The sequence below is a fragment of the Ensifer adhaerens genome (assembly GCF_028993555.1).
In the GTDB taxonomy this organism is placed as follows: domain Bacteria; phylum Pseudomonadota; class Alphaproteobacteria; order Rhizobiales; family Rhizobiaceae; genus Ensifer; species Ensifer adhaerens_I.
Genome location: NZ_CP118610.1, coordinates 1 through 55,870 on the forward strand (window position 1 = coordinate 1; position 55,870 = coordinate 55,870).

General features: G+C 62.8%; 54 protein-coding genes and 1 pseudogene (1 of these 55 cut by a window edge). 37 read left to right on the forward strand and 18 right to left on the reverse strand.

All coding sequences use genetic code 11. The annotated features are described in order from the left end of the window. The first annotated feature begins 99 nt into the window (after positions 1–99). Complete coding sequence (gene dnaA, locus PWG15_RS00005) at positions 100–1,545, forward strand: chromosomal replication initiator protein DnaA (RefSeq protein ID WP_275022444.1); 1,446 nt, start codon at positions 100–102, stop codon at positions 1,543–1,545. A 56-nt stretch (positions 1,546–1,601) separates the two neighbouring features. Here dnaA and gcvA read toward each other — a convergent pair whose 3' ends face one another. Continuing rightward, positions 1,602–2,546, reverse strand: coding sequence for a transcriptional regulator GcvA (gene gcvA / locus PWG15_RS00010; RefSeq protein ID WP_275022447.1), 945 nt, complete (start codon positions 2,544–2,546; stop codon positions 1,602–1,604). A 136-nt stretch (positions 2,547–2,682) separates the two neighbouring features. Here gcvA and PWG15_RS00015 point away from each other — a divergent pair, with 136 nt between their 5' ends. From PWG15_RS00015 to PWG15_RS00040, 6 genes and pseudogenes are all read left to right on the forward strand, one after another. Further along, the gene (locus PWG15_RS00015) at positions 2,683–3,642 is read left to right on the forward strand and encodes a DMT family transporter (protein WP_275022449.1); all 960 of its coding nucleotides are present in this window, start codon (positions 2,683–2,685) and stop codon (positions 3,640–3,642) included. Between the two features lie 121 nt (positions 3,643–3,763). Then, the gene (locus tag PWG15_RS00020; protein WP_275022451.1) at positions 3,764–4,138 is read left to right on the forward strand and encodes a YciI family protein; all 375 of its coding nucleotides are present in this window, start codon (positions 3,764–3,766) and stop codon (positions 4,136–4,138) included. Next, a complete protein-coding gene (locus tag PWG15_RS00025; protein WP_275022452.1) occupies positions 4,135–5,406 on the forward strand; it encodes an RNA polymerase sigma factor in 1,272 nt (423 codons plus the stop codon). Before PWG15_RS00020 ends, PWG15_RS00025 begins: the two co-directional genes overlap by 4 nt. 76 nt (positions 5,407–5,482) lie before the next feature. Continuing rightward, a complete protein-coding gene (locus tag PWG15_RS00030; protein WP_275022453.1) occupies positions 5,483–5,896 on the forward strand; it encodes a DoxX family protein in 414 nt (137 codons plus the stop codon). Between the two features lie 23 nt (positions 5,897–5,919). Beyond that, entirely contained in the window at positions 5,920–6,285 is a 366-nt protein-coding gene (locus PWG15_RS00035) for a DUF1801 domain-containing protein (protein ID WP_275022454.1), read from the forward strand. 113 nt (positions 6,286–6,398) lie between these two features. Next, positions 6,399–7,011: pseudogene (locus PWG15_RS00040) on the forward strand (glutathione S-transferase family protein). A gap of 82 nt (positions 7,012–7,093) precedes the next feature. Here PWG15_RS00040 and hemW read toward each other — a convergent pair. From hemW to rph, 4 genes are all read right to left on the reverse strand, one after another. Then, on the reverse strand, positions 7,094–8,278 hold the full coding sequence (gene hemW / locus PWG15_RS00045; protein WP_275024474.1) for a radical SAM family heme chaperone HemW: 1,185 nt from the start codon (positions 8,276–8,278) through the stop codon (positions 7,094–7,096). Between the two features lie 81 nt (positions 8,279–8,359). Further along, on the reverse strand, positions 8,360–9,004 hold the full coding sequence (gene rdgB / locus PWG15_RS00050) for an RdgB/HAM1 family non-canonical purine NTP pyrophosphatase (RefSeq protein ID WP_275022455.1): 645 nt from the start codon (positions 9,002–9,004) through the stop codon (positions 8,360–8,362). A gap of 17 nt (positions 9,005–9,021) precedes the next feature. Next, positions 9,022–9,441 carry a VOC family protein gene (locus PWG15_RS00055; RefSeq protein WP_275022456.1) on the reverse strand — a complete coding sequence of 140 codons (420 nt, stop codon included), beginning with the start codon at positions 9,439–9,441 and terminating at the stop codon, positions 9,022–9,024. Positions 9,442–9,455: 14 nt separating this feature from the next. Next, positions 9,456–10,175: a ribonuclease PH gene (rph, locus tag PWG15_RS00060; RefSeq protein WP_065372208.1), complete on the reverse strand. Its 720-nt coding sequence runs from the start codon at positions 10,173–10,175 to the stop codon at positions 9,456–9,458. 161 nt (positions 10,176–10,336) lie between these two features. Here rph and hrcA point away from each other — a divergent pair, with 161 nt between their 5' ends. Together hrcA and grpE are read left to right on the forward strand one after the other, a co-directional pair. Continuing rightward, positions 10,337–11,416 carry a heat-inducible transcriptional repressor HrcA gene (gene hrcA, locus PWG15_RS00065; RefSeq protein ID WP_275022459.1) on the forward strand — a complete coding sequence of 360 codons (1,080 nt, stop codon included), beginning with the start codon at positions 10,337–10,339 and terminating at the stop codon, positions 11,414–11,416. Positions 11,417–11,579: 163 nt separating this feature from the next. Then, entirely contained in the window at positions 11,580–12,188 is a 609-nt protein-coding gene (gene grpE / locus PWG15_RS00070; protein ID WP_275022460.1) for a nucleotide exchange factor GrpE, read from the forward strand. A 90-nt stretch (positions 12,189–12,278) separates the two neighbouring features. On the opposite strand, the gene PWG15_RS00075 is transcribed toward grpE, so the two are convergent. Then, a complete protein-coding gene (locus tag PWG15_RS00075; RefSeq protein ID WP_275022461.1) occupies positions 12,279–13,514 on the reverse strand; it encodes a D-arabinono-1,4-lactone oxidase in 1,236 nt (411 codons plus the stop codon). 11 nt (positions 13,515–13,525) lie between these two features. Next, entirely contained in the window at positions 13,526–14,293 is a 768-nt protein-coding gene (locus tag PWG15_RS00080; protein ID WP_275022462.1) for an SDR family NAD(P)-dependent oxidoreductase, read from the reverse strand. Between the two features lie 152 nt (positions 14,294–14,445). On the opposite strand from PWG15_RS00080, the gene PWG15_RS00085 reads away from it, so the two are divergent. Continuing rightward, a complete protein-coding gene (locus PWG15_RS00085; protein ID WP_275022463.1) occupies positions 14,446–15,258 on the forward strand; it encodes a helix-turn-helix transcriptional regulator in 813 nt (270 codons plus the stop codon). A 43-nt stretch (positions 15,259–15,301) separates the two neighbouring features. On the opposite strand, the gene ptsN is transcribed toward PWG15_RS00085, so the two are convergent. The 6 genes from ptsN to lptC form a co-directional block, all read right to left on the reverse strand. After that, complete coding sequence (gene ptsN, locus PWG15_RS00090; RefSeq protein ID WP_275022465.1) at positions 15,302–15,766, reverse strand: PTS IIA-like nitrogen regulatory protein PtsN; 465 nt, start codon at positions 15,764–15,766, stop codon at positions 15,302–15,304. A gap of 172 nt (positions 15,767–15,938) precedes the next feature. Continuing rightward, positions 15,939–16,511, reverse strand: coding sequence for a ribosome hibernation-promoting factor, HPF/YfiA family (hpf, locus tag PWG15_RS00095; protein ID WP_104662637.1), 573 nt, complete (start codon positions 16,509–16,511; stop codon positions 15,939–15,941). A 225-nt stretch (positions 16,512–16,736) separates the two neighbouring features. Beyond that, the gene (gene rpoN / locus PWG15_RS00100) at positions 16,737–18,278 is read right to left on the reverse strand and encodes an RNA polymerase factor sigma-54 (protein WP_275022466.1); all 1,542 of its coding nucleotides are present in this window, start codon (positions 18,276–18,278) and stop codon (positions 16,737–16,739) included. Positions 18,279–18,422: 144 nt separating this feature from the next. After that, complete coding sequence (gene lptB / locus PWG15_RS00105) at positions 18,423–19,241, reverse strand: LPS export ABC transporter ATP-binding protein (RefSeq protein WP_275022468.1); 819 nt, start codon at positions 19,239–19,241, stop codon at positions 18,423–18,425. A 12-nt stretch (positions 19,242–19,253) separates the two neighbouring features. After that, positions 19,254–19,814, reverse strand: a complete 561-nt coding sequence (locus PWG15_RS00110) for an LptA/OstA family protein (protein WP_275022469.1) — start codon at positions 19,812–19,814, stop codon at positions 19,254–19,256. A 15-nt stretch (positions 19,815–19,829) separates the two neighbouring features. Further along, positions 19,830–20,498, reverse strand: coding sequence for an LPS export ABC transporter periplasmic protein LptC (gene lptC, locus PWG15_RS00115; RefSeq protein WP_275024475.1), 669 nt, complete (start codon positions 20,496–20,498; stop codon positions 19,830–19,832). A gap of 263 nt (positions 20,499–20,761) precedes the next feature. On the opposite strand from lptC, the gene sppA reads away from it, so the two are divergent. The 3 genes from sppA (at position 20,762) to PWG15_RS00130 (ending at position 22,595) form a co-directional block, all read left to right on the forward strand. Next, on the forward strand, positions 20,762–21,721 hold the full coding sequence (gene sppA / locus PWG15_RS00120; protein WP_275022470.1) for a signal peptide peptidase SppA: 960 nt from the start codon (positions 20,762–20,764) through the stop codon (positions 21,719–21,721). A 129-nt stretch (positions 21,722–21,850) separates the two neighbouring features. After that, on the forward strand, positions 21,851–22,153 hold the full coding sequence (locus PWG15_RS00125; RefSeq protein WP_057247998.1) for an integration host factor subunit beta: 303 nt from the start codon (positions 21,851–21,853) through the stop codon (positions 22,151–22,153). A 97-nt stretch (positions 22,154–22,250) separates the two neighbouring features. Next, the gene (locus PWG15_RS00130) at positions 22,251–22,595 is read left to right on the forward strand and encodes a DUF1049 domain-containing protein (protein ID WP_275022472.1); all 345 of its coding nucleotides are present in this window, start codon (positions 22,251–22,253) and stop codon (positions 22,593–22,595) included. 36 nt (positions 22,596–22,631) lie between these two features. Here the strand turns inward: PWG15_RS00130 and PWG15_RS00135 are convergent, their stop codons facing one another. Further along, positions 22,632–23,093, reverse strand: a complete 462-nt coding sequence (locus PWG15_RS00135) for an SRPBCC family protein (protein WP_275022474.1) — start codon at positions 23,091–23,093, stop codon at positions 22,632–22,634. 308 nt (positions 23,094–23,401) lie between these two features. Between PWG15_RS00135 and PWG15_RS00140 the strand changes: the two genes are divergently transcribed. The 5 genes from PWG15_RS00140 (at position 23,402) to PWG15_RS00160 (ending at position 29,245) form a co-directional block, all read left to right on the forward strand. Further along, the gene (locus PWG15_RS00140) at positions 23,402–24,556 is read left to right on the forward strand and encodes a class I SAM-dependent rRNA methyltransferase (protein ID WP_275022475.1); all 1,155 of its coding nucleotides are present in this window, start codon (positions 23,402–23,404) and stop codon (positions 24,554–24,556) included. After that, a complete protein-coding gene (locus PWG15_RS00145; protein WP_113536632.1) occupies positions 24,553–25,413 on the forward strand; it encodes a TrmH family RNA methyltransferase in 861 nt (286 codons plus the stop codon). Before PWG15_RS00140 ends, PWG15_RS00145 begins: the two co-directional genes overlap by 4 nt. Continuing rightward, the gene (gene lspA / locus PWG15_RS00150) at positions 25,410–25,901 is read left to right on the forward strand and encodes a signal peptidase II (RefSeq protein WP_275022478.1); all 492 of its coding nucleotides are present in this window, start codon (positions 25,410–25,412) and stop codon (positions 25,899–25,901) included. The genes PWG15_RS00145 and lspA overlap by 4 nt, the downstream gene beginning before the upstream one ends. Before the next feature lie 55 nt (positions 25,902–25,956). Continuing rightward, positions 25,957–28,233, forward strand: a complete 2,277-nt coding sequence (locus PWG15_RS00155; protein ID WP_275022479.1) for a hybrid sensor histidine kinase/response regulator — start codon at positions 25,957–25,959, stop codon at positions 28,231–28,233. A gap of 121 nt (positions 28,234–28,354) precedes the next feature. Then, positions 28,355–29,245 carry a l-ornithine N(alpha)-acyltransferase gene (locus PWG15_RS00160; RefSeq protein ID WP_275022480.1) on the forward strand — a complete coding sequence of 297 codons (891 nt, stop codon included), beginning with the start codon at positions 28,355–28,357 and terminating at the stop codon, positions 29,243–29,245. Between the two features lie 348 nt (positions 29,246–29,593). Here the strand turns inward: PWG15_RS00160 and PWG15_RS00165 are convergent, their stop codons facing one another. Further along, positions 29,594–31,879 (reverse strand): NADP-dependent malic enzyme, encoded by a 2,286-nt coding sequence (locus tag PWG15_RS00165; RefSeq protein ID WP_275022481.1) that lies wholly within the window; start codon positions 31,877–31,879, stop codon positions 29,594–29,596. 103 nt (positions 31,880–31,982) lie between these two features. Between PWG15_RS00165 and mutS the strand changes: the two genes are divergently transcribed. From mutS to trmB, 18 genes are all read left to right on the forward strand, one after another. Further along, positions 31,983–34,727, forward strand: coding sequence for a DNA mismatch repair protein MutS (gene mutS, locus PWG15_RS00170; protein WP_275022482.1), 2,745 nt, complete (start codon positions 31,983–31,985; stop codon positions 34,725–34,727). A gap of 202 nt (positions 34,728–34,929) precedes the next feature. Next, complete coding sequence (locus tag PWG15_RS00175; protein ID WP_275024476.1) at positions 34,930–37,773, forward strand: [protein-PII] uridylyltransferase; 2,844 nt, start codon at positions 34,930–34,932, stop codon at positions 37,771–37,773. Then, on the forward strand, positions 37,770–39,374 hold the full coding sequence (gene murJ / locus PWG15_RS00180) for a murein biosynthesis integral membrane protein MurJ (RefSeq protein WP_275022483.1): 1,605 nt from the start codon (positions 37,770–37,772) through the stop codon (positions 39,372–39,374). The genes PWG15_RS00175 and murJ overlap by 4 nt, the downstream gene beginning before the upstream one ends. Then, entirely contained in the window at positions 39,374–39,766 is a 393-nt protein-coding gene (locus tag PWG15_RS00185) for a VOC family protein (RefSeq protein WP_275022484.1), read from the forward strand. The genes murJ and PWG15_RS00185 overlap by 1 nt, the downstream gene beginning before the upstream one ends. Before the next feature lie 113 nt (positions 39,767–39,879). After that, entirely contained in the window at positions 39,880–40,944 is a 1,065-nt protein-coding gene (gene trpS / locus PWG15_RS00190) for a tryptophan--tRNA ligase (RefSeq protein ID WP_275022486.1), read from the forward strand. A 165-nt stretch (positions 40,945–41,109) separates the two neighbouring features. Beyond that, positions 41,110–41,601, forward strand: coding sequence for a universal stress protein (locus PWG15_RS00195; protein ID WP_275022487.1), 492 nt, complete (start codon positions 41,110–41,112; stop codon positions 41,599–41,601). 166 nt (positions 41,602–41,767) lie between these two features. Continuing rightward, the gene (locus PWG15_RS00200; protein ID WP_275022488.1) at positions 41,768–42,334 is read left to right on the forward strand and encodes a NifU family protein; all 567 of its coding nucleotides are present in this window, start codon (positions 41,768–41,770) and stop codon (positions 42,332–42,334) included. A gap of 102 nt (positions 42,335–42,436) precedes the next feature. Then, positions 42,437–43,096 carry a tRNA (adenosine(37)-N6)-threonylcarbamoyltransferase complex dimerization subunit type 1 TsaB gene (gene tsaB, locus PWG15_RS00205; protein WP_275022489.1) on the forward strand — a complete coding sequence of 220 codons (660 nt, stop codon included), beginning with the start codon at positions 42,437–42,439 and terminating at the stop codon, positions 43,094–43,096. 6 nt (positions 43,097–43,102) lie between these two features. Beyond that, on the forward strand, positions 43,103–43,600 hold the full coding sequence (locus tag PWG15_RS00210; RefSeq protein WP_275022490.1) for a GNAT family N-acetyltransferase: 498 nt from the start codon (positions 43,103–43,105) through the stop codon (positions 43,598–43,600). Positions 43,601–43,700: 100 nt separating this feature from the next. Beyond that, on the forward strand, positions 43,701–44,492 hold the full coding sequence (locus PWG15_RS00215; protein ID WP_275022491.1) for a lyso-ornithine lipid O-acyltransferase: 792 nt from the start codon (positions 43,701–43,703) through the stop codon (positions 44,490–44,492). A 71-nt stretch (positions 44,493–44,563) separates the two neighbouring features. Further along, positions 44,564–45,964 (forward strand): tRNA (N6-isopentenyl adenosine(37)-C2)-methylthiotransferase MiaB, encoded by a 1,401-nt coding sequence (gene miaB / locus PWG15_RS00220; RefSeq protein WP_275022493.1) that lies wholly within the window; start codon positions 44,564–44,566, stop codon positions 45,962–45,964. A gap of 27 nt (positions 45,965–45,991) precedes the next feature. Continuing rightward, positions 45,992–47,047 carry a PhoH family protein gene (locus tag PWG15_RS00225; RefSeq protein ID WP_275022494.1) on the forward strand — a complete coding sequence of 352 codons (1,056 nt, stop codon included), beginning with the start codon at positions 45,992–45,994 and terminating at the stop codon, positions 47,045–47,047. A gap of 18 nt (positions 47,048–47,065) precedes the next feature. Beyond that, the gene (gene ybeY, locus PWG15_RS00230; RefSeq protein WP_275022496.1) at positions 47,066–47,572 is read left to right on the forward strand and encodes an rRNA maturation RNase YbeY; all 507 of its coding nucleotides are present in this window, start codon (positions 47,066–47,068) and stop codon (positions 47,570–47,572) included. Between the two features lie 12 nt (positions 47,573–47,584). Then, a complete protein-coding gene (locus tag PWG15_RS00235) occupies positions 47,585–48,748 on the forward strand; it encodes a hemolysin family protein (protein WP_275022499.1) in 1,164 nt (387 codons plus the stop codon). Positions 48,749–49,018: 270 nt separating this feature from the next. Next, the gene (gene lnt, locus PWG15_RS00240) at positions 49,019–50,614 is read left to right on the forward strand and encodes an apolipoprotein N-acyltransferase (protein WP_275022500.1); all 1,596 of its coding nucleotides are present in this window, start codon (positions 49,019–49,021) and stop codon (positions 50,612–50,614) included. A gap of 145 nt (positions 50,615–50,759) precedes the next feature. Then, entirely contained in the window at positions 50,760–51,179 is a 420-nt protein-coding gene (locus PWG15_RS00245) for a helix-turn-helix domain-containing protein (RefSeq protein ID WP_275022501.1), read from the forward strand. Between the two features lie 200 nt (positions 51,180–51,379). Continuing rightward, on the forward strand, positions 51,380–52,648 hold the full coding sequence (gene metK / locus PWG15_RS00250; protein ID WP_275022502.1) for a methionine adenosyltransferase: 1,269 nt from the start codon (positions 51,380–51,382) through the stop codon (positions 52,646–52,648). Positions 52,649–52,815: 167 nt separating this feature from the next. Continuing rightward, positions 52,816–53,514 carry a tRNA (guanosine(46)-N7)-methyltransferase TrmB gene (trmB, locus tag PWG15_RS00255; protein ID WP_275022503.1) on the forward strand — a complete coding sequence of 233 codons (699 nt, stop codon included), beginning with the start codon at positions 52,816–52,818 and terminating at the stop codon, positions 53,512–53,514. Positions 53,515–53,680: 166 nt separating this feature from the next. Here the strand turns inward: trmB and PWG15_RS00260 are convergent, their stop codons facing one another. Both PWG15_RS00260 and PWG15_RS00265 read right to left on the reverse strand, forming a co-directional pair. Continuing rightward, positions 53,681–53,938, reverse strand: coding sequence for a BQ00720 family protein (locus PWG15_RS00260; protein WP_275022504.1), 258 nt, complete (start codon positions 53,936–53,938; stop codon positions 53,681–53,683). A gap of 47 nt (positions 53,939–53,985) precedes the next feature. Continuing rightward, the gene (locus tag PWG15_RS00265; protein ID WP_057248025.1) at positions 53,986–54,417 is read right to left on the reverse strand and encodes an Hsp20 family protein; all 432 of its coding nucleotides are present in this window, start codon (positions 54,415–54,417) and stop codon (positions 53,986–53,988) included. A 266-nt stretch (positions 54,418–54,683) separates the two neighbouring features. Here PWG15_RS00265 and PWG15_RS00270 point away from each other — a divergent pair, with 266 nt between their 5' ends. After that, a complete protein-coding gene (locus PWG15_RS00270; RefSeq protein WP_275022506.1) occupies positions 54,684–55,628 on the forward strand; it encodes a nucleoside hydrolase in 945 nt (314 codons plus the stop codon). A 74-nt stretch (positions 55,629–55,702) separates the two neighbouring features. Here PWG15_RS00270 and PWG15_RS00275 read toward each other — a convergent pair whose 3' ends face one another. Continuing rightward, a protein-coding gene (locus PWG15_RS00275; protein WP_275022508.1) for a methyl-accepting chemotaxis protein crosses the window boundary here: on the reverse strand, positions 55,703–55,870 show its final stretch. It continues 2,232 nt past the right edge of the window; the window shows 168 of its 2,400 coding nt (coding positions 2,233–2,400); its start codon lies beyond the right edge, outside the window; its stop codon occupies positions 55,703–55,705.

Consider the following 55,870-nt stretch of genomic DNA (forward strand, 5'->3'; position numbering starts at 1 on the left):
ATGCAGATGAATTTGGTGACGGCGGGCGCACTTCAGAAAGAAGGAGACGCATTCCAAGCCGGAAGCAATCTATCGCAGGCGGCGGGGGAAAAAGTCGACATGAGGCACGACGCACTGTTCGAGCGAGTAAGTGCGCGTCTCAAGGCTCAGGTCGGTCCGGATGTCTTTGCAAGCTGGTTTGGGCGTCTGAAGCTCCATTCCGTATCCAAGAGCGTCGTGCGCCTTTCGGTGCCGACCACGTTCCTGAAGTCCTGGATCAACAATCGTTATCTCGATCTCATCACGTCGATCTTCCAGCAGGAAGACGGCGAGATTCTGAAGGTCGAAATCCTGGTGCGCACGGCTACTCGTGGCGCCCGGCCGTCGACACAGGAAGACGTGCTGCCGCAGGCAACCGAAACGGCGCCAACTGCACCTGCGCGCCGTCCGGCAGCGGCCCAGCCGGTCGCAACCGTCGCCGCAGCGGCGGTCGCGAGTGTGCAGAAGCCGACCCAGGCGCCGCTTTTCGGCTCGCCGCTCGACCAGCGCTATAATTTCGAAAACTTCGTCGAGGGTTCCTCGAACCGCGTCGCGCTTGCCGCTGCCCGGACGATCGCGGAAGCCGGCGCCGGTGCCGTGCGGTTCAACCCGCTCTTCATCCATTCGAGCGTCGGCCTCGGCAAGACGCACCTCCTGCAGGCGATCGCCATCCAGGCGCTGCAGAGCGCACGTGCTCCGCGCGTAGTCTATCTGACCGCCGAATACTTCATGTGGCGTTTCGCGACAGCGATCCGCGACAACGATGCGCTGTCGCTGAAGGAGTCCCTGCGCAACATCGATCTCTTGATCATCGACGACATGCAGTTCCTGCAGGGCAAGTCGATCCAGCACGAGTTCTGCCATCTCCTGAACATGCTGCTCGATTCCGCCAAGCAGGTCGTCGTTGCCGCCGACCGCGCTCCGTGGGAGCTGGAATCGCTCGACAGCCGGGTTCGCTCGCGTCTCCAGGGCGGTGTCGCCATCGAGATGGACGGGCCCGACTACGACATGCGCCTCGAAATGCTGAAGCGCCGGCTGGACGTCGCGCGCCAGGACGATGGATCGCTCGACATTCCCGGCGATATCCTGAGCCATGTCGCCCGCAATGTGACGGCAAGCGGTCGTGAGCTCGAAGGTGCGTTCAACCAGCTTCTGTTCCGTCGTTCCTTCGAGCCGCAGCTCTCGATCGAGCGCGTCGATGAACTGCTCGGCCACCTCGTGAACGCCGGCGAGCCGCGCCGTGTGCGGATCGAGGACATCCAGCGCGTCGTTGCCAAGCATTACAACGTCTCGCGCCAGGAGCTCGTCTCCAACCGCCGCACCCGCGTTATCGTCAAGCCGCGCCAGATTGCCATGTATCTGTCGAAGACGCTGACGCCGCGCTCCTTCCCGGAGATCGGCCGTCGCTTTGGCGGACGTGACCACACGACGGTGCTGCATGCCGTGCGCAAGATCGAAGAGCTGATTTCGGGTGACACCAAGCTCAGCCACGAGATCGAGCTTCTGAAGCGTCTGATCAACGAATAGTCGCGGCTGGCCGTTACAAAGAAAGGCCCGGTTTTCCGGGCCTTTTTCGTTTTGAACTAGCGCACCGCCTTCAAAGTCGGTCGCTGAGGCGCCCTGATCGACGGGTCCTCGACGACCTGGGATGTGCGGGCCTCCGCGATGATCCAGCTGCGGAAGGCGACGACCGGCGGTCGGTCGAGAGCGGCCGGCGGATAGACCAGGTGATAGGCAAGGCCGGTCATCACCCCCTCCGGGAAGGGGGCCACCAGCAGGCCCTCGGCAAGTTCGCGCGCCACGAGTGACAGGCGCACCAGGGCAACGCCGTCGCCGGCCTTGGCCGCCTCGATGGCGCCGTTGCTGTTGACGAAGACCGGTCCTCGGCCGGGATCTACCCCTTCGGCTCCTGCCGCATCCAGCCACAGCCGCCAGTCCTGGCGGTGCACGTCGTGCAACAGCGCATGGCCGGCGAGGTCGCTCGGCGTGTCGAGCGGCAGCTTGGCCCGAAGTGCCGGATGGATGACCGGAACCGGGTCGTCGTCGATCAGCCGTTCGCTGACCAAGCCGTCATAACGACCGAGCCCATGCCGGACGGCGACGTCGACGCCGTCACTGTTGAAATCCGTCAGCCGGTTCGTGGTGCTGATGCGCACATCGATGCCGGGCACTTGCAGCTCGAAAGCGCCGATGCGCGGCACCAGCCATTGCGCGGCAAAGGTCGGCGTACAGCTCACCGTCAGCACCGGCGCGCGCTTGCGCGCCGTCAGCTCCTCTGTCGCCTCCCGCATCATGCGGAAAGCGCGTCTGAGCGTCGAAAAATAGATGCTGCCATCTTCGGTCAGAACCAGTTGCCTCGGCCGCCGCTCAAAGAGCGTCACGCCGAGCGTCTGCTCGAGCTCCCGGACCTGCAGGCTGACGGCGCCGGGCGTCACGTTGAGTTCGTTGGCGGCCTTGGTGACGCTCAGATGTCGCGCCGTCGCTTCGAAGGCGCGAAGGGAGGCGAGTGAGGGAAGGGATGTTGCCATGATTTAGCTGAACTCAATCATCCATCGAGAAATGATCGTTTGTTGGAAGCCTGTTTTCCTGAAAATAATGGCGAAAACTCACGGTGGTCAATACCGTCATGATTTAGTCTGACAAACAAAAAAGAGGGTTTCTGCGATGGTACAGCCTGTTCAAGCCAAGGTCATGGGAGCCCGGGAATGGGGCATGCTGATCCTTCTGTCCCTGCTATGGGGCGGCTCCTTCTTTTTCATCGGCATCGCCGTCAAGGCGCTGCCGCCCATCACCATCGTGGCGCTGCGGGTAAGCCTCGCCGCGATCGCGCTGCTCGTCATTATACGCCTGATGGGCTTGTCGATGCCGCGGGACCGTCGCGTCTGGCTGGCGTTCTTCGGCATGGGACTGCTCAACAACCTGATCCCCTTCTCGCTCATCGTCTGGGGGCAGACGCATATCGCCAGCGGCCTTGCCTCGATCCTCAACGCGACAACGCCGCTCTTCGGCGTGATCGTGGCGCATCTTCTGACCGATGACGAGAAGCTGACCGTCAACCGCTTCGCCGGCGTCGTCGTCGGTTTCCTCGGCGTCGCCATGATGATTGGCCCGGCAGCGCTTGGTGGCCTCGGCTCGAACCTGCTTGCCCAGATCGCCGTGCTCGGCGCAGCACTCTCCTATGCGCTCGCCGGCGTCTTTGCCCGCCGTTTCAAGCGCATGGGGGTCGCGCCGATCGTGACGGCGACCGGTCAGGTCTCCGCCTCCAGCATCATGCTGGTGCCGCTGTCGCTGCTCGTCGATCATCCGTGGACGCTGCCCGTGCCCGGGCTCGACGTCTGGGCGGCGATCGTCGGCATCGCCCTGATCTCGACGGCGCTCGCCTACGTCCTGTTCTTCCGCATTCTCGAAACGTCAGGTGTCACCAATCTGATGCTCGTCACCTTCCTGATCCCGGTCAGCGCCATCCTGCTCGGCGCGATGTTCCTCGGCGAAACGCTGGAGACCAAGCATTTCCTTGGCATGGCGCTGATTGCGGCTGGTCTGGCGGCAATCGATGGGCGGCTGCTGCGCCTCTTGCGCCGACCGGCGGTCGACCCCAACTTGGAATGCCGCGAAAACGGTTGAACGTTCCTTTTTACACGCATTGCGGGCCGGTGGGCGAAAGCACCACCGGCCCTGTTTTTTTCGTCACCGTTGTCGGCTATCTGTCGACGCCACCGTCTTTGTTTCAGGAGCAGGAGTTCCGATGCTTTACGCCGTGTTTTGCTACAACAACGAAAACGTCACCAGTGAATGGAGCAAGGAGCAGGATGAAAAGGTCATGCGCGACTTGGCGGCCGTGCAGGGCAAGTATGCCGAAGCCGGAAAACTTGGACCGGTGGCGCGCCTGATGCCGACGACAACGGCGACGACGCTCCGCCACAGCCACAGCGAGACGATCGTCACCGACGGTCCCTTTGCCGAGACCAAGGAGCAATTGCTCGGCTTCTACGTCGTCGATTGCGCGTCTGTCGACGAAGCGCTCGAATTTGCCCGTGACCTGAGTTCCGCCAATCCGGCTGCCGGCTCCTATGAAATCCGTCCCCTTGCCATCTACAAACCCAGTGAGCTTGCTTCATGACAGACACAGCCTGGATAGACCTCGCACTCGTTTCAGCCCGGCCGCAGGCAGTGGGCGCATTGCTGCGCTATTTCCGCAATCTCGATACGGCCGAGGAAGCGTTTCAGGAGGCCTGCATCCGGGCATTGAAGACCTGGCCGAAAAGCGGACCGCCGCGCGATCCGGCCGCCTGGCTGATCTTCGTCGGCCGCAACAGCGGCATCGACAAGGTAAGGCGCCAGTCACGCGAAACGGCACTGCCGCCCGAAGAAATTCTCTCCGACCTTGAGGATCAGGAGGGCAATCTCGCCGACCGGATCGACGGCTCCCACTATCGCGACGACATTCTTCGCCTGCTGTTCGTCTGCAGTAATCCGGCTCTGCCGGCAACCCAGCAGATCGCGCTGGCACTGCGCATCGTCTCGGGCCTCTCGGTCAAGCAGATCGCCCGCGCTTTCCTTGTCAGCGAGGCAGCGATGGAGCAGCGCATCACCCGCGCCAAGTCCCGTGTCGCGGCCGCCGGCCTTGCCTTCGAGACACCCGACGCCGCCGATCGTGCCGACCGGCTCGCGGCCGTAGCCACGATGATCTACCTCGTCTTCAACGAGGGCTATTCGGCGATGAACGGGCCGGACAGCGTCTCGGCCGATCTCTGCGGCGAGGCGATTAGGCTCGGGCGCCTGTTGCTGGAGCTTTTTCCCGCAGAACCGGAGATCATGGGGCTGACGGCGCTGATGATGATCCAGCATTCCCGCGCCCGGGCCCGCTTTGATGCGGACGGAGCCGTTATCCTGCTGGAAGACCAGGATCGTGGATTGTGGGACCGCCTGCTGATCGATGAGGCTCTGGCGATGATCGACAGGGCCATGGGCTACCGCCAGCCCGGTGCCTATCAGATCCAGGCGGCGATCGCCGCGCTGCATGCGCGCGCGGCGCGGCCCGAAGATACGGACTGGGCGCAGATCGACCTGCTCTATCAGGCACTCGAACGCCTGCAACCATCGCCGGTGATCACCCTGAACCGGGCGGTTGCCGTGTCGAAGCGGAAAGGCCCCGAGGCCGCGCTTGCGATGATCGAGCCGCTCGCCGACAAGCTGTCGGGCTACTTCTATTTCCACGGTCTGAGCGGGCATCTCCTGAAACAGCTCGGCAAGGTGCGCGAGGCGCGCGTTGCCTTCGATCATGCCATAGCGCTTGCGACCAACGCCGCCGAATGCGCCTATATCCGCATGCAGCTCGACAAACTCGACGAGCTCGACGAGGAGCCCGGTCTCACCGAAAAAAGATAAAATTTGGAGAGGCCTGTCGGGACCGGTCGGCTTGTTTCGTCCTTGAGCTGACAACGAGATCCAAGGAGAGATCCCAATGAACACCAGTCTTGCCATTCCTGCCCCGACGGCCAGGTCCGTCATCCTCGGCCGTGTCTTGAGCGGCGTGCTCGTGGCCTTCCTTGTCTTCGATGCCGCGATCAAGCTGGTGCCGCTTCCGGTCGTCACCGAAACCATGGTGGCGCTTGGATACTCCGCGGATCAGAACCTTGCGCGTCTGCTCGGCGTGCTCACGCTGCTCTGCACCGTGCTTTACGTGATCCCGCGGACCTCGATCCTCGGCGCCATCCTGCTGACCGGCTATCTCGGCGGCGCCATGGCGACACATCTTCGTGCCGGTAGCCCGCTTTTCACCCACCTGCTCTTCGGCTTCTATCTCGGCGTCATCGCCTGGGGCGGCCTTTGGCTCAGAGATCCGCGGGTGCGCAACCTCATCCCGTTCAAGAACTGACCTCCAGCGATCGGAAGACGGCCATGACCAAGACAGTGAACGACTACATTGCCGGTCTTTCCGGCACCCCCGCCGAAGTGGCGAAGCGTTTGCATGCCGCGCTTCTGGCGGCGGGCGGGCTGACAGACATCGTCAAGTGGGGCCATCCCGTCTACGAGGCCGGCGGCACGGTCTGTCTGCTCAAGGGCGCAAAGGATCATGTCACCTTCGGCTTCTGGCGCGGCGCCGAGATGCTCGATGTCGACCCTCGGCTGGAGAAGGGCGGCGGCAAGGGCGATATGGCCTATATCCGCGTGCGTAGCGTCGACGATGTCGACGACGCCCAGGTCGCCCGGCTCGTTGCAAGGGGCATCGAACTCAATCGCCTGAAAGGCGATCCGATGAAGTAGCGATTTATGAAACAAACTTGCAAGGCGGTTGCGAAAACAGAGCGCCTTTATCGCAGCGGATGCAATATCTCTTCGCGGAAGACGGAAATTACCCCAGATCCCGCGAGGCAGCCATGATCCTCTACTATCAGACCCATTCCCCTTTCGCCCGCAAGGCACTCGTCTTTGCCCATGAGGCTGGTCTTGCCGACCGGCTGAAGGTCATCCACCACGAGACCAGCCCGACTAGGCGCAACGACGATGTCTATGCTGAAAATCCGCTCGGCAAGGTGCCGGTGCTGCTTCGTGGCGGCGACGAGCCGATCTTCGACAGCGATGTCATCTGCGCCTATCTCGATACGCTGCATGATGGACGCAAGCTGATCCCCGAAAGCGGCGAGCCGCGGTGGCGCGTTGCGTATGCAGTCCGTGGCGCAGGTGCTTGCCCAGACCGGGATCGGCCTGCGCTGGGAATGGGAGCGGCGCCCGGAGCACCTGCGTTATCCGGCGCTCGCCTCGGGTTACGAGGAGAAGATCGAGGCAACCTACGACTGGCTGGAGCAGGCGCTGTCGCCTGTTGAAGACGTCGATATCGGCCAGATCGCACTCGCCACGACGCTCTCCTGGATGGCGTTTCGCGACCTGCCGTCGTTCCGCAACCGCCCGTCATTGACCCGCTGGTTCGATGCCTTCGAGGAACGGCCGTCGATGCAGGCGACGCCCCTTTCCGGCGAAACGTTCGATTGAAACCGTAGCCGGCGAAAACCGCCTGAAGCGGTGCCAGGAAAAGGATGGCGCGGTTTTCCGTCCGGCGTTGCGTCCTGCCGCCTCAGGGGCAGGCGAGATCAGCGACAACCGCGTCGAGGATCAGCATGCCGGCCGGCGTGCAGCGCAGGCGCGAGTTGCCTAGCCGCTCGATGAAGCCGTGGTCGATCAGGAACTGTTCGCGCTCCGGGTCCGGATCGCGGCCAGAAAGGGTCTGCCAGCGGGCAAGATCGACGCCTTCCTTCAGGCGCAAGCCCATGAGCAGCAGTTCGTCGGATTGCGCCTCGAGATCCAAAGATTCCCGTTCGATCATGCCGTGGCCGTAGGTCTCGACAAGGTGCAGCCAGTCCTCGGGCTTGCGCTCCGTGGAGGTCGCAATCTTGCCGCTGCCGATGCCGAGGCGCCCATGGGCGCCGGGGCCGATGCCGGCGTAGTCGCCATAGCGCCAGTAGGTGAGGTTGTGCCGGCTTTCGGCACCCGGTCGGGCGTGGTTGGAGACTTCATAGGCCGGCATGCCGATCGATACCGTGATCTCCTGAGTCGCCTCATAGAGCACCGCCGATTGCTCGCCGTCCGGCACGACGAGCTTGCCGGCCTTGTGCAGTCCATAGAAGGGCGTGCCTTCCTCGATCGTCAGCTGGTAGAGCGACAGGTGGTCAACCGCATAGGAGACGGCTTCCTTCAGCTCGCGCTCCCACTCGTCAACTGTCTGGTTGGGGCGGGCATAGATCAGGTCGAAGGACATGCGCGGGAAAATCTCGCGCGCCAACCGGATCGCCTTCAACGCATCCTCGACATTGTGCAGCCGCCCGAGGAATTTCAGGTCCCGGTCGTTCAGCGCCTGGACGCCGAGCGAGACACGGTTGACGCCGGCAGCGCGGTAGCCATGGAAGCGCGTCGCTTCGACGCTCGAAGGGTTGGCCTCCATAGTGATCTCGATGCCGTCGGGCACGTGCCAATGGCGGGCGATGCCCTGGAGGATCGCGTCCACCGTTGCCGGCTCCATCAGCGACGGCGTGCCGCCGCCCATGAAGATGCTGGTGACGGTGCGGGGGCCGGAGAGTTCGCGCACCTCCTCCATTTCCTTGAGGAAGGCGGACACGAAGCGTGGCTGGTCCACCGGCTGGTGGCGCACATGGCTGTTGAAGTCGCAATAGGGGCACTTGGCTGCGCAGAACGGCCAATGCACATAGACCCCGAAGCCGGGGTCCATGCCGTCACCGATCGCCGATAGCGTGGCTGTCTGCATTATTGCGTCTCTCATGGTCGCTTCCAACAGGGAGGGGATGCGAGCGGAAAACCGCACACACTTTTCCTCATCCCGCTCCGATCAGGCTCCGAGGCAGGTCTCGGCAAAAGTCTTGAAGGCGCGGGCGCGGTGCGACAGGGCCTCAGCGTCGCCCGGCTTCCAGCCGTGCTTCTCGTCGGCGCTCATCTCGCCGAAGGTGGTCTCGTAGCCTTTCGGCTGGAACACCGGATCGTAGCCAAAGCCCTGGCTGCCGCGGGGCGGCCACACGACGTAACCTTCGACTTCGCCGCGGAAGAGTTCCACATGGCCGTCGGGCCAGGCAAGGCAGAGCACCGAGACGAAGCGGGCGGTGCGCTCGGAAGGCGCGGTGGCGCCTTTCTCCTGCAGTGCCTTTTCGACCTTCTCCATGGCCATTGCGAAATCGCGGCTGCCATCCTCGCGCTCGGCCCAGTTGGCGGTGTAGACGCCGGGCGCGCCGCCGAGTGCATCGATCGCGAGCCCGGAATCGTCCGAAAGCGCCGGCAGTCCGGAAGCCTTGGCGGAGGCGAGCGCCTTGATCGTGGCGTTCTCCTCGAAGGTGGTGCCGGTTTCATCGGGCTCGATGAAGTTGAGGTCCGCCGCCGACTTCGCCTCGAAGCCGAGCGGGCCGATGAGATCGCGGATCTCTCGGATCTTGCCGGCGTTGTGGCTGGCGACGATCAGCGTCTTGTTGTCGAGTTTGCGCATAGTGTCTCGCTTCATGTTCATTCGATGGACCAGAGGCCCGGTTCCGCACATTCAAGGCTGTTTCCGGCCGGGTCGCGGAAATAGAAGGACCGCGCCCCGTTCGGCCAACGAAGATCGCTTTCGATGGTGACGCCGGACGCTTCGAGCTTCCCCTTCCAGGCGTCGAGCGCTTCAGCTGCGACCCGGAAACACATATGCCCCCGACCGGTCGTACCGTGCGGCGGTACCGGCAAGGCTGCGTCCGGCGCTGGCGGTTTCACCGTTTCGGCCGGATTGAAGATCAAGAGCACGCCTTGGCCGCAGCGGAAGAACACGTGCCGGTTACCGGCGCGGGTGATCCTTTGCAGGCCTAGAACGCCTCCGTAGAAGGCCTCGGCGGCATCGAGATCCGCCGCATAGAGTGCGGTCTCGAGAATGCCTTCCAGCGCCGGGGCCATTTCCGTTCCTTTCTTCAGCCGGCGATCGCCTGCTTCTGCAGCGCGACCAGTTCGGCAATGCCGTTCTTTGCCAGGCCCATCAGGCTTGCGAATTCCTCTTCCGAGAAGGGCTTGCCTTCGGCAGTGCCCTGGATCTCGACGATGCCGCCCGAACCGGTCATGACGAAGTTGGCATCGGTCTCGGCGGCCGAGTCTTCCAGATAGTCGAGGTCGATCACCGACTGGTTGGCAAAGATGCCGCAGGAGATGGCGGCGACATGGTCCTTCAAGACCTTCTCGACCTTGACCATGTTGCGGGCTTCCATCCACTTCAGGCAATCGTACAGCGCGACCCAGGCGCCGGTGATCGAGGCCGTGCGGGTGCCGCCGTCGGCCTGAATGACGTCGCAGTCGATCGAGATCTGGCGTTCGCCGAGCGCCGGCAGGTCGACGACCGCGCGCAGCGATCGGCCGATCAGTCGCTGGATTTCCTGGGTGCGGCCGCTCTGCTTGCCGTTTGCGGCCTCCCGCTTCATGCGCTCGCCGGTGGCGCGCGGCAGCATGCCGTATTCCGCCGTAACCCAGCCCTTGCCGCCGTTGCGCAGCCAGGCCGGTACCTTTTCTTCAAGGCTGGCGGTGCACAGCACGTGCGTGTCGCCGAACCGCACCAGACAGGAGCCTTCCGCGTGCTTGGAAAAATTGCGCTCGAAGGAAACCTTGCGCATTTGATCGGTTTTTCTGCCGGATGGCCGCATCGTCAAACTCCTATCGTATCTGGTGAGCCTTCTAGAGCATGGCGCAAGCAAAGGGAACCGGTGGATAGCCGGGGGACTGATCGATTTTTCCCTTTTGCCATCGGGCGGCAGGATCACTATATTCCGGGCACCGCAGGATGTGCCTGCAAGTGTGGAGTGACATGGTACTGCGCAATCCCGGAGCAATGGAAATCGCAGCGGCGCTGGACGAGCGCTCGGGCGAGATTTTCCGTCGCATCGTGGAAACCTATCTGACGAGCGGCGAGCCGCTCGGCTCGCGCAATCTGTCGCGGCTCCTGCCGATGTCGCTCTCTCCCGCTTCCGTTCGCAATGTGATGAGCGATCTCGAAGACCTCGGTCTCATCTACTCGCCGCATGTCAGCGCCGGCCGTCTGCCGACCCAGACGGGGCTGCGCTTCTTCGTTGATGCCTTCATGCAGGTCGGCAAACTCTCGGTCGAGGATCGGGCGTCGATCGACCGGCAGGTGCGGCGCGATGACCACAAGCAGCCGGTCGATGCGCTGCTGACCGAAGCCAGTCAGATGCTGTCGGGCATGTCACGTGGGGCCGGCCTCGTCATCACCGCCAAGGCCGATCCCGTGCTGAAGCATGTCGAGTTCATTCGCCTGGCGCCGACCAAGGCGCTTGCCGTTCTCGTCGGCGAGCACGACCAGGTGGAAAACCGCATCATCGAACTCCCCGCCGGGGTCACCAGCTCGCAGCTCACCGAAGCGGCGAACTTCCTCAACGCCCATCTTGCTGGCCAGACGATCGCCGAGGTGCGCACCCAGCTCGAAAAGGTGAAGCAGACGGTGCGCGGCGAACTCGACGCGCTGTCGCAGGACCTCGTCGAGCGCGGCCTTGCCATCTGGTCGGGGAATGAAGGTGATGAGAAGCCGGCGCGATTGATCGTGCGCGGCCGCGCCAACCTGCTCGAAGGACTTGAGGGAGCCGAGGATATCGATCGGCTCCGAATGCTCTTCGACGACCTCGAAAAGAAGGACAGCCTGATCGAACTGCTCGATCTTGCCGAGAGCGGCCCGGGTGTCCGGATTTTCATCGGCTCGGAAAACAAGCTGTTCTCTCTCTCCGGCTCCTCGCTGATCGTCGCGCCCTATCGCGATGGCGAGGATCGCATTGTCGGCGCGGTCGGTGTCATCGGGCCGACGCGGCTCAACTATTCGCGCATCGTGCCGATGGTCGATTATACCGCGCAGCTGATGTCGCGGCTTTCCCGTTAAAGGCGGGCTTTTGGCCGCGCACGCGATTGAACCCTTGATTTTTCGGCCCCAAACCTCGATATCGGCTTCAAATCCAGTCCCAGGGCATTTTTGCTGAAACGCAGGCTCGCGCTTGCGACGTGGAAATGCGAAGGACGATAGAGACGACACTGCGGAGAACGTCATGACCGACGATACGAACAAGCACGGACCTGAGGCCACCGACGAGGTATTTGATGCCGCGCCCGATGCCGCTGAAGCTGCGCCGGTTGCCGAGCCCGATCCGTTGGAACTCGCCAAGGCAGAGAGCGCCGAGCTGCGCGACAAGTATCTTCGGCTTGCCGCCGAAATGGACAATCTGCGCCGTCGCACCGAGCGCGACGTCAAGGATGCCAAATCCTACTCTGTCGCCGGTTTTGCCCGCGACATGCTGGCCGTTTCGGACAACCTGCGCCGCGCGCTCGATGCCATTCCGGCCGAAGCCAAGGAGGCTGGTGAAGCCGGCCTCAACACGCTGATCGAAGGCGTGGAAATGACCGAGCGCTCGATGCTTTCGGCGCTTGAGCGCCACGGCGTCAAGAAGCTGGAGCCGGAAGGCCAGAAGTTCGACCCGAACTTCCACCAGGCAATGTTCGAGATTCCCAATGCGGAGGTGCCGAACAACACGGTGCTGCAGGTCGTCCAGGCCGGTTACGTGATCGGTGATCGCGTTCTGCGTCCGGCGATGGTAGGCGTCTCCAAGGGCGGCCCGAAGGTCGTGGCCGCCGAAAACGGCGACGCACCGTCTGCCTGATCCAACTGGCCAGAGCTTAAAAAACGCCGCGCAATCTTCGCGCGGCGTTTTTGTTTGGGCGAAAGACCGGAGCGGCGCCAGCCACAATCGCTATCCGAAAAGCTGCTGCAGGTGATCGTTGAGGAAGCGGCCCTCTGGATCGACCTTGGCCCTCAGCGCCCGGAAGTCGCCCGCACGCGGATAGAGCGCGGTCACGTCCTCGGCGCCGAGGAAATGCAGCTTGCCCCAGTGCGGTCGTGAGCCGTACTGCCGCAGGATCGTATCGACGTCCTTCAGATAGTCCCAATAGTCGGTGCCCGGCTCGCCCGAGACCGAGAGCGTGATCGAGTCTTGCTCGAAGAAAGGGCTGATCCAGCCCGTGTCTCCGGCGGTGAAACGGTACTCGATCGGATAGATGCAGGTCGGGTGCTTTTCCAGCATCAGCTTGCGCACCGCTTTCACCGCTTCCTTGCCGTGGGCGACGGGCACCGCATACTCCAGTTCGTGGAAATTCGGCACGTATTCGATCGGGTAGATCTCGGAGGAATAGGCGATCTTCTCGAAGCGTTGCTCCATCGGCACCTCGTCGGTGATGTCGATCACCTTCATCTCGCAGACGTCGGAAGTGCTGTCCGTCGTCGAGACCGACGCGGTGTCCGGCAGACAATAGCAATGCCGGCTCTCGGGCACCGGGCACCAGAAGAAGCCAAAATGGCGGTGCTTGGCGGCAAGTTCATCGTGCTGCTCGATCATTTCGTCGAAGGTGCAGCGCCAGAGCTTTTCGTGGAGGTTGTAGCTGTCCATCGCCTGCAGCGTGATCTCCGAGATCACGCCGAGCATGCCGACCGACACGCGCGCGGCCTCGAGCAGGTCCGGCGTCGTTTCATCGACGATGAGAATGCTGCCATCCGGCTGCACCAGGCGCATGCCGACGATCTGCGAGGCCATGTTGCCAAGCTTGGCACCGGTCCCATGCGTACCGGTCGTGAGCGCGCCAGCCAGCGCCTGACTGTCGATGTCGCCCTGATTGATCAGCGACAGGCCGTTCGATTTCAGCACCTTGCCGAGTTGATTGATGGTCGTGCCGGCCTTCACCGCGACGCGCTTGCGTGCGTAATCGATGCCGACGACACCCTGCATGCTGGAGAGCGTCAGTTGCAGCCCGCTGGTGAGCGCCACCGGGGTGAAGGAATGGCCGGAACCGGCGCAGCGCACGTTCAGCCCTTGCGACGTCGCCTCGCGCACCATTTCGGCCAGCGCCGCCTCGCTGTCCGGCGCGCCGCGATGGCGCACGATGCATGATTGGTTTCCGACCCAGTTGCGCCAGTGGCCACCTGCCTGAAGCATTTTCCCCTCCCTCAAACCGCGGTGAAGCAATTGTCGACGAACAGATGCGTGCCGTTGATGAAGCTCGCCTCGTCGCTGACCAGAAACAGCGCCGCATTCGCCACCTCTTTCGGGTCGCACATGCGGCCCTGCTGTGCGGCAATGGCTGCCTCAGAGACGTCGACGCCATATTTGCTGAGGCCGACAAGCTCGCGCTTGCCATGATCGGTGGCGATGAAGCCGGGGCAGACGGCGTTGCAGCGGATGCCGCGGTCGCGGAACTCGACGGCGATGGCGCGGGCGAACATGTGGCAAGCCCCTTTGGTCGTGTCGTAGAGTACCTCCATCGGCGTCGCGGCCACGGCAGAGATCGACGAGGTGCACACGATGCTGCCGCCACCGGCGGAAAGCATTCCGGGCAGAACCGCCTTGGTCATCAGGAACATGCTGCGCACATTCACCGCCATCAACCGGTCCCACTCTTCCTCTTCCGTTTCAAGGAAGGGGCCTACGGCCAGAATGCCGGCGTGATTGAAGAGCACGGTGATCGCGCCGAACGCCGCTTCGACGGTTTTGACGGCCGACGTCACCTCGGCTGAGACCGAGACGTCGGCGGGTGCGAAGATCGCCTCGCCGCCATTGGCGCGGATCGCTGCCGCGACCTCCTCACCCTTGCTGCGCGGCAGGTCGACGATGCCGACCTTGGCGCCTTCGCGTGCGAAAAGCTCTGATGCCGCCAAGCCGCATCCACCCGCGCCACCGCTGATCAGTGCCACCTTGCCTGAAAGCCTGCCTGCCATTGCGCTCTCCTCATCGCGTTCGTCGCCGCGCTCGCCAAGGGCGATCCGTTTTTTACGACGAACTGTTGCTCTCTCCCGGGGGAATTATTGTTGACGAAGCAGGGGCTGTCGATATCCCATGGGGGATACGGGGAGCGGGGGATGAAACCGGAATGCTGGCAAGGGAGTCCGCCGATATATCGGCGATGATCGGTCTGATCGGCACGCAGGATTTCGGCCAGGCGCTCGACCGGATGCTCAGATCGGTCACCAGCTTCGATCTCTCTGTCGCCTTTGCCTATCCCTACGACGCAAGGCCGATCGTGCTGCACGACGGCTACACGGCGAAAGTATCGGCAAGCGCGCTGTCTGCCTATCTCGGCGGCGCCTATCTGCTCGATCCCTTCTACGTAGCCTGCTGTGCTGGCCAGCGGGCCGGGCTCTGGCGCATGCGTGAACTCGCGCCGGACCGGTTCTTCCAGTCAGATTTCTCTTCGTCCGCCGAGGTTCATCCCTGCGTGTCGATGGAAAAGGGTGTCCTGGTGGAGGAGGTGGGCTTCGTCATTCCGCTCGATGGTGGCCTGCAGGCGACCTACTCGCTGATGCGTGGCCGTGGCGGAGAGCCCTTCAGTGAGGCCGAACTCGAGCGACTGCGCGTGTACGAGCCGATCGTGCGCGAGGCGGTCCGCTCGAACTGGCGCCAGCAGGGCCAGAGCTTTGCGCCGCCGCCCTCGGAAGAGGGCGACGATGCGATGGAGGCGGCGTTCGACAGCCTTTGTTCGGACCGGCTGACGAAGCAGCAGCGCAACATCGTTCGCCTGATCCTCAGGGGGCACAGCAACCTTTCGATCGGCAAGGTGATGAACATTGCCGAAGGAACGGTCCGGATCCATCGCAAGAACATCTATCGCCGGCTCGGCATTTCGAGCCAGGGCGCTTTGTTCCGGATTTTCATAGATCATTTGAACGGTCGTCAGTTTTACTGACGCGGGCACTGCGCGTCCGCCGGACGCGCGCCGTTCGCTATTTTCAGGCGGCGTGCGAGGTCGCGTCGTCGTCGAGCAGCGTGTAGATCGCGCTGGCGGAATCGCTCGAGCGGATCTTGGCGACCATATCCTGATCGCGCAGGACGCGGGCAATGCGCGACAGGGCCTTGAGATGATCAGCGCCGGCGCCTTCCGGGGCGAGCAGCAAGAAGACGAGATCGACCGGCTGGTCGTCGAGCGCTTCGAAATCGACAGGCGTTTCCAGTCGCGCAAAGATGCCGATGATCGAGGGAAGATTGTTGAGCTTGCCGTGCGGGATGGCGATGCCATTGCCGACGCCGGTGGAGCCAAGACGCTCCCGCTGCAGGATCACGTCGAAGATTTCGCGCTCGGGAAGCCCGGTGATCTTAGATGCTTTTGCCGCCAATTCCTGGAGGAGCTGTTTTTTCGAGTTGGCCCTCATGGCCGGGATGATCGCATTTTGATGCAGTAGACCTGCCAATGCCATTCTTTTGTCCTCGTTCGCCGGTTAGAGCCGGACAACATCATCATAAATGCGTCGCAATGGCTCTAACCATCTTTGTCATGGCGGGTTCCATGCACAGAAAAGTCACACTTTCCGGCCTGCCCGCTGATTATGGGCGCGGGGAGCGCCGGCGTGCCGGCACTCCCCTATCCGCTCATGCTTTGATATTGGCAGCGTCAATCCAGCCAATATTTCCATCGTTGCGTCTGTAGACGATATTCAGATCGTCCTTGCCGGGGCTACGGAACATCAGGACGGGTTCATCGGTCATGTCGAGCGCCATCACAGCGCTGGCGACAGACATCGTCCTCAATTGTTTCGTGCTTTCGGCGACGATCGTCGGTGCATAATCCTCGGGGACCTCATCGTCCTCGAACGGCACCGAATCCATCACTGTGTAAGCCACTTCGGCAGCGTTCTGTCCGTTGCCGTTATGGTGATCCTTCAGCTTGCGCTTGTAGCGACGCAGACGCTTTTCGATGCGATCTGACGCCGCGTCAAACGCAGCCTGTGGGTCGTTCGCCTGACCGTTCGCCTGCATAACCACGCCCGTATCGAGATGAAGCTTGCAGTCGGCGCTGAAGCGCGGCCCGGATTTTTCCACAGTGACCTGGCTTGAATATCCTCCGTCGAAATATTTGGTAACGGCCTGCTCGATCTGCTCGCCGATGCGGGCTCGGAACGAATCGCCGATTTCCATCTGTTTACCGGATACACGCACACTCATGGAGTTTCCTCTCTCGTTCGTGATTTGCGCAGCCAGTCTATTCCAAGCGGTCCCGTCATCCAAGCCTTTCAGACTTGCGGGCGCGCCTCTGTCGCAGCTACCGGTCGTACCGGTCCGCTTCCGGGGCGAGCATGTCCCCGGCAATTGCGGCGGGCTCATATCGCCTGTGTCGGAGAGAGTCAATCGAAGGTCGCAAAAAAGTTAATGCGGCTTAACTTCCGGTGCTCAGAAACCGGAGGCCTTGGCCAGAGCCCGCTTTTCCCGTCGCCGCTGCACGGAGGAGGGGATGCTCATCGCCTCGCGATATTTGGCGACAGTGCGGCGGGCAAGGTCGATACCAGCCTTCTTGAGGATGTCGACGATATCGTCATCGGAAAGCACCGCTTCGGCGCGCTCTTCCTGGATCATGGTGCGGATCCGGTGGCGCACCGCTTCTGCCGAATGGCTGTCGCCACCCTCGGCCGAGCCGATCGAGACGGTGAAGAAATATTTGAGTTCGAACAGCCCGCGCGGCGTCAGCATGTATTTGTTCGAGGTGACGCGGCTGACGGTCGATTCATGCATCTTGATCGCGTCGGCCACCGTCTTGAGGTTCAGCGGCCGCAGGTGGCCGATGCCGTTGGCAAGGAAGGCGTCCTGCTGGCGGACGATCTCGGTCGCAACCTTCATGATCGTCCGGGCGCGCTGGTCGAGGCTGCGTGTCAGCCAGTTGGCATTCTGCAGGCATTCGTTGAGGAAGGCCTGGTCGGCGCTGTTCTTCTGCGTACCACGCGAGACCGAAGCGAAATAGTCCTGGTTGACCAGCACCCGCGGCAGGGCGTCCGGATTGAGTTCGACCATCCATGAGCCGTCGGGCGCGGTCCGAACGACGATGTCGGGCACGATCGCCTCGCTGACGCTGGTCTCGAAACTGGTTCCGGGCTTCGGATCGAGCTTGCGGATTTCCGCCAGCATGTCGATCAGGTCCTCTTCGTCGACGCCGCAGATCTTCTTCAGCGTCGCGAAATCGCGCCGTGCCAGCAATTCGAGATTGGCAAGCAATGCCTCCATCGCCGGATCGAGGCGGTCGCGGGCGCGCAGCTGGATCGCAAGACATTCGCCGAGCGAACGCGCGAAGACGCCGGGCGGATCGAACTGCTGCAGCGTCAGCAATACCCGCACGACATCCGCGTGTGCTGCGCCCAGCCGTTCGGCGACTTCGCCAAGGTCCGCCTGAAGATAGCCGGCGTCGTCGAGCTGATCGATAAGGTGCTGTGCGACCAAGCGGTCCGAAGGGGCAGGCAGCGCGAAGGGTAGCTGCTCCGTGAGCGTCTCCCGCAGGCTCTTGCGGCCTGCGACGAAGTCGTCGAGGTCGTAGTCGTCGCCCTCGCCACCGCCCGGCATCGATTTCCACTGGCCGAGCAGTTCGGGTGCATCGGCGCGTTGCGGCGCCGTGTCGTCCTGAAACACATTGGCGAAGTCGGCGTCGAGCTGCTCGCCGAGCCGTTCGCCGGTGGGCGATGTGGCGCTGTCGTAGAGATCGGCCTGCCCACCCGTTTCGTCGCCTGTTCCGGCCTCGTCGCCAACCATGACGTCGCCGCGCTCAGCCATGCCTGGCAGATCGTCATTCGCCTGAAATTCAAGCAGCGGGTTCTTTTCGACTTCCTGGGCGATGAACTGGTTGAGCTCGAGATGCGTCATCTGCAGCAGCTGAATCGACTGCATCAGCTGTGGTGTCATCACCAGAGACTGGGACTGGCGCAGATGAAGGCTGGCGGACAGTGCCATGCTGACGCGAAACTCCCGAGAAAATCTCTTGGGCCGCGGTGCTTCTCCGGTCGCCGGGGTGGCCCTTATCAATTGGCCCAAAAATTGCTTATCGAGAAGGTTTGGTCAAGCGTGGTCGCGGGCGGAATCGCCCGCGACGCGGCTTCAAAGGCTGAAATTGTCGCCGAGATAGAGCCGGCGCACGTCAGGATTGGTGACAATATCGTTGGCGCGACCGTGGGTCAGCACTTCGCCGGCATGGATAATATAGGCGCGGTCGATGAGGCCGAGCGTCTCGCGAACGTTGTGGTCAGTGATCAGCACGCCGATGCCGCGCGAGGTCAGGTGACGGACAAGCGCCTGGATATCGGCGACCGAGATCGGATCGACGCCGGCAAAGGGCTCGTCGAGCAGCATGAAGGTCGGGTCGGTCGCAAGCGCACGGGCGATTTCGAGACGCCGCCGCTCGCCACCCGAAAGCGCAATCGCCGGGGACTTGCGCAGATGGGTAATGTTGAACTCGCCGAGCAGGTCGTTGAGCTTGCTCTCGCGCCGCTCCAGGTTCTTGTCATGGACCTCGAGCACGGCGCGGATGTTTTCCTCGACCGTCAGTCCGCGAAAGATCGACGCTTCCTGCGGCAGGTAGCCGACGCCAAGACGGGCGCGCCGGTACATCGGCATGGTCGTGACGTCGTTGCCGTTGATCTCGATCGAGCCTTCATCGACCGGCACGAGGCCAGTGATCATATAGAAGCAGGTCGTCTTGCCGGCGCCGTTCGGCCCGAGCAATCCGACAGCCTCGCCGCGCCGCACCACCAGTGAAACGCCGTTGACGACCCGACGCTCGCGATAGGCCTTCGTCAGGCCGCGCGCGATCAGCGTGCCGTCGTAACGAGCCTTGTCGACCGCGTGTCCGGAAGCGACCGCAGCTGTCGCCGACGGCTTTCGGACCCGTTTGCGCTTGTGAAGGAAAGGAAATTGCACGAGCGGTCTACGTCAGTTCTTCTTGCGGGACTGCGGGTCGAGCTGGATCTGCACGCGGCCGCCGCAGGCTTCGAGCTGAGCCTCCCCGGTTTCCATTTGAACGTTGAGCTGGCAGCCGACGAAGACGTTCTTGCCTTCCGACAGCACCACCTTGTCGCCCTTGAGCACGAAGACCTGCTTCGTCATGTCGAAAGAACCGGTGTCTGCCGTTGCCTGCTGCGTGCCCGAGCTCAGGAAGACCTTCTGGCTGACCTCGATGCGGTCGATGTCGGCGTCACCGCTCGAAACCGAGCCGCCGCCGGACTTGTAGAAGACCACCATGTTGCCGGCCTGGAGCGTCGTCGTGCCCTGGACGACCTTGACGTTGCCGGTAAAGATCGCCTTGCTCTCCGGATCCTTGATCTCGAGCTTGTCGCTCTCGATCTGAATGGGCTTGTCGTTGGAGAGTTCAAGGCCCTTCATCTTGCTGGATGTGGCCTGCGCCGAAGCGCCCGAGACAATAATCAAAGCGCCGACGCCGGCTATCGCCAGGCTGGCGGAAATCTTGAAAAAAGAGGCGGTTGTGACCGACATGGAGTGCACCGGGTCCTATTTCGCGTTCTTGCGGATGGCGGCGGGCTCGACGTTCACCCTCACCATGCCCTCAAATATTACAATACGTCCCTTATCCGTCATTCGCAGCGTCTGCGCAATGATCGAACCGCCCTTCATGCTGATCGCAACGGGCTGTTTCGATTCCATCTCGCCGGCATTGATGTCCAGATAGGCCGACTGAAAGTCGGCGTTGATGCCATTATTGACGGAAATGGTGAACGGGGCGTTCATGTCGAGCGTATTGGCGCCGCGGTCGTAGATGCCGTTGGTGGCGTCCACGGTCGCGACCATCGAATCCTTCATCGGCATTTCCGCATGGATCGTCTGCAGCGTGATGATATCCGGATTGGCGATATCCTGGAGCGCTCGCTGGGCCTTCATCGAATAGCTTATGCCCTGCTTGTTTCGGCCGGAGATGGCCGGATTCTGCATCACGATCTTACCGTCCTCGATCGTCGCCGTTTCGAGTTGCAGATCGACGGGCATGAAGGCTCTGACGAAGGAAACGGCGGCGAAGATCACCGCTATGACGCCAGCGACCACGGGCAGGATCACCTTCAGGCGCCGAACGCGCACGGAGTGCCTCGCGGCGAGCGCATAGGCGTCGGCGGAGCTCTCACCCGTATCGGCAAAAATGCCCGGGGCTGGCGCGTGATTCAACATGAAAGGGCCTGTCGGTTCTACTGCTTTTATCGCTGAACCCATCAAAGGGTCATATACATACACTGGTGTAAGTCGTCGCAAATATGGATATTTTTTGCTGCCGCACAATGGCGCTGCAAAAAAACTCGGGTGAAGCACGAAAACGCCAGCCGCGGCTTTCAACCGTGGCCAAGCGCGTTTATGGAATATGCCTCTGCGCGCGCAGATAACACGTTCCCGCGGAAACTGACAGAAGCTGCGCCAACAATTCGGGAGAAACCCACATGGACGAACTCGCCATCGCCGATCGCCGCAGCCTGCGCCGGAAACTGAGTTTCTGGCGCTTTGTGGTGGCGGGGCTGCTTCTTGTGGCAGCGCTCGCGATCTTTGCCTGGTCGGGCGCTGCCGAAGAGGTCGGCCGCACCCGTCAGCAGGTGGCGCGTGTCACCATCAGCGGTCTGATTCAGGACGACCGCGAGCTCCTGGAGCGGCTCCAGAGGATCGCCGATAACGACAGCGTCAAGGCACTGGTCGTCACCATTTCGTCGCCGGGCGGCACCACCTATGGCGGCGAAGTGATCTACAAGGCGATCCGCAAGGTCGCCGCCAAGAAGCCCGTCGTCTCCGACGTCCGCACGCTCGCCGCCTCTGCGGGCTACATGACTGCGCTGGCCGGCGACACGATCGTCGCGGGCGAAAGCTCCATCACCGGCTCCATCGGCGTTATTTTCCAGTATCCGCAGATCAAGGACCTGATGGACAAGCTCGGTGTGTCGCTGGAATCGATCAAGTCGCGGCCGCTGAAGGCGGAACCTTCGCCCTTCCATCCGGCGAGCGACGAAGCGAAGGCGATGATCCAGACGATGATCGATGACAGCTATGCCTGGTTTGTCGACCTTGTTGCCGAGCGCCGCAAGCTGCCGCGTGCGGAGGTATTGGTGCTCGCCGACGGCCGCATTTTCACCGGACGCCAGGCACTGAAAGCCAAGCTCGTCGACACGCTTGGCGGCGAGGACGAAATTCGCGCCTTCCTCGCGGAAAAAAAGGTATCGAAAGACCTGCCGATCGTCGATTGGGAAGCACCGCGCACGACCCTGCCTTTTGGCCTCGGGGCGATCGCCGCCAACTGGATCAAGATGTTGGGATATGACGCTTTTCCGGCAATGAGCGGCCTCGAAAAAATTGCGGGCGACAAGTTGTTTCTTGACGGTCTTGTTTCGGTTTGGCAGGTTGATGGTCAATGAGGAAGGCGACATATGCCCAGCCTGAACCGTCCGGGGACTGGCGGCGCGGTCGCAGCGTCTGCCACACTCGGTCGGTAATCACCATGCAGACCGAAAAAGCAAAACAAACAAGAATTTGAGGGGGCGACAGTGATCAAGTCAGAACTGGTGCAGATTGTTGCGGCTCGCAATCCGCATCTCTACCACCGCGACGTCGAAAATATCGTCAATGCGGTCCTCGATGAGATCACCGATGCGCTCGCATCAGGCAACCGGGTTGAGCTGCGCGGCTTCGGCGCCTTCTCCGTCAAGAATCGGCCCTCGCGCTCCGGGCGCAACCCACGCACCGGCGATTCCGTTTTCGTCGAGGAAAAATGGGTGCCGTTCTTCAAAACCGGCAAGGAATTGCGCGAGCGCCTTAATCCCGGCATGAATGGTGACGACGAAGACTGATCGTCTTTCTCGGTCTCCGCGGGCTGGTGCAGTGGACGCCCGTTGTCCCGCGTGGCCAACGCAAACCACGCGGCCGCTCGCAAGCTGGAGCGATTGAATGTTCAAGAAACTGATCAATATCGTTGTTCTCATTCCGGTTGGCGTGATCCTGATCGTTCTCAGTGTCGCCAACCGCCAGAGCGTGACGCTGGCGCTCAACCCCTTCCGTCCGGAAGACAGCGTACTTTCGGTCAGCGCGCCCTTCTTCGTCTTCCTGTTCCTTGCCGTCATCGTCGGTGTGATCCTCGGCGCGGCAGCGACCTGGTTCAGCCAGGGCAAGTACCGCCGCCGTGCACGCACCGAGGCGAACGAGGCGGTAAAGTGGCACCGCGAAGCCGAGAAGCATCGTAGCCAGGCTGAAAAGCTCGCCACGCAGGCGACGCTTGCAGCACCGCAGAGCTGATCTGCGACAATCGGTTGTCGCGCCGCAGGCCGCCGGTCAGCCCGTCGCTTGCGCCGGCTCGCCGCCAACGGCGGCGCCAAAATCTGCAAAGAACTGCTGCGCCAGTTTCTTTGCGGTCGAATCGATGAGGCGAGAGCCAAGCTGGGCGAGCTTGCCGCCGATCTCCGCCTTGACGTCGTAACGCAGCACCGTTTCCGCGCCATCCTCCGTCAAGGTGACGTCCGCGCCCCCCTTGGCAAAGCCGGCGATCCCGCCCTTGCCTTCGCCCGAAATCGTATAGCCTTCCGGCGGGTTGAGGTTCGAGAGCACGACATTGCCGGTGAAGGAAGCCGAGACCGGCCCGATCTTGATCTTCACGACCGCCGCAAGTTCGGTCGGCGACGTCATCTCCAGCGACTGACAGCCGGGGATGCATCGTTTGAGGATTTCCGGATCGTTGAGGCCGCGCCACACCGCGTCGCGCCCAGCCGAAATCCGTTCTTCGCCGGTCATGTCCATGCGCTTTCCTCCCATTGCAGTGCCGCGCATCGGCATCGACGCGCCAAGGTCGCTGTAACACACTAGGCCTGCTGCAGAATTTTGTCCTCAAGCCGGTTCCGGCTCACGGAAATTCGCGGCGGGTTCTCCCGCGCTGATCTTCGCAAAACGGAAACGACTTTGCCAAGTGCATCAGCGATGCTATTTGCACCTTCAGTAGATGCCGCGGCTGAGGGCTGTGGCGACAAACCTCATGGCGTCCGCCCGCTCGCGCTCGATACTGCGTCGGGCAGGCGGCACATGCTCTAACAAAGCCCAGGGATCTTAGCGTGAAGGAAAAGGACCGGCGGTCGAAGAATGCCTCCGTGACGACGGCCAAGGGCCGCGGCGCCGAGGCGCGTGGCGGCGGTCGCCATGGGGAGAAGCGTCCGGCAACGCCCAAGGGCGGCGGCTTCAAGGAGCGGCCGGCGCGCGCAGCGGCTGCGCAGGGTACGGAGACGCGGGACAGGCCCGTCAAGCAGCCAGCCATGCAGGAGCCACCCTTGCGGGTAATCGCCCGGCGAACCGGCGAAAAGCCAGCCGAGCGTGTGCCTCTCATCCTCGAGACCGTGGGCGCTTCCGGGTACCATCTGATCGACAGCGGCGCCGGCGAGAAGCTCGAACAATACGGCCCCTATCGCATCGTGCGCCCAGAGGCGCAGGCGCTCTGGCCACGCAGCCTCCCGGACAGCGTCTGGGAAAAGGCCGACGCGATCTTCACCGGCGACACCGACGAGGACGGCATGGGCCGCTGGCGCTTTCCCGGCGCCGTGCTCGGCGAAACCTGGCCGATGCAGCTTCTCGGAACGGATTTCCACGGCCGCTTCACCTCGTTCCGCCATGTCGGCGTGTTCCCGGAACAGCTCGCGCACTGGAGCTGGGTCAAGGACCAGGTAGAAGCTGCCGGCCGGCCGCTCAAGGTTCTGAACCTCTTTGGCTACACCGGCGTCGCCTCGCTGATCGCCGCCAGGGCCGGCGCCGAGGTCACCCATGTCGACGCCTCGAAGAAGGCGATCGGCTGGGCGCGCGAGAACCAGCTGCTGGCGCGGGCCGAAAAGTTGCCGATCCGCTGGATCTGCGATGACGCGATGAAGTTCATCCAGCGCGAGGAGCGCCGCGGCAGCCGCTATGACATCATCCTGACAGATCCGCCGAAGTTCGGCCGCGGGCCGAACGGCGAAGTCTGGCAGCTCTTCGATCACCTGGCGGCGATGCTCGACATCTGCCGCGAGATCCTCTCGCCGGAGGCGCGCGGCCTGGTGCTGACCGCCTATTCCATCCGGGCGAGCTTCTATTCGATCCATGAACTGATGCGCGAGACGATGCGCGGCCGCGGCGGCCGGGTCGAATCGGGCGAGCTCATCATCCGCGAGGGCGGGCTTGACGGCCGCGAGCCGGGAAGGGCGCTTTCGACCTCACTCTTCAGCCGCTGGGTACCGCAATGACGAACGACAGAAGCGAACACGGCACCGGTCGTGTGGGTCAGGTAAAGGAGGTCACGAGCCTCACCAACCCGATCATCAAGGACATCCGCGCGCTGGCACAGAAGAAGCACCGCGACGAGACGCGGTCCTTCATGGCCGAGGGCCTGAAGCTGGTGATCGATGCACTCGATCTCGGCTGGAAGATCAAGACGCTGATCTACGCCAAGGCAGCCAAGGGCAAGCCGCACGTGGAGCAGGTGGCGGCGAAGACCTTCGCCAAGGGTGGCCTGGTGCTCGAGGTCAGCGAGAAGGTGCTGTCGACGATCACCCGCCGCGACAATCCGCAGATGGTCGTCGGCATCTTCGAGCAACGCTACCAGGCGCTGAAAGACCTGAAGCCGCAACTGGGCGAAACCTATGTGGCGCTCGACCGGGTGCGCGATCCCGGCAATCTTGGCACCATCATCCGCACGGCCGATGCTGCGGGTGCCTCCGGCATCATTCTCGTCGGCGAGACCACCGATCCGTTTTCGCTCGAAACCGTACGCGCCACCATGGGCTCGGTCTTCGCGATGCCGGTGGCGCGCGCCAGCGCAGAGGATTTCATCCGCTGGCAGAAATCCGCCGGCGTGAAGGTGGTTGCTACCCATCTCGCCGGTGCCGTCGATTACCGGACCATCGATTACAAGTCGAAGCCCGTGGTGATCCTGATGGGCAACGAGCAGGCCGGTCTGCCGGAGGAGCTTGCCCGCGAGGCAGGCGCGCTGGCACGCATCCCGCAGGCGGGACGCGCCGATTCCCTCAACCTCGCGATCGCCACCGGCATCATGCTGTTCGAGGCGCGCCGTCATCTGCTGACGCTGGACGCCCGCGCATGAGCGAGAAGCAGGTTCTGTTCTCCCGGCCACTGCCGATCGCGGTCTTCATCGTCGTGGCGCTCATCGCCGACCAGGTGATCAAGTATCTGGTCGAGCTTTACCTGCCCTTCAACCAAGCGGTCCACGTCGTGCCGATGCTGGCGCTCTACCGCACCTACAACTACGGCGTCGCCTTTTCGATGCTGTCGGGCATGGAAGGCTGGTTCATCGTCGGCATGCGGCTCATGGTCGTCGCCTTCGTACTCTGGCTCTGGAAGCGCACGCCGAAGGACCGGTTCTTCGCGCATTTCGGCTACGCGCTGATCATCGCCGGTGCACTCGGCAACCTCATAGACCGGCTGATCTTCGGCTACGTGATCGACTACATCCTCTTCTACACGGAAACATGGTCCTTCGCCGTCTTCAATCTGGCCGATACCTTCATCACCATTGGTGCCGGCGCCATCATCCTTGACGAGTTGCTGCACGCGAAAAAAGCCGATCGTTAAGATTTTACCGGTGCCTTGAAGCCATTCGGAACGCTTGTCGTGTTAGCCGGATCGCATGAGCGAACCGTCACGATTGCTGGAGCGGATCGAATCCGGCTTCCGGACTGGAAACCGGACGGATGAAGCGCCGCCGGTGGCGCCGCGTCCCGTGGAGGCGTCGTCTCCGGCCCATGAGCAGGAAGCACCCATCAACGGCAAACGCCGTGCGGTCAGTCAGGCCTCCCTGGCGTTGCTTGGCCTGATCGCCGCCGGTCTCATTCTCGTCATCGGCATGAGCGCCGGCTTTTACCTGTTCTCCGCGGCAATCGCCGCTGCAGGCTCTGTCGGCGTTCTCCTGCTTGCCGTCGAAGCCATGCGGTCGTTCGATGGCAGGCACGCAGGCGATGAAGCGGACCGGGATCGCGACTGGCACCGCTCCGAGACGTCCGCCTTGCTCTCGACCATTCACGATGCGCTGGGCGACCTTGCGATCATGCGTGGCATGGACGCAAAGATCGTTCATGCCAATGCGGTCTTCCATCAGGTCTGCGGCCATTCCGATGTCCGCGGCCTCGATTGCGCGGCGCTCGGCCTGAGCTTCGAACCGAAGGCTGCGCCCAATCACTATCTGGTCCGGATTGCGGCATCGGATGGCGTACGTCTCTATGACTGGCACGACGTGATCGCCCGCGATCCGGCAAGTGGCAAGCTCATGCGCCACAGCATTGCCCGCGACGTTACCGAGGAGGCCAAGGCGGCGCGCGAGCGCGAAGCGGCGCGCCGGCGGGCGGAGGAGGCAAGCAAGGCGAAATCGAGGCTTCTCGCCACCGTCAGCCATGAGATCCGCACACCGCTCTCCGGCATCCTCGGCATGAGCCATCTGCTCGGCCAAACCCGGCTGTCGAGCGAGCAGAAGAACTATCTCGCCGGCATGCAGCAGTCCGGCCATGCGCTGGTCCAACTCGTCGAGGACCTGATCGATTTTTCGTCGCTTTCGGCCGGTCGCTTCCAGTTCCGCCCCACCCGGCAGGATCCGCGCGGTGTCATCGAGAGCGTGGTGGAGATGCTCTCCAACAGGGCGCATGAGAAAGGCATCGAGATCGGCGCCACGGTCGCCGTCGATGTGCCCGCCGAGATGGCCTTCGATGCGGCGCGCCTGCGCCAGGTGCTCTTCAACGTGATCGGCAATGCGGTGAAGTTCACCGAGATCGGCGGCGTCTTCGTCAGCGCCGATACGGTCGACGAATGTGTGCGGATCCGGATCGACGACACTGGCCCGGGCATGTCGTCCGACGATCTGAAGCGCATCTTCGAGGAATTCGAGCAGGCCGGAAACGACGAGCAGCGGGCGAAGGGCACCGGTCTCGGCCTCGCCATCTCCCGCAGGATCATGCAGGCCTGCGGCGGCAGCCTGACGGCCGCAAGCGTGCCTGGACGCGGCAGCCGCTTCGAAATTCGCCTGCCTTTTGCCGAGATCGAGGCGGTCGCACCGGAGCGCCGGTCGTGCCTTGCCGGCTCGCATGTCCTGGTCATGGCGCCGGATGGTCCGGCCTCGGCTGCGCTCGCCGCGACGATCGCGACACTCGGCGGGCGGTGTCACCGTGCCACCACGCTTGCCGCGGCCCAGCATGTCCTTGCCGACGTGCTCGCCGGCGGTGCGACGCTGACCGATGTGATCGTCGACCACCGCCACGCCCAGCAATACAAGCAACTGCTTTCCCTGCAGCCATCCATCGCGCGGCTGGAAGTGCGGCGCACCTATCTGATCAATCCGGAGGAGCGCAACAGCCACCCCGTCAACCAGATGGACGGCTACGAAGCCTGGCTGATCCGCCCCTTGCGCGAAAAGTCCCTGGTCGAGGTGCTGCTCGGACGCCTGAAGGGCATCGAAAAGCGCGACGCGATCAACGACAACAGGCCCGTCTTGCGTGAGGAGCCTGCGACCATGCCGGTTCGCAACCGGGCGCATGGGATCCTGCTGGCAGAAGACGATCCGGTCAACGCGCTGATCGTTCGCACCGTGCTCCAGCGCTCGGGGTACTCGGTTCGCCTTGTCGGCGACTTCGGCGCCGTCGCAGAGGCCTTGCATGCGCCCGGCGAGCGCTTGCTTCCGGAACTCCTGGTGACCGATCTCAACATGCCGGGTGGCGACGGTCTTTCGCTTCTGCAGCGCCTGCGCGCCGATGAAACGGCGCGATCCGCGTCGCGGCTGCCCGTGATCGTCCTGACGTCGGATGTCCGTGCCGATATGCAGGAAAGGCTGATGAGTGCGGGTGCCGACGTCGTGTTGTCGAAGCCCGCCGATCCGCAATTGCTCACGTCGGAGATCGCCCGCCTGCTGCGCAAACGGTAACTTCGGCAGTGGTAACGGTAACCATCGGGGCGTGGGGGTTGTGCGCCGCTTTCATGTCACTATGTTGTTGCAGAAACGTGGTCTAAGCCCGGCAGACAGAATTTGATTCGGGATGACGCGGATGGCCATCGAGCTACTGGATTCGGCGAACGTGGTTGACACTTCTCAGGCTTGCATCGGCAAGAAGACCGCCGCCCCGACGACTGACGTTCTTGGCAGGATCGCCAATCTCGAGACGCGCCTGGCACGCACGGCATCGGAGATCGATGCCGCCCAGGCTGTGCGCTACAAGGTTTTCGTCGAGGAAATGAACGCGAAGGTTGGTGCTGAAGCCGACCGCCGCAAGCGCGACGTCGACAGCTGGGACGCGATCTGCGACCACCTTCTGGTTCTCGATACCGCGATCGAGGGCGATGCCGAGGATCAGATCGTCGGCACCTATCGCCTGCTTCGCCAGGATGTGGCCGAGCGCTCGGGTGGCTTCTACTCGGCTTCCGAGTTTGCGATCGATCAGCTTCTCGCTCGCCACCCGACCAAGCGCTTCATGGAGCTCGGCCGTTCCTGCGTGTTGCCGGACTACCGCACCAAGCGGACGGTGGAACTGCTTTGGCAGGGCAACTGGGCCTACGCCCTCAAATATGGAATGGACGCCATGTTCGGCTGCGGTTCATTCCCCGGCGTTGTCCCCGCCGAGCATGCACTGGCACTTTCCTTCCTGCATCACAACATCCGCGCCCGTGACGAATGGGCCGTGAGCGCACGTCCGGAACTGCATCGGACCATGGATCTGATGCCGGCCGAGGCGATCAATGCGAAAAGGGCGCTTGCCGCCCTGCCGCCGCTGATCAAGGGCTACATGCGTCTGGGTGCGATGGTTGGCGACGGCGCGGTGGTCGATCATGCGTTTCACACGACGGATGTTTTGATCGTGCTGCCGATCAGCAATATCTCCGGCCGTTACCTCAATTATTACGGCGCAGACGCAGGGCGGTTCGCGACCTCCGTCTCCTGACGGGCGCCTGACAGGATTAACCAAATATTAATGACGAGTTTGACTTTCGATCCTGAAAGAGAGACTTGTATTGTCAAGTTCTTCTCTCATTTCATGACGAACGAATAGAGAAAACAACGGAGAAACTGCCGATCTTCCGGAGGTCGGCAGGCACAGGGTTCCCAAGACTCCTTCTTTCATTACCTTAAACATAAATGAATTGGATGTTATTAAGCCCGCTTCCTTTTCAGGGAAGCGGGCTTTTCTTCTTGAGAGTTGTCTCTATTTGCTACCAATCAGACCGCGGCCTGACCTGATTGGAGACGATCGTATCAAAACGGTGCAGGCGCTGGCCCGGCAACGCCGGGCTTACATGCCGGCGTTGTAGGCCGCGATTGCCGCCATGTTGACGATGTCGGAATCCTTCGCCGACATCGAGACGATCTGAACCGATTTGTCGAGGCCAACGAGCAGCGGACCGATCACCGTCGAGCCGCCGAGTTCCTGCAGCATCTTGGTCGAGATCGATGCCGAATGGAATGCCGGCATCACGAGCACGTTGGCGGTGCCGGAGAGCCGGCAGAACGGATATTGCTCCATGACGCGAGCGTTGAGCGCCACATCGGCCGCCATTTCGCCGTCATACTCGAAGTCGACGCGGCGCTTGTCGAGGATGTTGACGGCTTCGCGCACGCGCTCGGAACGCTCGCCCGAGGGATGGCCGAAGGTCGAATAGGCAAGCATGGCCACGCGCGGCACGTAGCCGAGCCGTTTGGCGAGGCCCGCTGCTTCCTCGGCGATCTCTGCCAGTTCCTCGGCCGTCGGCATATCGTGGACCGCAGTGTCGGCGACGAGCACGGTGCGCCCGCGGCAAAGCGCGATCGAGACGCCGATGACGCGGTGGCCGGGTTTCGGGTCGATGCAGCGGCGCACGTCCTCGAGCGCCGTCGAGTAGTTGCGGGTCAGACCCGTGACCATGCCGTCGGCATCCCCAAGCGCCACCATACAGGCGGCGAAGTGGTTGCGGTCGTTGTTGATCAGGCGCTGCGCATCGCGGAAGAGGAAGCCTTTCCGCTGCAGGCGAGCATAGAGATAGTCGGTATAGGCGCTGACACGCTTCGAAAGGCGCGCATTGACGATCTGGATGCCGGGACGGTCGAGATCGATGCCTTCGCGCTCCGCCGTCTCCCGCATGCGTTCCTCGCGGCCGAGCAGGATGGCGGTGCCGAGTTGCTGGTTGGCATAGGCGATCGCCGAGCGCATGACCTGCACCTCTTCGCCTTCGGCAAAGACGATGCGCTTCGGCTGGCGCCGGACGCGCTCGTAAATGCGCTGCAGCGTCGAGGCGATCGGGTCGCGTCGGGCGGAAAGCTGGCGGCCATAGGCCTCGAGATCGGTGATCGGCTTGCGGGCGACGCCGCTTTCGATCGCGGCCTTCGCGACCGCCATCGGTATCGCCGAGATCAGACGCGGATCGAAGGGAACCGGAATGATGTATTGCGGCCCGAAACGTGGCCGGTTGCCCTGGTAGGCGGCGGCGACGTCATCGGGCACGTCTTCCTTGGCCAGGCTCGCCAGCGCTTGCGCCGCCGCGATCTTCATCTCGTCGTTGATGGTCGTCGCGCGCACGTCGAGCGCGCCGCGGAAGATGTAGGGGAAGCCGAGCACGTTGTTGACCTGGTTCGGATAGTCCGAGCGGCCGGTTGCAACGATCGCGTCGTCACGGATGCGGGCGACTTCTTCCGGTGTGATTTCCGGATCCGGGTTGGCCATGGCGAAGATGATCGGCCGCGGCGCCATCGAGCGAACCATGTCTTCCGAAAGCGCGCCCTTGGCCGAGAGGCCGAAGACCACGTCGGCGCCTTCGAGCGCTTCTGCCAGCGTGCGGCGATCGGTCTTGACCGCATGCGCCGACTTCCATTGGTTCATGCCTTCGGTGCGGCCTTCGAAGATGACGCCCTTGGTGTCGCAAAGGATGATGTTTTCCGCGCTGAAGCCCATCGACTTGATGAGTTCGATACAGGCGATCGCCGCCGCACCCGCGCCGTTGCAGACGAGCTTCGTCGTCTTGAAATCGCGACCGGTCAGCGCCAGCGCGTTGATGAGACCGGCGGCAGCGATGATCGCCGTGCCGTGCTGGTCGTCGTGGAACACCGGAATGTCCATGACTTCGCGCAGCTTCTGCTCGATGATGAAACAGTCCGGCGCCTTGATGTCTTCAAGGTTGATGCCACCGAAGGAGGGGCCGAGGAAGCGCACGCAGTTGATGAACTCGTCGACGTTTTCGGTATCGACTTCGAGGTCGATGGAGTCCACGTCGGCAAAGCGCTTGAACAGCACCGACTTGCCTTCCATGACCGGCTTGGAAGCAAGCGCCCCGAGGTTGCCGAGGCCAAGAATGGCGGTGCCGTTCGAGATGACCGCCACCATGTTGCCGCGTGTCGTATAGTCATAGGCGGTGTTCGGATCCTCGGCGATCGCCTTCACCGGCACGGCAACGCCCGGCGAATAGGCGAGCGACAGGTCGCGCTGGGTGGCCATCGCCTTGGTGGGGGAAATCTCCAGCTTTCCGGGGCGACCCTGCGAGTGAAAATCAAGCGCTTCCTGCGCGGTGACGCTCGTCATGGTTCGATCGGTCTTGTCGGTGGCCGGCATGTTTCCTCTATCCTCCTGTGGGCGAGCCTTGCGGCGCGCCTCTTTATGGTTGTCGTCTATAATTCCTTGGCGATAGTGTGCCATCTCTTTTTTCGGAACAATCATGAATTTCGTGACAGACTATTCGACCCGCGCGGGGGAGGTTTTATCCGCAGCCGAACTGGCGAGCGAGGAAAGCCGTTCCACGGCAACGCCGATGATGGAACAATTCATCGAGATCAAGGCGAACAACCCGGATTCGCTGCTGTTCTACCGCATGGGCGACTTCTACGAGCTGTTCTTCCAGGACGCCGTCGAAGCCTCGCGCGCGCTCGGCATCACGCTGACCAAGCGCGGCCAGCACATGGGGCAGGAGATCCCGATGTGCGGCGTGCCGGTGCATGCCGCGGATGACTACCTGCAAAAGCTGATCGGCCTCGGTTTCCGTGTCGCCGTCTGCGAGCAGGTCGAGGACCCGGCGGAAGCCAAGAAACGCGGCAGCAAGTCGGTGGTGCGTCGCGACGTCGTGCGCCTCGTCACGCCCGGCACGATCACCGAAGAAAAGCTGCTGTCGCCGTCGGAAACCAACTACCTGATGGCCCTGGCGCGGATCAAAAGCGGCTCCGAGCCGGCCTATGCGCTCGCCTGGATCGATATCTCCACCGGCATCTTCCGGCTGGCCGAGACCGCCGAAAGCCGGTTGCTTGCCGATATCCTGCGCATCGAGCCGCGCGAGTTGATCCTCGCCGATACTGTCTTCCATGATCCCGAGCTGAGGCCCGTCTTCGACGTGCTCGGACGAGTGGCCGTGCCGCAACCGGCGGTGCTGTTCGACAGCGCGACGGCCGAAGGCCGCATTAGCCGCTATTTCGGCGTCAAGACGCTCGATGGTTTCGGCACTTTTTCACGCGCCGAACTGGCCGCGGCGTCCGCGGCGATCTCCTATGTCGAAAAGACCCAGCTTGCCGAACGTCCGGCGCTCGGCACGCCCGAACGCGAAAGTGCCGCTTCGACACTGTTCATCGACCCGGCGACCCGCGGCAATCTCGAACTCGTCAAGACGCTCTCCGGCGCGCGCGAAGGTACGCTGTTGAAGGCGCTCGACCGCACCGTGACCAGCGGCGGCGCCCGGCTTCTTGCCGAGCGGCTGATGTCGCCGCTCACCGATCCGGATCGCATCAATCAGCGTCTCGACTCGATCGAGATTCTTTCCGACCAACCCTCCTTCGCTGGCGACCTCCGCGATGCACTACGGCGCGCCCCGGACATGCCGCGCGCCCTGTCGCGGCTGGCACTCGGCCGTGGCGGCCCGCGCGACCTCGGCGCCATCCAGGCGGGCCTGCATGCGTCGGCGTCGATTTCACGGTTGATGGCCGCAGGCACGCTCTCCGATGAACTGAAGGACGCCCGAGCCGCAATCGACGCTCTGCCGGCCGGCCTGCTTGGTTTGCTTGATGCCACCCTTGGCGAAGAATTACCGCTGCTGAAGCGCGATGGCGGCTTCGTGTGTGAAGGCGCCAATGCAGAACTTGATGAAGTCCGGGCGCTGCGCGACCAGTCGCGCCGGGTGATCGCCGGGCTGCAGCTGCAATATTCCGAAGAGACCGGCATCAAGTCGCTGAAGATCAAGCACAACAACGTGCTCGGCTACTTCATCGAGGTAACCGCCGGCAATGCCGGCTCGATGACCGACACGGACGAGGGCCGCGCCCGTTTCATCCATCGCCAGACAATGGCGAATGCCATGCGTTTCACCACCACAGCGCTTGCCGAACTGGAAAGCAAGATCGCCAACGCCGCCGACCGCGCGCTGTCGATCGAGCTCGAGGCCTTCGATGCGATGACGGCGGAAGTCGTCTCCGCCGCCGAGACGCTCAAGGCGGCAGCACTGGCGCTTGCCACCGTGGACGTTTCTGTCGGGCTTGCCGTGCTTGCGGAAGAGCAGGCCTATGCCCGCCCCACCGTCGACCGCTCGCGCATGTTTGCGATCGACGGCGGCCGCCATCCGGTGGTCGAGCAGGCGCTGAAGCGCCAGGCATCAAATGCCTTCGTCGCCAACGGCTGCGATCTCTCGCCGCCTGAGGGCGAAGAGGGCGGCGCGATCTGGCTGCTCACCGGCCCCAACATGGGCGGTAAGTCGACCTTCCTGCGCCAGAACGCGCTGATCGCCATCATGGCCCAGATGGGCACGTTCGTTCCGGCTACGAGCGCCCACATCGGCATTGTCGACCGGCTCTTCTCCCGTGTCGGTGCCTCCGACGATCTGGCGCGCGGCCGCTCGACCTTCATGGTCGAGATGGTCGAGACGGCGGCGATCCTGAACCAGGCGACCGATCGCTCGCTGGTGATCCTCGACGAGATCGGCCGTGGCACCGCCACCTTCGACGGCCTGTCGATCGCCTGGGCGGCGGTCGAGCATCTGCACGAGGCGAACCGTTGCCGCGGGCTGTTTGCCACTCACTTCCACGAGTTGACCGTGCTTTCGGAAAAGCTCGGTCGGCTTTCGAATGCGACCATGCGTGTGAAGGAATGGCACGGCGACGTGATCTTCCTGCACGAGGTTGGTCCGGGTGCCGCTGATCGGTCCTATGGCATTCAGGTCGCCCGGCTTGCCGGCCTGCCGGCGTCCGTGGTGGCGCGTGCCAAGGATGTGCTTGCCAAGCTCGAGGACGCCGACCGCAAGAACCCGGCCAGCCAGTTGATCGACGACCTGCCGTTGTTCCAGGTGGCAATCCGGCGCGAAGAGGTGAAGCCCGCAGGAAACTCCAGGGTTGACGAGGCACTGAAGGCGCTCAACCCCGACGACATGACGCCGCGCGAGGCGCTCGATGCGCTCTACGCGCTGAAAAAGGAACTGAACGCCAAGTAACGGGTCTTCGGTTTTTGCAGTGCATGCGGTGATGAAAAAGGCTATACAGCGCCGCGCGCCTTGAAAGGGCGCGGCGATGAGCCGGTAGTAATTTTGAATGCTGCACGGTCCCGGTTCGGCCTTGATCGGATGGGAGCATGCAGGAGCGCTCTTCATGCAGCGAACCACGCAACCAGTCGGACAGGACGGCCCTCGGCACTACATGGGCAGACACGAAACTTTCTTTCCCGAAATTCTCGACGTCGCAGCGCTCCGGGCGAAGTGCGACTTCATCGCTTCGGCCCATGCCGAGCAACGCGAGCCGATGCGCCAGGCGCTTTTGGCCGCCTTCAAGCAGGCAAACACCGCCGGCCGCGCCAAGGCGCGCGAGCTGTTCTACGCCGATGGTGCCGGCATTCTGTGTGCCGAACGCATTTCCTGGCTGCAGGATCAGCTGATCACCGTGCTGCATGATTTCGTGCTCAACGAGATCTTCGATGCGGCCAATGCGCCACCGGCGTCCCGCATCGCGGTGGCTGCGGTCGGTGGTTACGGCCGCGGCACGCTGGCGCCAGGCTCCGACATCGATCTTCTGTTCCTGCTGCCGGTCAAGAAGGCCGTCTGGGCGGAGCCGGCGATCGAGTTCATGCTCTATATCCTCTGGGATCTGGGCTTCAAGGTCGGCCACGCCACCCGAACCATCGACGAGTGCATTCGCCTGTCGCGCGCCGACATGACGATCCGCACGGCCATTCTCGAGACGCGCTACATCTGCGGCTCCGAGACGCTGAGCGCCGAACTGGAAACCCGTTTCGACCACGAGATCGTGCGCAACACCGGCCCGGATTTCATCGCCGCCAAGCTTGCCGAGCGTGACGAGCGCCACCGCAAGGCGGGCGATACGCGTTATCTCGTCGAGCCGAACGTGAAGGAAGGCAAGGGCGGTCTTCGCGACCTGCACACACTGTTCTGGATCGCCAAGTACTTCTACCGCCTCAAGGATACCGCCGATCTCGTCAAGCTCGGCGTCCTGTCGCGGCAGGAATACCAGCTTTTCCAGAAGGCGGAGGATTTCCTCTGGGCCGTGCGCTGCCATATGCACTTCCTCACCGGCAAGGCGGAAGAACGGCTCTCCTTCGACATTCAGCGCGAGATCGCCGAAGCGCTCGGCTATCACGACCATCCCGGTCTCTCCGCCGTCGAACGTTTCATGAAGCATTACTTCCTGGTGGCGAAGGATGTCGGCGACCTGACGCGCATCTTCTGCGCGGCGCTCGAAGACCAGCAGGCGAAGGATGCGCCCGGCATATCCGGCATCATCGGCCGCTTCACCCATCGCAGTCGCAAGATCGCCGGCACGCTCGATTTTGTCGACGATGGCGGCCGCATCGCGCTGGCAAGTCCTGATGTCTTCAAGCGCGACCCGGTCAATCTGCTTCGCTTCTTCCACATCGCCGACATCAACGGGCTGGAGTTTCACCCGGCGGCGCTTCGCCAGGTGACGCGGTCGCTGAGCCTGATCAAGCCGGCGCTGCGCGAAAACGAGGAGGCAAACCGCCTCTTCCTGTCGATCCTCACCTCGCGCCGCAAGCCCGAGCTCATCCTGCGGCGCATGAACGAGGCGGGCGTACTTGGCCGCTTCATCCCGGATTTCGGCAAGATCGTCTCGATGATGCAGTTCAACATGTATCATCACTACACGGTCGACGAGCATCTGCTGCGCACCGTCGACGTGCTCTCGCGCATCGAAGGCGGCATCGAGGAGGAGGCGCATCCGCTGGTCGCCAAGCTGATGCCGGGGATCGAAGAGCGCGAGGCGCTCTACGTCGCCGTGCTGCTGCACGACATCGCCAAGGGCCGGCCCGAGGATCACTCGACCGCGGGCGCCAAGGTGGCGCGCAAGCTCTGCCCGCGCTTCGGGCTTTCGCCGAAGCAGACAGAACTCGTCGCCTGGTTGATCGAGGAGCACCTGTTGATGTCGATGGTCGCCCAGACCCGCGACCTCAACGACCGCAAGACCATCGTCGACTTTGCCGAGCGGGTGCAGTCGCTCGACCGGCTGAAGATGCTGCTGGTCCTGACCGTCTGCGATATCCGCGCCGTCGGCCCGGGCGTGTGGAACGGCTGGAAGGGGCAGCTGTTGCGCACACTCTACTATGAGACCGAACTGTTGCTTTCGGGAGGCTTCTCGGAATTGTCGCGCAAGGAGCGCGCGGCGCATGCCGCGGTCATGCTCGGCGAGGCGTTGACAGACTGGACGGAGAAGGAGCGCGACGACTATGTGCGCTTGCACTATCAGCCCTATCTGCTGACGGTGGCGCTCGAAGAGCAGGTGCGCCATGCTCGCTTCATCCGTGAGGCCGATGCCGCCGGCAAGGCGCTGGCGACCATGGTGCGCACCCACCAGTTCCACGCCATCACTGAAATCACCGTGCTTTCGCCTGACCATCCGCGGCTGTTGACCGTGATCGCCGGCGCCTGCGCGGCCGCCGGCGCCAACATCGTCGACGCCCAGATCTTCACGACCTCGGACGGGCGTGCGCTCGATACGATCCTGGTGAACCGCGAGTTCGCCGTCGACGGCGACGAGATGCGGCGAGCGGGCAACATCGGCAAGCTGATCGAGGACGTGCTTTCCGGCCGCAAGCGTCTGCCGGAAGTGATCGCCAGCCGGACGAAGGTGAAGAAGCGCACCAAGGCGTTTACCGTGACGCCCGAGGTGACGATCAGCAACACGCTGTCGAACAAGTTTACGGTGATCGAGGTCGAGGGCCTCGACCGTCCGGGCCTCTTGTCCGAGATCACCGCGGTGCTCTCCGACCTCTCGCTCGACATCGCCTCGGCCCACATCACCACCTTCGGCGAGAAGGTGATCGACACCTTCTATGTCACCGACCTCGTCGGTCAGAAGGTGACGAGCGAAAACCGTCAGATGAACATTGCCGCCCGCCTCAAGGCCGTCATGGCCGGCGAGGGCGACGAGGCCCGCGACCGCATGCCCTCGGGCATCATCGCGCCCGCTCCGGGCGTTTCCTCCGCTCACAGAACGACAAAAGCCGAAACATGAGTCTGGTCAAGAAATTTGCAACCGTCGGCGGCGCGACGCTCGGAAGCCGGCTGTTCGGCTTCATCCGCGAAACCTTCATGGCGGCAGCGCTCGGCACCGGCCCGGTCGCCGACGCCTTCAACACCGCCTTCCGCCTGCCGAACACTTTCCGCCGGCTGTTTGCCGAAGGTGCCTTCAACTCCGCTTTCGTGCCGCTCTTCGCCAAGGAGATCGAGGCGAACGGCATGGAGGGTGCGCGGCGATTTTCAGAGGAAGTCTTCGGCGTTCTCTTCACCGTGCTTCTGTTCCTGACGATCGCGATGGAACTGACGATGCCCTTCATCGTCAGCAAGCTGATCGCGCCCGGCTTTGCCGACGATCCGCAAAAGCTCGGCAACACCATCGTCTTTGCCGGCATCATGTTCCCCTATCTCGCCTGCATGTCGCTGGCGGCGATGATGGGCGGCATGCTGAACTCGCTGCATCGCTTCTTTGCGGCAGCGATTGCGCCTGTCTTCCTCAATGTCATCCTGATCGGCGTGCTGGCCTATGCCTGGTATGCGGGCCAGGATCCGGTGGCCGTCGGCTATGCGCTGTCCTGGGGCGTCATGGCGGCCGGTCTGGTGCAGCTTGCGATCGTCTGGATCGCCGTGCGCGACGCCGGCATCAAGATCGGTCTGCGCCGGCCCAAGATGACCGCGAGCGTCAGGCGTCTGCTGGTGCTGGCCCTGCCGGCGGCGATCACCGGTGGCATCACCCAGATCAACCTCCTGATCAATACCAACATCGCCTCGGCGAGCGAAGGCGCGGTCTCGTCGCTGGTCTATGCGGACCGCATCTACCAGCTTCCACTTGGCGTCGTCGGCATCGCGGTGGCAACGGTGCTTTTGCCGGAACTGGCCCGGGCGCTGCGTTCCGGCAATGTCAACGAAGCGTCTAACCTGCAGAACCGCTCCGTCGAGTTCACCCTGTTCCTGACGCTTCCGGCTGCGGCAGCGCTTCTGGTCATGTCCGAGCCAATCGTTCGGTTGCTCTTCGAGCGTGGCAAGTTCTCGCCGGAATCGACCGTCATCGTCGGTCATATCCTGGCGATCTACGGTCTCGGTCTGCCGGCCTTCGTGCTGATCAAGGCCTTCATCCCCGGCTTCTTCGCGCGCGAGGATACGCGCACGCCGATGATCTTCGCTGCCATTTCCGTCGTCGTGAACGTGTCGCTGGCGCTCACCCTGTTTCCGCGGCTTGGCGCAAGCGGCATCGCCACCGCCGAGATCGTCGCCGGCTGGGTCAATGCCGTGCTGCTCTTTGCGACCCTCGTCTGGCGCGGCCATTGGGGCAGAGACATTCCTTTGCTCACCCGCATTCCGCGTCTCGCCATAGCAGCGGCGGGTATGGCCTTGGCACTGTATTTCGCGATCGGCTGGTTCGCTTTCGAACTGTCCTCGGCGGCGTCGCTCTTCACGCGGGCAACAACACTGACAGGCCTCGTAGCCGTCGCCATGGTGATCTACTTCGCGCTCGCCTTCGGCCTCGGCGGCGCTAGCCTCGGCATGATCCGCCGCAACATCAAACGCGGGTCGAAAGCCCCGGCGGAACCTGCCGCCGCGACGGAGGCAAACGACTGATGCGCCAGACGATCGCACGCATTGCCCTGGTCGTGCCGGACTATGATGCCGGCGTCGCCTTCTATTGTGGCAAGCTCGGCTTCGACCTCGTGGAGGACACCAGGCTCGACGAAGACAAGCGCTGGGTCGTCGTTCGTCCGAAAGGGGCTGTCGAGACTTCGTTGCTGCTTGCCAAGGCCGATGGCGAACGGCAGCAGGCGGCGATCGGCAACCAGACCGGCGGTCGTGTTGGCTTCTTCCTGTTCACCGATGATTTCACCCGGGACCATGCCGCGATGCTCGCCGCCGGCGTCGTCTTTCTGGAAGCGCCGCGCCATGAGCCCTATGGCACGGTGGCGGTCTTCAGCGATCCGTTCGGCAACCATTGGGATCTGCTGCAACCGGCGCAATAGACGAGGCCGCGGCCACCTCTTGATTGCCTGTCGTCACCCGTGCATAAGCCATGCCGTTAGCTACATGGGCGATAAAAAGCCCTGGGGCCCTCCACCAGCCTATTGAGGACGACATGAACGAATTCAAGCCGCTCGTATTCTCCGGCGTTCAGCCGACGGGCAATCTCCATCTCGGCAATTATCTCGGCGCGATCCGCAAGTTCGTGGCACTGCAGGAAAACAACGATTGCATTTACTGCGTCGTCGACCTGCATTCGATCACGGCGCAACTCGTGCACGAGGACCTGAAGGGGCAGATCCGCTCGATCGCCGCTGCCTTCATCGCTTCGGGCATCGACCCGAAGAAACATATCGTCTTCAACCAGTCGGCCGTGCCGCAGCACGCCGAACTCGCCTGGATCTTCAATTGCGTTGCCCGCATCGGCTGGATGAACCGCATGACGCAGTTCAAGGACAAGGCCGGCAAGGACCGTGAGAACGCCTCACTCGGCCTGCTCGCCTATCCGAGCCTGATGGCGGCTGACATCCTTGTCTATCGCGCCACCCACGTTCCTGTCGGGGACGACCAGAAGCAGCATCTGGAGCTGACGCGCGATATCGCCCAGAAGTTCAACATCGACTTCATGGAGCATATCCGCAGCGCCGGCTACGGCGTCGACATGGTCGTCGGCGAGGAGCCGATCCATGCCTATTTCCCGCCGGTAGAACCGCTCATCGGTGGCGCGACGCCGCGTGTCATGTCGCTGCGCGATGGCACGAAGAAGATGTCGAAGTCCGACCCGTCCGACCTTTCGCGCGTCAACCTGATGGATGATGCCGAAACGATCTCGAAGAAGATCCGCAAGGCCAAGACCGATCCGGACGCACTTCCGAGCGAGCTCGATGGTCTGAAGGGCCGTCCCGAGGCGGACAACCTGGTCGGCATCTATGCCGCACTCTCCGACAAGACCAAGGAACAGGTTCTGGCCGAGTTCGGCGGGCAGCAGTTCTCGGTGTTCAAGCCGGCGCTCGTCGACCTGGCGGTCGAGGTTCTCGCACCGATTACCGGCGAGATGCGTCGCCTGATGGGCGACACCGCCCATATCGACGCCATCCTGCGCGACGGCGGCGAGCGGGCACGGGCGCGGGCGGAAAAGACGATGCGCGAAGTTCGCGAGATCATCGGCTTTCTGCAGTAATAACGGCCGGGTCTGGGGGAGCCCCAGACCCGGTTTCGCTTTGCGTGAAGGCTTTCGCTGACTGAAATGCGGCGGGCGGAAAACCTCAGGCACTTTTTCGCGTCTGGCTCCCAAACGCAAAAATCAGACCTTGCGGCGGCTCGCCCGGGATGTAATGTTCACCCTATGGTCTCGACCCGACTCTCTCGACTTGAAGGACACCGCCGCAAATTCATGGCGGTGATAGACGATACCCCGGAATGCGGGCGCGCCGTGCACTATGCGGGCATGCGCGCCAGGAACTCCAATGGTGGTCTCGTCCTGCTCTATGTGATCGCCGATGGCGACTTCCAGCAATGGCTGGGGGTTGAGGAAATCATGCGTGCAGAAGCACGCGAAGAGGCCGAGGCAACGCTCGCCAAGGTGGCCCAGGCGGTCCGAGAGCGGATCGGTATCGAGCCCGAGATCGTCATTCGCGAAGGGACTGCCACGGAGCAGATCCATGCGGCGATCGAGGAGGACCGCGACATCGCCATTCTGGTGCTGGCCGCCGGATCGGCGAAAGAGGGTCCGGGCCCCCTGGTGTCGTCGATCGCGGGCAAGGCCGCGGCCTTTCCCATTCCCGTCACGGTCATCCCCGATGCCCTGACGGACGAGGAGATCGACGCGCTCAGCTGACCTGCGTCGCTTTTCATGGGCCAAGCGGGATGCGGGCGGAAAACCGCTCACACTTTTCCTCATCCCGCTTTATGTACTCTTGCGACCAGAGGGCCGTGCCCCTATATTCTTTTGAATAATTCTAAAGAGCTGGGCGGATGTCGCTCCCGGCGAAACGGAGACAGACATGTTCATTCAGACCGAAGCCACGCCGAACCCGGCGACGCTGAAGTTTCTGCCGGGCAAGGTGGTTCTGGAAAGCGGCACGGCCGAGTTCCGTGACGAGGAAGAAGCCCGCGCCGGATCGCCGCTCGCCGCACGGCTGTTTTCGATCCCGGGCGTCACGGGCGTCTATTTCGGCTATGATTTCATCACCGTCAGCAAGGAAAACCAGGAATGGCAGCACCTGAAGCCGGCGATCCTCGGTTCGATCATGGAGCACTTCATGTCGGGCCAGGCGATCATGGCAGGCAGCGGCCGCGCCGAGCAGTCGGACCAGGAAGACGAGTTCTTCGACGAGGGTGACGAGACGATCGTTGCCACGATCAAGGAGCTTCTGGAAACCCGCGTGCGTCCGGCCGTTGCGCAGGATGGTGGCGACATCACTTTCCGCGGCTTCAAGGACGGCACCGTATTCCTCAATATGAAGGGTGCGTGCTCCGGTTGCCCGTCGTCGACGGCGACGCTGAAGCACGGCGTGCAGAACCTGCTGCGCCATTTCGTTCCCGAGGTGGAAGCGGTCGAGGCCGTCTGATTTCGCGCGCCTTCACCGGCGCCGAGCTTTCGCGTATCGATTTTGCCGCAAAGCCCGATCGGCTTTGCGGCTTGTGGCGTCTCAAAAGATCACAGCGTTGAAATGATTGTACTTGCGATCGACACGTCCGGTTCCGGCTGCTCCGCTGCCGTCTATGACAGCGAAGCGGCTGCCGTGCTCGGGCGCTCCGGCGCCGATCTCGGCAAGGGGCACGCCGAGCGTCTGATGGAGTTTGTCGACGAAGCGCTCGCGACGAGCGGCCGATCGCTCACCGATATCGACCGCATCGCCGTCACCGTCGGTCCGGGCTCGTTCACCGGCATTCGCGTCGGTGTCGCGGCGGGCCGCGGTTTGGCGCTGGCACTCGGCAAGCCTGCGGTCGGCGTTTCGACGCTTGCGGTCCTGGCTGAAGGTATCCGTGCAGCAGCGCCCGGCAGGGACGTTCTCGTGGCCATCGATGCCAAGCGGGACGAAGTCTATGTCCAGGCTTTTAGCGCGACCGGTGCTGCGATAAGTGAGCCCGAAGCGCTCTCCGTCGAGGTGGCGCGCGAACGCTTCTCCGGCTTTGATGGCGTCATCGGCGGCTCGGGCGCGGCTCTCGTTGCCCCGGATGCCCCAACCAAACCTTCCGAACTCACCGATGTTGCCTTTGTCGCCGCGCTCGGTAGCGCTGCTGATCCAGCCTCGGCCAAGCCGCGACCGCTATATCTCAGAGGCCCCGATGCCAAGCCGCAGGCGGGCTTCGCGATTGCCCGAGCGTAGACCGAGATGAGCTTCACCGACTACTTCACCCGCCGCACCGAATTCGACATTTTCCCGCTGGAGGAAGCCGACCTGCTTGCGGCGGCGGCGCTGCATCGCCAGCGGTTCGCGTCGCCGTGGAGCGACGGCGAAATTCATGCGCTGCTGGTGCAGGAGACGGTATTCGGTTTCGTCGCCCGGCAGACCAATGGCAGCTTCCGTCCGGCCTTCGGTGGTTTCGTTCTGTCGCGCGCCGTCGCCGGCGAGGCTGAAATCCTGACGATCGGCGTCGAGCCGCGTTATGCGCGCTCCGGTCTCGGCTGGCGGCTGATGCAGGCGGCTATGCGCGAAGCTCTGGTCAAGGGCTCCGACGCGCTGTTCCTCGAAGTGGATGAGACCAATCAGGCGGCGATCGGGCTTTACCGTAAGCTCGGCTTCAACAAGGTCGGCGAGCGCCGCGCCTATTATCAGGACAAGGCTGGCCAGCGGACCGCTGCGCTTGTCATGCGCCTCGATCTTCGCTAGCACCAAGCGCGGATGAGAGCGGGACGAGGAAAAGTGTAGGCGGGTTTCTGCCCGCATCCTGCTCCGACCTCGAGAATCTCGCGCGGGAACCCTATTTCGGATGATCAATTGGCTACGGATTGCGATCTTCGCGACGCTTCTGGCGCTGGTTTCGCTCGTCCTGATGCCGATCCAGATCGTCTGCCTGTGGTTCGGCCTGAAGCTTCGCCGCCGCCTGCCACGATACTGGCACCGGCTCGCCTGTTACCTGCTCGGTATCAAGGTCAGGGTCCACGGTGAGGTCGAGCGCCGGCGGCCGCTGCTCATCTGCGCCAATCACGCCTCCTGGAAGGACATTCTGGTGCTGTCCTCGGTGGCCGACGTGGTCTTTGTCGCGAAGTCCGAAGTGAAGAACTGGCCGGTCTTCGGCATTCTGGCGCGGCTGCAGGCTTCGATCTTCGTCGAGCGCGAGCAGAAACGCTCGGCCGGCAAACAGGTGAGCGAAATCGGCCAGCGCATGGCGGCGGGCGAGATTGTCGTGCTCTTTCCGGAGGGAACGACGTCGGACGGGAATCGCCTTCTGGAGATCAAGACCTCGCTATTCGGCGCTGCTGCCTCCGCCGTGCCGCATTCGCCGACCGGTCTGGTGCATGTGCAGCCGGTGGCGATCTCCTATACGGGTATTCACGGCATGCCGATGGGCCGCTTCAATCGGCCGATCGCCGCGTGGCCGGGCGACACCGAACTGGTACCGCATCTGCTCGGCATCCTGCGGGAAGGCGCCATCGAGGTCGATGTCGATTTTGGCGAGGCCATCGACTATGACCGGCACACCAATCGCAAGGAAGTCAGCCGCAGGATCGAGCAGAGCATCCGCAGCATGCTGTCGGACCGCCTGCGTGGCCGTGCCTGAGGCGTTTTCGGCCAAGGGGGCTGCGCCGAAAATACTTCAATTCCGGACCGCTTTGCACTAAAGAACGCGGCATGACCCAGGAAACTGCCCTTCTGTCGATAACGCCCGCAACGGGCGACGAGCGCGCGCCGGCCCGTAAGGTCTTCGTCAAGACTTACGGCTGCCAGATGAACGTCTATGATTCCGATCGCATGTCGGATGCCCTGTCGCGCGATGGTTATGTCTCGACGGACGTGCTGGAAGACGCCGACTTCGTGCTGCTCAACACCTGTCATATTCGCGAGAAGGCGGCGGAGAAGGTCTATTCCGAACTCGGCCGTCTGCGCGATCTGAAAAAGGCGAAGGCCAAGGAAGGTCGCGAGATGGTGATCGGCGTCGCCGGCTGCGTCGCCCAGGCCGAAGGCGACGAGATCCTCAGGCGTGCGCCTGCGGTCGATCTGGTGATCGGCCCGACCACCTATCACCGCCTGCCGGAAGCACTGAAGCGTGCCCGCAGCGGCGAGCGCGTCGTCCAGACGGATTATGCCGTCGAGGACAAGTTCGAACACCTGCCGGCGCCCGACAAGGCAAAGACCCGCGCCCGCGGCGTCACCGCCTTCCTGACGGTGCAGGAAGGCTGCGACAAATTCTGCACCTTCTGTGTCGTGCCCTATACGCGTGGGTCCGAAGTGTCGCGCCCGGTTGCGCAGATTGTCTCGGAAGCGGAAAAGCTGGTCGATGGCGGCGTGCGTGAAATCACCCTGCTCGGCCAGAACGTCAACGCCTGGCACGGTGTTGGACCCGATGGCAGCGAATGGGGGCTTGGCGACCTGCTCATGCGTCTAGGCGAGATCGAGGGTCTTGCCCGGCTCCGCTACACGACGAGCCACCCGCGCGACATGGACGACAGCCTGATCGAGGCGCATCGCTCGATGGGCAAGCTGATGCCTTATCTGCATCTGCCGGTTCAGTCCGGCTCGGACCGCATCCTGAAGGCGATGAACCGGAGGCATACGGCGGCCGAATATCTGGCGCTGATCGAGCGTATCCGCGCGGTCCAGCCGGACCTCGCTTTGTCGGGCGATTTCATCGTCGGCTTCCCGGGCGAGACCGACGAGGACTTCGAAGACACCATGCGGCTGGTCGACGTCGTGGGTTATGCACAGGCATTTTCGTTCAAATATTCGACGCGTCCCGGCACGCCCGGCGCCGAACTCGGCGACCAGGTTCCCGAGGACGTGAAAGCCAAGCGCTTGGAAAAATTGCAGGCTTTGCTGTTTTCGCAGCAGCGCGCCTTTGCCGAATCCTGCGTCGGCCGCGAAATCGACCTGCTTTTGGAGAAGCAAGGGCGCATGCCGGGCCAGCTCGTCGGGCGTTCTCCTTGGCTACAGCCCGTGAATGTTGATGCAAAAGCATCGCAAATCGGTGACATTATCAAGGTGCGAATCATCAAGGCCGGGCCGAACAGCCTGTTTGCGGAGATGATCGGGTAAGGACCGAAAACAAGGAGCCTGAACCGCTTGAACGGACACGAATTGATCTCTTCATCCACGCGCCAGTCGAAAACCTCTGCGACAGACGCCAATCACTTCGTGCTGACATTCGAGAACAATCGGTTCGCCAGCGAGCTCTTCGGTCAGTTCGATCAGAACTTGAAGCTACTGGAAGAGCGCCTGCGCATCGACGCCCGGCCGCGCGGCAATTCCGTCGCGATATCGGGAGACCTCGTCGCCACCAATCAGGCGCGCCGCGCTCTCGATTATCTCTACGGACGGTTGCAGAGTGGTGCGTCGATCGATACTTCTGATGTCGAGGGCGCGATCCGTATGGCGGTTGCCGCCGACGATCAGCTACAATTGCCGACCATGGAGCGTAAAGCCAAATTGACGATGGCGCAGATTTCGACGCGCAAGAAGACGATCGCAGCGCGCACACCGACGCAGGACGCCTATATCCGCGCGCTCGAGCGTTCCGAGCTCGTCTTTGGCGTGGGCCCCGCTGGTACCGGCAAGACCTATCTTGCCGTCGCCCATGCCGCCCAGCTTCTGGAGCGTGGCGCCGTCGACCGCATCGTGCTTTCGCGTCCTGCCGTCGAGGCCGGCGAGCGTCTGGGCTTCCTGCCCGGCGACATGAAGGAGAAGGTCGATCCCTATCTCCGGCCACTCTACGACGCGCTCTATGACATGATGCCGGGCGACAAGGTCGAGCGGGCGATTACCGCCGGCGTCATCGAAATCGCACCGCTCGCCTTCATGCGCGGCCGTACGCTCGGCAATGCCGCCGTCATCCTCGACGAGGCGCAGAATACGACATCGATGCAGATGAAGATGTTCCTGACCCGTCTCGGCGAAAACGGCCGCATGATCGTCACCGGCGATCCGAGCCAGGTCGACCTGCCTCGCGGCGTCAAGTCGGGCCTGGTCGAGGCTCTGCAGATCTTGCGCGGCGTCGAGGGCGTTTCGGTGGTCCGTTTCAAGGACGTCGACGTCGTCCGCCACCCGATGGTGGCGCGCATCGTCAGGGCTTACGAGTCCCACACCGCCGTTCACGACGAAAGCGAGCAGAGCGACCGCTGATCGGCGGTCGTTGCGATCATGACGGCATTGGACATCCAGATCAGCGTGGAAGAAGGCAATTGGCCCGAGGAAGAGGCATTGCTTGCCTTCTCAGCGCCAGTGCTTGAAGCGGCGGCAGCCTATCTCGCGGCCGAAGAGAAGCAGCCGCTGCCGAAAACGCCGCCGGAACTTTCCCTTGTCTTCACCGACGACGCGTCCATGCGAGCGATCAACGCCGAATGGCGTAATCAGGACAAGCCCACCAATGTGCTGTCCTTTCCCGCCTTCCCGGTGACGCCCGGTACGATGCCCGGGCCGATGCTCGGGGACATCATTGTCGCCCGCGAGACGCTCGAGCGCGAAGCCGTGGAACTCGACAAGTCCTTCGATGCGCATCTGACGCATCTTCTCGTGCATGGATTCCTGCATCTTTTCGGTTATGATCATATGGAAGACGACGAAGCCGAAAGAATGGAAAGCCTGGAGACTCGCATTTTGGCGCGTCTTGGCTTATCTGACCCCTACGGGGATCGTACCCCGGATTAACAGTTTGGACCGATGAGCGATTACAAAACACAGCCCGTCGCGCTGGCGACCGAGGAGGCAGAAGCCTCCGGAGAGGCGGAGGCGGGCAGTAGTAGCACCGCCACTCGACACGAGGGCACGAAATCCACTTCTTCCTTCTGGAGCCGGGCCGCGCGCCTGTTGCGCGGCGCAAGTCCATCGAGCCTGCGCGAGGATCTTGCCGACGCGCTTCAGACCGATGCCGACAGCAATACGGTCTTCTCGCCCGGCGAAAGGGCGATGCTCAACAACATCCTGCGCTTCCGTGAGATCAGGGTCGAGGACGTCATGGTCCCGCGTGCCGATATCGAGGCGGTCGACCAGAGCATCACCATCGGCGAACTGATGGTGATTTTCGAGGAGTCCGGCCGCTCGCGCATGCCGGTCTATAACGAAGGTCTCGATGATCCCCGCGGCATGGTGCACATCCGCGACCTGCTGTCCTACGTCACCAAACAGGCCCGCAACCGTCGCCGCAACGGCAAGGCGCCGGCTGCCGTGACCGCTACAGGCGAAAAGACCGAGAAGGCGCCCCGAACGCCGAAGGCGAGTTTCGATCTTTCGCGCGTCGATCTCGGCAAGTCACTGGAAGAGGCGGGTATCGTCCGCCAGCTCCTGTTCGTGCCGCCATCGATGCTGGCCTCGGACCTGATGCAGCGCATGCAGGCTGCCCGTATCCAGATGGCGCTCGTCATCGACGAATACGGCGGCACCGATGGTCTCGTCTCGCTCGAAGACATCGTCGAGATGGTCGTCGGCGATATCGAGGACGAGCACGACGATGACGAAGTGATGTTCGCCCGCACCTCGGACGATGTTTTCCTCGCCGACGCTCGCGTCGAGCTGGAAGAGATCGCAGCGGCGATCGGCCCCGATTTCGACGTGCGCGAGCAACTCGAAGACGTCGATACGCTCGGCGGTCTGATCTTTGCCTCGCTCGGCCGCATCCCGGTGCGCGGCGAGGTCGTCCAGGCCATTCCGGGCTTCGAATTCCAGATCCTCGACGCCGACCCGCGTCGCGTGAAACGCGTGCGCATCATGCGCAAGCGCCCGCCGGCGCGCCGTCGCTTGCGGCCGGAGGGTGAAACCGTTCCGGAGGCGGTTACCGCCAATCGTGGAAACGGCGCCGCACCTTCCGGAGCAACGGCCGACGAGTAATGGCCGCTCAGCCTCCGTGCACGTTTCCAAGTGCGCGGAGCAGAGTGCGCGGGGCAGATGCCTGCCACCCATCCGCTTGACGTCTCCTGACTTGAACGAAGTTCGAGAGGACCCTCGGCCATTTGCCGGTTCCGGCACACGTGCCTTCCGCAGCCAAATCCGCCCCCGAAGGGGACAAGCAGCCGGTTTTTTGGAACACTGGCGCGGATTGATTCGGTTGTTGTTTCGCTCCGGCGCCGTGGCTAGCGGCCGGGATCGACTGGAGGCTGCATGGTAAGACTGGCTGGCAGAGTGATGCTTCTCTCCGGTTTCCCGAGGGTGTTGCTCGCGTTCTTCGCGGGACTTCTCGCAGTTCTGGCGCAACCGCCCTTCGGCATCTTTGCCTTTGCTTTCGTCGCCTTCCCGATCCTCGTCTGGCTGCTCGACGGCGCGACCGGAAATCCGGATGGCGGCATCGTCAGGCGGCTCTGGCCGGCGGCGGCGATCGGCTGGTGGTTCGGCTTCGGCTATTTCCTCGGCGGTCTCTGGTGGCTCGGCAACGCGCTCCTGGTGGAGGCTGACGAATTCGCCTGGGCATTGCCGCTCGCTGTCGTCGGTCTTCCGGCCTTCCTGGCGCTCTTTTACGCGCTCGCGACCCTTGTCGCGCGCCTGTTCTGGTCCGATGGTGTCGGGCGGATTGCGGCGCTTGCGCTGGCCTTCGGCCTTTGCGAATGGCTGCGGAGCTTCCTCTTCAGCGGATTTCCCTGGAATGCCATCGGCTATGCGGCGATGCCGATGCCGCTGATGATGCAGTCTGCAAGCGTCGTCAATCTTGCAACCATCAACATGCTGGCGGTCTTCGTCTTCGCGGCACCCGCACTACTTGCCACCGGCAGGGGCAGCCGGATCGGCCTCGCCGCCGCACTCGTCCTCTTCACGGCGCACGTCGGCTTCGGCTTCTATCGCCTGGCACAGCCGGCTCCAGCGGCGGCGGAGCCGCCGCTAACGGTCCGTCTCGTCCAGCCGGTAATCGACCAGGCGAAAAAGCTCGACGACCGCGAGCGTGCGGCAGTCTTCGAGGAGCATCTTTCGCTCACCACTGCCGCACCCGAAAACGGCGGCAAACGCCCGGACATCATTGTCTGGCCCGAGACGTCGATCCCCTTCATCCTCACCGACAATCCGGACGCCCTGGCGCGCATCGCCGAGGCGCTCGAGGACGATCAGATCCTCATCGCCGGTGCAGTGCGTGCCGAGGATGCGGGCGCCGGCCTGCCGCCGCGCTACTACAACTCGATCTATGTCATCGATGGTCGCGGTCAGATCGTCGGCGCCGCCGACAAGGTGCATCTCGTCCCCTTTGGCGAGTATCTGCCGTTCGAGGAGGTGCTGTCGTCCTGGGGCCTGAGTTCCGTCGCCGCCTCCATGCCGGGCGGTTTTTCGGCGGCAAGGAGCCGCTCGCTGATGACGTTGCCCGGCGGCAGGACACTCTATCCGCTGGTCTGCTACGAGGCGATCTTCCCTGACGAGATCGACGGGGCCGCGCGCACGGCGGACGCGCTGCTCAACATCACCAACGATGCCTGGTTCGGCGACACGCCAGGTCCGCGCCAGCATTTCCATCAGGCACAACTGCGCGCCGTCGAGACCGGAATACCCCTTATCCGTGCAGCCAACAGCGGTATATCAGCAATTGTTGATGCACGTGGGGTTTTAATGGTAGGATTGTCCTACAATTATAGGGGAGTGGTCGACACACTTCTGCCGGGAAAGATGCCTACGCCTTTGGACGACGCTACGCGAAGCCGAATCTTCTGGCTGAGTGCACTCTTCCTCCTTCTGGTTGCAGTGTTTTCGCGTGTTGGTTTTAATATTAGGAAGAATTGACCTAAAACCCCTAAAATTGCATAGTGGTCCGCACCATCGTCCTTGTTGTGGCGGCTTTGTCGTATCACCGTGGCGGTCACCCCGGTGAGCGTTGCGTCATGCCGGGCGGTGGATCAAACGAAACAGCGTGTTTGGGAACGCAGATATGATCGAAAACAAAAAGAAGCCGAACCCGATCGACATTCATGTCGGTAGTCGGATTCGTCTTCGCCGCACGATGCTTGGCATGAGCCAGGAGAAGCTCGGCGAAAGTCTGGGGATCACCTTTCAGCAGATTCAGAAGTACGAGAAGGGCACGAACCGCGTCGGCGCGAGCCGGTTGCAGAACATTTCGGGCATTCTGAACGTTCCGGTTTCCTTCTTCTTCGAAGATGCGCCGGGTGAAAGCACCTCCGGTCAACCCGGCATGGCGGAAGCGTCCAGCTCCAACTACGTTGTGGATTTCCTTTCGTCTTCCGAAGGGCTGCAACTCAACCGTGCCTTCGTCAAGATCACGGATCCGAAGGTTCGTCGCCGTCTCGTCGATCTCGTCAAGGCACTCGCTGCGGAAGCGGAAAGCGAATAGTTCCAACGTTCCTCGTCGGGACTTGAAAACAAAGCGGCCTTTGTGCCGCTTTTTTCATGCGCGCTTTTCTCCGGGCGCACCAAAGTGATTGGCTCCGATGGTGATATAAAGATATATTTATGTCGTTGTGCGCTTGTTTTTCGGGCGCAAAACCACTAACACCATGCCAGCGCTTTTTCTTCATTGAGGGGACTTCCCGCATGCGTGCAAACTACCTGTTCACGAGTGAATCCGTAGCCGAAGGTCATCCGGACAAGGTGTGTGACCGTATCTCCGACGAGATCGTGGACCTGGTCTACCGCGAAGCGGCCAAGACCGGTGTCGACCCGTGGGGCGTTCGCATCGCCTGCGAAACGCTGGCGACCACCAACCGCGTCGTCATCGCCGGCGAAGTGCGCCTGCCGCCGAGCCTTCTGAAAAAGGACAAGGACGGCAACGAGGTCATCAACCCCTCGAAATTCAAGTCTGCCGCCCGCAAGGCGATCCGCGAGATCGGCTATGAGCAGGACGGGTTCCACTGGAAGACGGCGAAGATCGACGTGCTTCTGCACTTCCAGTCCGCCCACATCGCACAGGGCGTCGACAGCGCTGCCGACAAGCAGGGCGAAGAGGGTGCCGGCGACCAGGGCATCATGTTCGGCTACGCCTGCCGTGAGACCGCCGAACTCATGCCGGCGCCGATCTACTACTCGCACCGCATCCTCAATCTGCTCGCCGCCGCCCGCAAGAAGGGCGAAGGCGAAGTCGCCAAGCTCGGCCCGGACGCCAAGAGCCAGGTGACCGTGCGCTACGTCGACGGCAAGCCGTCGGAAGTCACCTCGATCGTTCTGTCGACGCAGCATCTCGATGACACCTGGGATTCCACCAAGGTTCGCTCGGTTGTCGAGCCCTATATCCGCGAAGCGCTCGATGATCTGAAGATCGCCGACGACTGCACCTGGTACATCAACCCGACCGGCAAGTTCGTCATCGGTGGCCCGGACGGCGACGCCGGCCTCACCGGCCGCAAGATCATCGTCGACACCTATGGTGGCGCGGCGCCCCATGGTGGCGGCGCATTCTCGGGCAAGGACACGACCAAGGTCGACCGTTCGGCAGCCTATGCTGCGCGCTACCTTGCGAAGAACGTGGTTGCTGCCGGTCTTGCCGATCGTTGCACGATCCAGCTCTCCTACGCCATCGGCGTTGCCCAGCCGCTGTCGATCTATGTCGATCTGCACGGCACCGGCAAGGTCTCGGAAGACCAGGTCGAGCAGGCCATCCGCAAGACGATGGACCTGTCGCCGTCTGGCATTCGCCGTCACCTCGACCTCAACAAGCCGATCTACGCCAAGACGTCCGCTTACGGCCACTTCGGCCGCAAGGCTGGCCGCGATGGTTCCTTCTCCTGGGAGAAGCTCGACCTGGTGAAGCCGCTGAAGGCCGCAATCGAGCAGAGCGGCGCCGTCAACGGCCGCGCGGCCGCCTAAGGCTGGCTCTGGCGCGGTGCCACACCGCGCATTGAAGATAACGCAGTGGCCTGCTATCAGGCGCTTGCGAATTTCAGGGCGGGCGCTCCGGCAAGGAGCGCCCGCTTCGTTCATTTTGATTTTGGGTTGGCTTGATCCGGGATCAGCGTGACCAAGGGACAAACGACATGACCGAACCGCGCCGTGCCAGAGCAACCGAGGCCTTTTTTGGCCGCCGCAAGGGCAAGCCTTTGCGCGAGCGGCAGACGGCGCATCTGGAAACCGTGCTGCCGACGCTGAAGCTCGACCTGTCGAGCGCGGCACCTGCGGAATTGAAAGCGTTGTTTCCCGAGGGTGTCGAGCGCATCCGGCTGGAAATCGGCTTCGGTGGCGGCGAACATCTGATCCACCGCGCGGCCGAGACGCCCTCGACCGGTTTTATTGGCGTCGAACCCTTCGTCAATTCCATGGCCAAACTCGTCGGCCACATCGAGGATCGCGGTGTCAGCAACATCCGCCTTTATGACGACGACGCTACGCAGGTCCTCGACTGGCTGCCGGCCGCTTCCGTCGACCAGATCGACCTGCTCTATCCGGACCCGTGGCCGAAGCGCAAACACTGGAAGCGCCGCTTCGTCTCCAAGGTCAACCTTGATCGCTTTGCGCGCGTGCTGAAGCCGGGCGGGCTGTTCTGCTTCGCCTCGGATATCGATACCTATGTCAACTGGACGCTGTTGCATTGCCGCGATCACGCGGCCTTCGAATGGACGGCGCAGAAGGCAGCCGACTGGCTGACGCCGTACGAGGGGTGGCCGAGCACACGCTACGAGGCCAAGGCACGCCGGGAAGGCCGGAGCTCCGCCTATCTCACCTTCCGCCGCGTCTAAGCAATTCCAGGAAAAGTGCGAAGCGGTCTTCCGTTCGGAATTGCGGCAAGTCCAAGTCAATTCCAGGAAAAGTGCGAAGCGGTTTTCCGTTCGGAATTGCGACGCTGAATACAGAGCGGCGGCTTCATTCAGCACTTTAGTTCCGCCGTCAGCGACGGCAGCCTGATCAATGCAGGGTGACCGTCTTCAGGTCATCCTCGGCGGCCTTGAAGAAGGTGCTGGAACGATTGTCGGTCAGGAGGATCGGCGTTCCGTCGGCGCCGAAGAGCGCCCAGAGATCAATGCCTGGTCTCATCTCGGGTGCTTCCGGGAAGCAGCGCGAGACTTCTTCCGAACGCATTTTCCGGATGTAGCCGATTTCGCCTTCGCCGAGATGTGCGAGGTCGTTCTTCGACAGTGATGAGCTGATGGCTTTCAGTCCCATGGTGGTACTCCGTGGTCGCCGGCCAGGGGAGAATCCCGCCGGTTATCCTACTCTGGGACTGAAATGTTAATTTTCTTTACCATACGCACCGGTTCGGGACGAACGAGGTCGACGGAGAGCAAGCCGTTGCGCAGCTCGGCGCCGAGAACTTTCATGCCGTCGGCCAGAACGAAGGTGCGTTGGAACTGGCGTGCAGCGATACCGCGGTGCAGGTACTCGCGATCGCCGTTGTCGACCTGGCGGCCGCGGATGACGAGCTGATTTTCTTCGGTGGTGACTTCGAGGTCTTCTTCGGAAAACCCGGCCACGGCAAGCGTGATCCTCAGCCGCTCGGGTGCGTCTACGGCCGCATCCCCGCGGATGCGCTCGATATTGTAGGGCGGGTATCCGTCATTGCCCTTGGCGATGCGCTCAAGGGTCTTTTCCATCGTATCGAAACCCAGCAGGAGCGGGCTCGTAAAGGGCGTAATTCGGCTCATTCTTCAAGTCCTTGCGAGATCAAGCGACCGTTGTTCGGACCTGCTCAGCAGCATCCTTCCCGCAATATGGTAGCTGTGCGCAATGAGTGCAAGCCGCTTGCCTCGGACGTGCACGCAAATCATAGTCCGCTCTCACAGAATCCCGGAGTGGGACGCGGAGGGCGCATGCGACGCTACCTCGTATTCGCTCGGGTACATTGAAATCGATCGCGCCTGGCTTTGGGTCGGGTCGACCCATCCAAACGTGATCCAGGGAGGACGAGAGAGTGCCCGCGCCGAGAAAGATAATCATAGACACCGATCCCGGGCAGGACGATGCCGCCGCCATCATGCTCGCTTTCGGCAGTCCGGAAGAGATCGACCTGCTCGGCATCACCACGGTCGCCGGCAACGTGCCGCTGGCCTTGACGGCCCGCAACGCACGCATTCTCTGCGAGCTTTGCGACCGGCCGAAGGTCCGGGTGTTCTCCGGTGCCGACAAGCCGATCGCCCGTCCGCTGGTGACCGCCGAGCACGTGCACGGCAAGACGGGCCTCGACGGCCCGACGCTTGACGAGCCGACGATGAAACTCGAGGAGCAACATGCGGTCGACTTCATCGTCGAGACGCTGCGCAACGAGGCAGAGGGCACGGTGACGCTCTGCACGCTGGGACCGCTCACCAACATCGCGCTCGCGCTTCAGAAGGCGCCCGAGATTGCGCCGCGGGTGAAGGATCTGGTGATGATGGGCGGCGGCTTCTTTGAAGGCGGCAACATCACGCCGGCGGCCGAGTTCAATATCTATGTCGATCCGGAGGCCGCCGATATCGTTTTCCGATCGGGCATTCCGATCGTGATGATGCCGCTCGATGTCACCCATCGCGTGCTCACGCACAAGGCACGGGTGCAGAAGATCCGCGACATCGGCAGCCGCCCGGCGATCGCCATGGCCGAGATGCTCGAATTCTTCGAGCGCTTCGACATCGAGAAATACGGCACCGATGGCGGCCCGCTGCACGACCCGACGGTCATTGCCTATCTGCTGCGCCCTGAACTGTTTACGGGCCGGGATTGCAATGTCGAGATCGAAGCCAAGTCGCCACTGACGGCGGGCATGACCGTCGTCGACTGGTGGCAGGTCACCGGCCGCCCGCACAACGCCAAGGTCATGCGTTTCGTCGACGATCAGGGCTTTTTCGATCTGTTGACCGAGCGGCTGGCGCGCATCTGAGCCTGCGCTCGAACATCATGCTGCAAACAAAAACGGCGCCCCGAGGGGCGCCGTTTCTTTTCTCGATCCGTTGATCAGAACTCTTCCCAATTGTCCTGGGCAAGCGCATTGGCGCCCGAGGTCTGGGTGAGCACCCGCTGCGTCGAGGCCGAGTAGCTGCTTCGTGCCGGGGCTGCCGCCGGAGCTGGCCGCGCCTCGCGGACCGGTGCCGGCGTCGGGCGTTCTGCCGCCCGCATGCGTTC

What these genes read in the sequence shown, in the direction of transcription:
- PWG15_RS00035 (WP_275022454.1), top strand. Translation starts at nt 5,920, where the DNA reads ATGACCAAGACAGTGAACGACTACATTGCCGGTCTTTCCGGCACCCCC.
- PWG15_RS00165 (WP_275022481.1), bottom strand. Translation starts at nt 31,879, where the DNA reads ATGCCGGCCACCGACAAGACCGATCGAACCATGACGAGCGTCACCGCG.
- PWG15_RS00265 (WP_057248025.1), bottom strand. Translation starts at nt 54,417, where the DNA reads ATGAGCCGAATTACGCCCTTTACGAGCCCGCTCCTGCTGGGTTTCGAT.
- ptsN (WP_275022465.1), bottom strand. Translation starts at nt 15,766, where the DNA reads ATGGCATTGGCAGGTCTACTGCATCAAAATGCGATCATCCCGGCCATG.
- PWG15_RS00085 (WP_275022463.1), top strand. Translation starts at nt 14,446, where the DNA reads ATGCTGGCAAGGGAGTCCGCCGATATATCGGCGATGATCGGTCTGATC.
- PWG15_RS00055 (WP_275022456.1), bottom strand. Translation starts at nt 9,441, where the DNA reads ATGGCCCCGGCGCTGGAAGGCATTCTCGAGACCGCACTCTATGCGGCG.
- sppA (WP_275022470.1), top strand. Translation starts at nt 20,762, where the DNA reads ATGGACGAACTCGCCATCGCCGATCGCCGCAGCCTGCGCCGGAAACTG.
- hpf (WP_104662637.1), bottom strand. Translation starts at nt 16,511, where the DNA reads ATGAGTGTGCGTGTATCCGGTAAACAGATGGAAATCGGCGATTCGTTC.
- tsaB (WP_275022489.1), top strand. Translation starts at nt 42,437, where the DNA reads ATGATTGTACTTGCGATCGACACGTCCGGTTCCGGCTGCTCCGCTGCC.
- PWG15_RS00175 (WP_275024476.1), top strand. Translation starts at nt 34,930, where the DNA reads ATGGGCAGACACGAAACTTTCTTTCCCGAAATTCTCGACGTCGCAGCG.
- ybeY (WP_275022496.1), top strand. Translation starts at nt 47,066, where the DNA reads ATGACGGCATTGGACATCCAGATCAGCGTGGAAGAAGGCAATTGGCCC.
- gcvA (WP_275022447.1), bottom strand. Translation starts at nt 2,546, where the DNA reads ATGGCAACATCCCTTCCCTCACTCGCCTCCCTTCGCGCCTTCGAAGCG.
- PWG15_RS00195 (WP_275022487.1), top strand. Translation starts at nt 41,110, where the DNA reads ATGGTCTCGACCCGACTCTCTCGACTTGAAGGACACCGCCGCAAATTC.
- PWG15_RS00145 (WP_113536632.1), top strand. Translation starts at nt 24,553, where the DNA reads ATGACGAACGACAGAAGCGAACACGGCACCGGTCGTGTGGGTCAGGTA.
- mutS (WP_275022482.1), top strand. Translation starts at nt 31,983, where the DNA reads ATGAATTTCGTGACAGACTATTCGACCCGCGCGGGGGAGGTTTTATCC.
- PWG15_RS00185 (WP_275022484.1), top strand. Translation starts at nt 39,374, where the DNA reads ATGCGCCAGACGATCGCACGCATTGCCCTGGTCGTGCCGGACTATGAT.
- PWG15_RS00160 (WP_275022480.1), top strand. Translation starts at nt 28,355, where the DNA reads ATGGCCATCGAGCTACTGGATTCGGCGAACGTGGTTGACACTTCTCAG.
- hemW (WP_275024474.1), bottom strand. Translation starts at nt 8,278, where the DNA reads ATGCAGACAGCCACGCTATCGGCGATCGGTGACGGCATGGACCCCGGC.
- PWG15_RS00155 (WP_275022479.1), top strand. Translation starts at nt 25,957, where the DNA reads ATGAGCGAACCGTCACGATTGCTGGAGCGGATCGAATCCGGCTTCCGG.
- lptC (WP_275024475.1), bottom strand. Translation starts at nt 20,498, where the DNA reads ATGTTGAATCACGCGCCAGCCCCGGGCATTTTTGCCGATACGGGTGAG.
- PWG15_RS00235 (WP_275022499.1), top strand. Translation starts at nt 47,585, where the DNA reads ATGAGCGATTACAAAACACAGCCCGTCGCGCTGGCGACCGAGGAGGCA.
- dnaA (WP_275022444.1), top strand. Translation starts at nt 100, where the DNA reads ATGAGGCACGACGCACTGTTCGAGCGAGTAAGTGCGCGTCTCAAGGCT.
- miaB (WP_275022493.1), top strand. Translation starts at nt 44,564, where the DNA reads ATGACCCAGGAAACTGCCCTTCTGTCGATAACGCCCGCAACGGGCGAC.
- PWG15_RS00260 (WP_275022504.1), bottom strand. Translation starts at nt 53,938, where the DNA reads ATGGGACTGAAAGCCATCAGCTCATCACTGTCGAAGAACGACCTCGCA.
- trmB (WP_275022503.1), top strand. Translation starts at nt 52,816, where the DNA reads ATGACCGAACCGCGCCGTGCCAGAGCAACCGAGGCCTTTTTTGGCCGC.
- PWG15_RS00030 (WP_275022453.1), top strand. Translation starts at nt 5,483, where the DNA reads ATGAACACCAGTCTTGCCATTCCTGCCCCGACGGCCAGGTCCGTCATC.
- PWG15_RS00080 (WP_275022462.1), bottom strand. Translation starts at nt 14,293, where the DNA reads ATGGCAGGCAGGCTTTCAGGCAAGGTGGCACTGATCAGCGGTGGCGCG.
- PWG15_RS00245 (WP_275022501.1), top strand. Translation starts at nt 50,760, where the DNA reads ATGATCGAAAACAAAAAGAAGCCGAACCCGATCGACATTCATGTCGGT.
- trpS (WP_275022486.1), top strand. Translation starts at nt 39,880, where the DNA reads ATGAACGAATTCAAGCCGCTCGTATTCTCCGGCGTTCAGCCGACGGGC.
- lspA (WP_275022478.1), top strand. Translation starts at nt 25,410, where the DNA reads ATGAGCGAGAAGCAGGTTCTGTTCTCCCGGCCACTGCCGATCGCGGTC.
- metK (WP_275022502.1), top strand. Translation starts at nt 51,380, where the DNA reads ATGCGTGCAAACTACCTGTTCACGAGTGAATCCGTAGCCGAAGGTCAT.
- PWG15_RS00020 (WP_275022451.1), top strand. Translation starts at nt 3,764, where the DNA reads ATGCTTTACGCCGTGTTTTGCTACAACAACGAAAACGTCACCAGTGAA.
- lnt (WP_275022500.1), top strand. Translation starts at nt 49,019, where the DNA reads ATGGTAAGACTGGCTGGCAGAGTGATGCTTCTCTCCGGTTTCCCGAGG.
- PWG15_RS00210 (WP_275022490.1), top strand. Translation starts at nt 43,103, where the DNA reads ATGAGCTTCACCGACTACTTCACCCGCCGCACCGAATTCGACATTTTC.
- PWG15_RS00075 (WP_275022461.1), bottom strand. Translation starts at nt 13,514, where the DNA reads ATGCTTCAGGCAGGTGGCCACTGGCGCAACTGGGTCGGAAACCAATCA.
- PWG15_RS00135 (WP_275022474.1), bottom strand. Translation starts at nt 23,093, where the DNA reads ATGGACATGACCGGCGAAGAACGGATTTCGGCTGGGCGCGACGCGGTG.
- rph (WP_065372208.1), bottom strand. Translation starts at nt 10,175, where the DNA reads ATGCGGCCATCCGGCAGAAAAACCGATCAAATGCGCAAGGTTTCCTTC.
- grpE (WP_275022460.1), top strand. Translation starts at nt 11,580, where the DNA reads ATGACCGACGATACGAACAAGCACGGACCTGAGGCCACCGACGAGGTA.
- PWG15_RS00215 (WP_275022491.1), top strand. Translation starts at nt 43,701, where the DNA reads ATGATCAATTGGCTACGGATTGCGATCTTCGCGACGCTTCTGGCGCTG.
- rpoN (WP_275022466.1), bottom strand. Translation starts at nt 18,278, where the DNA reads ATGGCACTGTCCGCCAGCCTTCATCTGCGCCAGTCCCAGTCTCTGGTG.
- PWG15_RS00130 (WP_275022472.1), top strand. Translation starts at nt 22,251, where the DNA reads ATGTTCAAGAAACTGATCAATATCGTTGTTCTCATTCCGGTTGGCGTG.
- PWG15_RS00025 (WP_275022452.1), top strand. Translation starts at nt 4,135, where the DNA reads ATGACAGACACAGCCTGGATAGACCTCGCACTCGTTTCAGCCCGGCCG.
- PWG15_RS00110 (WP_275022469.1), bottom strand. Translation starts at nt 19,814, where the DNA reads ATGTCGGTCACAACCGCCTCTTTTTTCAAGATTTCCGCCAGCCTGGCG.
- PWG15_RS00015 (WP_275022449.1), top strand. Translation starts at nt 2,683, where the DNA reads ATGGTACAGCCTGTTCAAGCCAAGGTCATGGGAGCCCGGGAATGGGGC.
- hrcA (WP_275022459.1), top strand. Translation starts at nt 10,337, where the DNA reads ATGGTACTGCGCAATCCCGGAGCAATGGAAATCGCAGCGGCGCTGGAC.
- murJ (WP_275022483.1), top strand. Translation starts at nt 37,770, where the DNA reads ATGAGTCTGGTCAAGAAATTTGCAACCGTCGGCGGCGCGACGCTCGGA.
- rdgB (WP_275022455.1), bottom strand. Translation starts at nt 9,004, where the DNA reads ATGCGCAAACTCGACAACAAGACGCTGATCGTCGCCAGCCACAACGCC.
- PWG15_RS00200 (WP_275022488.1), top strand. Translation starts at nt 41,768, where the DNA reads ATGTTCATTCAGACCGAAGCCACGCCGAACCCGGCGACGCTGAAGTTT.